Annotated in this window: 50 protein-coding genes (1 of these 50 cut by a window edge); 23 read left to right on the forward strand and 27 right to left on the reverse strand. The window is 71.8% G+C overall.

Annotated elements, in window-relative coordinates:
• Positions 1-144: 144 nt before the first annotated feature.
• From ACH4DX_RS12380 to ACH4DX_RS12390, 3 genes are all read right to left on the reverse strand, one after another.
• Positions 145-3,465 (reverse strand): S8 family peptidase, encoded by a 3,321-nt coding sequence (locus tag ACH4DX_RS12380; protein WP_398155263.1) that lies wholly within the window; start codon positions 3,463-3,465, stop codon positions 145-147.
• Between the two features lie 332 nt (positions 3,466-3,797).
• Complete coding sequence (locus ACH4DX_RS12385) at positions 3,798-5,045, reverse strand: Ig-like domain-containing protein (protein WP_398124111.1); 1,248 nt, start codon at positions 5,043-5,045, stop codon at positions 3,798-3,800.
• Positions 5,046-5,281: 236 nt separating this feature from the next.
• On the reverse strand, positions 5,282-5,620 hold the full coding sequence (locus tag ACH4DX_RS12390; protein ID WP_398155017.1) for a hypothetical protein: 339 nt from the start codon (positions 5,618-5,620) through the stop codon (positions 5,282-5,284).
• Positions 5,621-5,731: 111 nt separating this feature from the next.
• Here ACH4DX_RS12390 and ACH4DX_RS12395 point away from each other — a divergent pair, with 111 nt between their 5' ends.
• Positions 5,732-6,097 carry an LPXTG cell wall anchor domain-containing protein gene (locus ACH4DX_RS12395; protein ID WP_398155018.1) on the forward strand — a complete coding sequence of 122 codons (366 nt, stop codon included), beginning with the start codon at positions 5,732-5,734 and terminating at the stop codon, positions 6,095-6,097.
• A gap of 76 nt (positions 6,098-6,173) precedes the next feature.
• Here the strand turns inward: ACH4DX_RS12395 and hutH are convergent, their stop codons facing one another.
• From hutH to ACH4DX_RS12420, 5 genes are all read right to left on the reverse strand, one after another.
• Entirely contained in the window at positions 6,174-7,715 is a 1,542-nt protein-coding gene (hutH, locus tag ACH4DX_RS12400) for a histidine ammonia-lyase (protein ID WP_398155264.1), read from the reverse strand.
• Positions 7,716-7,932: 217 nt separating this feature from the next.
• Positions 7,933-9,114 carry a diguanylate cyclase domain-containing protein gene (locus tag ACH4DX_RS12405; RefSeq protein ID WP_398155019.1) on the reverse strand — a complete coding sequence of 394 codons (1,182 nt, stop codon included), beginning with the start codon at positions 9,112-9,114 and terminating at the stop codon, positions 7,933-7,935.
• Between the two features lie 132 nt (positions 9,115-9,246).
• Positions 9,247-10,041, reverse strand: coding sequence for an enoyl-CoA hydratase/isomerase family protein (locus ACH4DX_RS12410; protein ID WP_398155020.1), 795 nt, complete (start codon positions 10,039-10,041; stop codon positions 9,247-9,249).
• A 75-nt stretch (positions 10,042-10,116) separates the two neighbouring features.
• Complete coding sequence (locus ACH4DX_RS12415; protein WP_398124106.1) at positions 10,117-11,340, reverse strand: adenylate/guanylate cyclase domain-containing protein; 1,224 nt, start codon at positions 11,338-11,340, stop codon at positions 10,117-10,119.
• A gap of 565 nt (positions 11,341-11,905) precedes the next feature.
• Complete coding sequence (locus ACH4DX_RS12420; RefSeq protein WP_398122083.1) at positions 11,906-12,835, reverse strand: biotin--[acetyl-CoA-carboxylase] ligase; 930 nt, start codon at positions 12,833-12,835, stop codon at positions 11,906-11,908.
• Between the two features lie 127 nt (positions 12,836-12,962).
• On the opposite strand from ACH4DX_RS12420, the gene ACH4DX_RS12425 reads away from it, so the two are divergent.
• Together ACH4DX_RS12425 and ACH4DX_RS12430 are read left to right on the forward strand one after the other, a co-directional pair.
• Positions 12,963-14,618, forward strand: a complete 1,656-nt coding sequence (locus tag ACH4DX_RS12425) for an acyl-CoA carboxylase subunit beta (protein WP_398155021.1) — start codon at positions 12,963-12,965, stop codon at positions 14,616-14,618.
• Positions 14,619-14,678: 60 nt separating this feature from the next.
• Entirely contained in the window at positions 14,679-14,885 is a 207-nt protein-coding gene (locus ACH4DX_RS12430) for an acyl-CoA carboxylase epsilon subunit (protein WP_398122082.1), read from the forward strand.
• A gap of 137 nt (positions 14,886-15,022) precedes the next feature.
• Here ACH4DX_RS12430 and mmpB read toward each other — a convergent pair whose 3' ends face one another.
• Positions 15,023-15,151: a morphogenic membrane protein MmpB gene (mmpB, locus tag ACH4DX_RS12435; protein WP_398122081.1), complete on the reverse strand. Its 129-nt coding sequence runs from the start codon at positions 15,149-15,151 to the stop codon at positions 15,023-15,025.
• A gap of 83 nt (positions 15,152-15,234) precedes the next feature.
• Between mmpB and ACH4DX_RS12440 the strand changes: the two genes are divergently transcribed.
• On the forward strand, positions 15,235-15,855 hold the full coding sequence (locus tag ACH4DX_RS12440; RefSeq protein WP_398155022.1) for a nucleoside triphosphate pyrophosphatase: 621 nt from the start codon (positions 15,235-15,237) through the stop codon (positions 15,853-15,855).
• On the opposite strand, the gene ACH4DX_RS12445 is transcribed toward ACH4DX_RS12440, so the two are convergent.
• Complete coding sequence (locus ACH4DX_RS12445; RefSeq protein ID WP_398155023.1) at positions 15,821-16,246, reverse strand: hypothetical protein; 426 nt, start codon at positions 16,244-16,246, stop codon at positions 15,821-15,823. The genes ACH4DX_RS12440 and ACH4DX_RS12445 overlap by 35 nt on opposite strands.
• Before the next feature lie 356 nt (positions 16,247-16,602).
• On the opposite strand from ACH4DX_RS12445, the gene ACH4DX_RS12450 reads away from it, so the two are divergent.
• Together ACH4DX_RS12450 and ACH4DX_RS12455 are read left to right on the forward strand one after the other, a co-directional pair.
• Complete coding sequence (locus ACH4DX_RS12450; protein ID WP_398122078.1) at positions 16,603-18,375, forward strand: acetyl/propionyl/methylcrotonyl-CoA carboxylase subunit alpha; 1,773 nt, start codon at positions 16,603-16,605, stop codon at positions 18,373-18,375.
• A 120-nt stretch (positions 18,376-18,495) separates the two neighbouring features.
• Positions 18,496-19,053 carry a TetR/AcrR family transcriptional regulator gene (locus tag ACH4DX_RS12455; RefSeq protein ID WP_398155024.1) on the forward strand — a complete coding sequence of 186 codons (558 nt, stop codon included), beginning with the start codon at positions 18,496-18,498 and terminating at the stop codon, positions 19,051-19,053.
• A 374-nt stretch (positions 19,054-19,427) separates the two neighbouring features.
• On the opposite strand, the gene ACH4DX_RS12460 is transcribed toward ACH4DX_RS12455, so the two are convergent.
• Together ACH4DX_RS12460 and ACH4DX_RS12465 are read right to left on the reverse strand one after the other, a co-directional pair.
• The gene (locus ACH4DX_RS12460) at positions 19,428-20,417 is read right to left on the reverse strand and encodes a DeoR/GlpR family DNA-binding transcription regulator (RefSeq protein ID WP_398155025.1); all 990 of its coding nucleotides are present in this window, start codon (positions 20,415-20,417) and stop codon (positions 19,428-19,430) included.
• Positions 20,418-20,631: 214 nt separating this feature from the next.
• Positions 20,632-22,080: an NAD(P)H-quinone dehydrogenase gene (locus ACH4DX_RS12465; protein WP_398122075.1), complete on the reverse strand. Its 1,449-nt coding sequence runs from the start codon at positions 22,078-22,080 to the stop codon at positions 20,632-20,634.
• Positions 22,081-22,235: 155 nt separating this feature from the next.
• Between ACH4DX_RS12465 and ACH4DX_RS12470 the strand changes: the two genes are divergently transcribed.
• From ACH4DX_RS12470 to ACH4DX_RS12485, 4 genes are all read left to right on the forward strand, one after another.
• Positions 22,236-22,673 (forward strand): gamma-glutamylcyclotransferase, encoded by a 438-nt coding sequence (locus ACH4DX_RS12470; protein ID WP_398122074.1) that lies wholly within the window; start codon positions 22,236-22,238, stop codon positions 22,671-22,673.
• Between the two features lie 637 nt (positions 22,674-23,310).
• Positions 23,311-24,135, forward strand: coding sequence for a purine-nucleoside phosphorylase (locus ACH4DX_RS12475; RefSeq protein WP_398122073.1), 825 nt, complete (start codon positions 23,311-23,313; stop codon positions 24,133-24,135).
• 101 nt (positions 24,136-24,236) lie between these two features.
• On the forward strand, positions 24,237-25,904 hold the full coding sequence (locus ACH4DX_RS12480) for a phospho-sugar mutase (protein WP_398155026.1): 1,668 nt from the start codon (positions 24,237-24,239) through the stop codon (positions 25,902-25,904).
• 195 nt (positions 25,905-26,099) lie between these two features.
• Positions 26,100-27,329: a mannosyltransferase family protein gene (locus ACH4DX_RS12485; RefSeq protein WP_398155027.1), complete on the forward strand. Its 1,230-nt coding sequence runs from the start codon at positions 26,100-26,102 to the stop codon at positions 27,327-27,329.
• 52 nt (positions 27,330-27,381) lie between these two features.
• Here ACH4DX_RS12485 and ACH4DX_RS12490 read toward each other — a convergent pair whose 3' ends face one another.
• A complete protein-coding gene (locus ACH4DX_RS12490; RefSeq protein ID WP_398122070.1) occupies positions 27,382-28,035 on the reverse strand; it encodes a PH domain-containing protein in 654 nt (217 codons plus the stop codon).
• 120 nt (positions 28,036-28,155) lie between these two features.
• Between ACH4DX_RS12490 and ACH4DX_RS12495 the strand changes: the two genes are divergently transcribed.
• The 4 genes from ACH4DX_RS12495 (at position 28,156) to ACH4DX_RS12510 (ending at position 34,264) form a co-directional block, all read left to right on the forward strand.
• A complete protein-coding gene (locus ACH4DX_RS12495) occupies positions 28,156-30,489 on the forward strand; it encodes a glycosyl hydrolase family 18 protein (protein ID WP_398155028.1) in 2,334 nt (777 codons plus the stop codon).
• A gap of 460 nt (positions 30,490-30,949) precedes the next feature.
• A complete protein-coding gene (gene deoC / locus ACH4DX_RS12500) occupies positions 30,950-31,933 on the forward strand; it encodes a deoxyribose-phosphate aldolase (RefSeq protein ID WP_398122097.1) in 984 nt (327 codons plus the stop codon).
• Between the two features lie 2 nt (positions 31,934-31,935).
• Positions 31,936-33,372: an aldehyde dehydrogenase family protein gene (locus ACH4DX_RS12505; RefSeq protein WP_398155029.1), complete on the forward strand. Its 1,437-nt coding sequence runs from the start codon at positions 31,936-31,938 to the stop codon at positions 33,370-33,372.
• Positions 33,365-34,264 (forward strand): aldehyde dehydrogenase family protein, encoded by a 900-nt coding sequence (locus tag ACH4DX_RS12510; RefSeq protein ID WP_398155030.1) that lies wholly within the window; start codon positions 33,365-33,367, stop codon positions 34,262-34,264. The genes ACH4DX_RS12505 and ACH4DX_RS12510 overlap by 8 nt, the downstream gene beginning before the upstream one ends.
• Positions 34,265-34,313: 49 nt before the next feature.
• On the opposite strand, the gene ACH4DX_RS12515 is transcribed toward ACH4DX_RS12510, so the two are convergent.
• Positions 34,314-34,763 carry a hypothetical protein gene (locus ACH4DX_RS12515; RefSeq protein ID WP_398155031.1) on the reverse strand — a complete coding sequence of 150 codons (450 nt, stop codon included), beginning with the start codon at positions 34,761-34,763 and terminating at the stop codon, positions 34,314-34,316.
• A 266-nt stretch (positions 34,764-35,029) separates the two neighbouring features.
• On the opposite strand from ACH4DX_RS12515, the gene ACH4DX_RS12520 reads away from it, so the two are divergent.
• Positions 35,030-35,668 (forward strand): uridine kinase, encoded by a 639-nt coding sequence (locus ACH4DX_RS12520; protein WP_398122065.1) that lies wholly within the window; start codon positions 35,030-35,032, stop codon positions 35,666-35,668.
• 237 nt (positions 35,669-35,905) lie between these two features.
• Here ACH4DX_RS12520 and ACH4DX_RS12525 read toward each other — a convergent pair whose 3' ends face one another.
• Positions 35,906-36,670: a SigE family RNA polymerase sigma factor gene (locus ACH4DX_RS12525; RefSeq protein WP_398155032.1), complete on the reverse strand. Its 765-nt coding sequence runs from the start codon at positions 36,668-36,670 to the stop codon at positions 35,906-35,908.
• Positions 36,671-36,882: 212 nt separating this feature from the next.
• Here ACH4DX_RS12525 and afsQ1 point away from each other — a divergent pair, with 212 nt between their 5' ends.
• From afsQ1 to ACH4DX_RS12550, 5 genes are all read left to right on the forward strand, one after another.
• Positions 36,883-37,560 (forward strand): two-component system response regulator AfsQ1, encoded by a 678-nt coding sequence (gene afsQ1 / locus ACH4DX_RS12530; RefSeq protein WP_030779097.1) that lies wholly within the window; start codon positions 36,883-36,885, stop codon positions 37,558-37,560.
• Positions 37,557-39,164: an ATP-binding protein gene (locus ACH4DX_RS12535; protein ID WP_398122063.1), complete on the forward strand. Its 1,608-nt coding sequence runs from the start codon at positions 37,557-37,559 to the stop codon at positions 39,162-39,164. Before afsQ1 ends, ACH4DX_RS12535 begins: the two co-directional genes overlap by 4 nt.
• The gene (locus ACH4DX_RS12540; RefSeq protein WP_398155033.1) at positions 39,161-39,769 is read left to right on the forward strand and encodes a hypothetical protein; all 609 of its coding nucleotides are present in this window, start codon (positions 39,161-39,163) and stop codon (positions 39,767-39,769) included. The genes ACH4DX_RS12535 and ACH4DX_RS12540 overlap by 4 nt, the downstream gene beginning before the upstream one ends.
• A 139-nt stretch (positions 39,770-39,908) precedes the next feature.
• Positions 39,909-40,418 (forward strand): VanZ family protein, encoded by a 510-nt coding sequence (locus tag ACH4DX_RS12545; RefSeq protein ID WP_398155034.1) that lies wholly within the window; start codon positions 39,909-39,911, stop codon positions 40,416-40,418.
• Positions 40,419-40,524: 106 nt separating this feature from the next.
• Positions 40,525-40,725, forward strand: coding sequence for a PspC domain-containing protein (locus ACH4DX_RS12550; protein ID WP_398122060.1), 201 nt, complete (start codon positions 40,525-40,527; stop codon positions 40,723-40,725).
• A 109-nt stretch (positions 40,726-40,834) separates the two neighbouring features.
• On the opposite strand, the gene ACH4DX_RS12555 is transcribed toward ACH4DX_RS12550, so the two are convergent.
• Entirely contained in the window at positions 40,835-41,332 is a 498-nt protein-coding gene (locus ACH4DX_RS12555) for an ATP-binding protein (protein WP_398155035.1), read from the reverse strand.
• Between the two features lie 132 nt (positions 41,333-41,464).
• The gene (locus tag ACH4DX_RS12560; RefSeq protein ID WP_398155036.1) at positions 41,465-42,658 is read right to left on the reverse strand and encodes an adenosine deaminase; all 1,194 of its coding nucleotides are present in this window, start codon (positions 42,656-42,658) and stop codon (positions 41,465-41,467) included.
• Between the two features lie 102 nt (positions 42,659-42,760).
• On the opposite strand from ACH4DX_RS12560, the gene ACH4DX_RS12565 reads away from it, so the two are divergent.
• Together ACH4DX_RS12565 and ACH4DX_RS12570 are read left to right on the forward strand one after the other, a co-directional pair.
• Complete coding sequence (locus tag ACH4DX_RS12565) at positions 42,761-43,522, forward strand: alpha/beta hydrolase (RefSeq protein ID WP_398122057.1); 762 nt, start codon at positions 42,761-42,763, stop codon at positions 43,520-43,522.
• A 399-nt stretch (positions 43,523-43,921) separates the two neighbouring features.
• Positions 43,922-44,254: an STAS domain-containing protein gene (locus ACH4DX_RS12570; RefSeq protein ID WP_398155037.1), complete on the forward strand. Its 333-nt coding sequence runs from the start codon at positions 43,922-43,924 to the stop codon at positions 44,252-44,254.
• Here ACH4DX_RS12570 and ACH4DX_RS12575 read toward each other — a convergent pair.
• Positions 44,165-45,142, reverse strand: coding sequence for a sigma-70 family RNA polymerase sigma factor (locus tag ACH4DX_RS12575; RefSeq protein WP_398122055.1), 978 nt, complete (start codon positions 45,140-45,142; stop codon positions 44,165-44,167). The genes ACH4DX_RS12570 and ACH4DX_RS12575 overlap by 90 nt on opposite strands.
• Positions 45,143-45,286: 144 nt before the next feature.
• The gene (locus ACH4DX_RS12580) at positions 45,287-46,627 is read right to left on the reverse strand and encodes an MFS transporter (RefSeq protein WP_398122054.1); all 1,341 of its coding nucleotides are present in this window, start codon (positions 46,625-46,627) and stop codon (positions 45,287-45,289) included.
• Between the two features lie 62 nt (positions 46,628-46,689).
• Between ACH4DX_RS12580 and ACH4DX_RS12585 the strand changes: the two genes are divergently transcribed.
• Positions 46,690-47,652 carry a LysR family transcriptional regulator gene (locus tag ACH4DX_RS12585; RefSeq protein WP_398122053.1) on the forward strand — a complete coding sequence of 321 codons (963 nt, stop codon included), beginning with the start codon at positions 46,690-46,692 and terminating at the stop codon, positions 47,650-47,652.
• A gap of 196 nt (positions 47,653-47,848) precedes the next feature.
• Here the strand turns inward: ACH4DX_RS12585 and ACH4DX_RS12590 are convergent, their stop codons facing one another.
• The 8 genes from ACH4DX_RS12590 to ACH4DX_RS12625 form a co-directional block, all read right to left on the reverse strand.
• Positions 47,849-49,129 (reverse strand): thymidine phosphorylase, encoded by a 1,281-nt coding sequence (locus ACH4DX_RS12590; protein WP_398155038.1) that lies wholly within the window; start codon positions 49,127-49,129, stop codon positions 47,849-47,851.
• A 127-nt stretch (positions 49,130-49,256) separates the two neighbouring features.
• Complete coding sequence (locus ACH4DX_RS12595; protein WP_398122051.1) at positions 49,257-49,655, reverse strand: cytidine deaminase; 399 nt, start codon at positions 49,653-49,655, stop codon at positions 49,257-49,259.
• The gene (locus ACH4DX_RS12600; protein ID WP_398155039.1) at positions 49,652-50,914 is read right to left on the reverse strand and encodes an ABC transporter permease; all 1,263 of its coding nucleotides are present in this window, start codon (positions 50,912-50,914) and stop codon (positions 49,652-49,654) included. Before ACH4DX_RS12600 ends, ACH4DX_RS12595 begins: the two co-directional genes overlap by 4 nt.
• Complete coding sequence (locus ACH4DX_RS12605; protein ID WP_398155040.1) at positions 50,911-52,044, reverse strand: ABC transporter permease; 1,134 nt, start codon at positions 52,042-52,044, stop codon at positions 50,911-50,913. The genes ACH4DX_RS12600 and ACH4DX_RS12605 overlap by 4 nt, the downstream gene beginning before the upstream one ends.
• Positions 52,041-53,816, reverse strand: coding sequence for an ABC transporter ATP-binding protein (locus tag ACH4DX_RS12610; RefSeq protein ID WP_398155265.1), 1,776 nt, complete (start codon positions 53,814-53,816; stop codon positions 52,041-52,043). Before ACH4DX_RS12610 ends, ACH4DX_RS12605 begins: the two co-directional genes overlap by 4 nt.
• A 219-nt stretch (positions 53,817-54,035) precedes the next feature.
• Complete coding sequence (locus tag ACH4DX_RS12615; protein ID WP_398122048.1) at positions 54,036-55,088, reverse strand: BMP family protein; 1,053 nt, start codon at positions 55,086-55,088, stop codon at positions 54,036-54,038.
• 361 nt (positions 55,089-55,449) lie between these two features.
• Complete coding sequence (locus ACH4DX_RS12620) at positions 55,450-56,517, reverse strand: BMP family protein (protein ID WP_398155041.1); 1,068 nt, start codon at positions 56,515-56,517, stop codon at positions 55,450-55,452.
• A 262-nt stretch (positions 56,518-56,779) separates the two neighbouring features.
• Positions 56,780-56,924, reverse strand: partial view of an amidohydrolase gene (locus tag ACH4DX_RS12625; protein WP_398122095.1) — the final stretch only. Its footprint extends 1,112 nt past the window's final position; 145 of the gene's 1,257 nt are visible here — the last part of the coding sequence; its start codon lies beyond the right edge, outside the window; the stop codon is at positions 56,780-56,782.

Here is a 56,924-nt window from a genome sequence, read left to right on the forward strand (position 1 = left end):
CCCGCCGCCCCGGGCGCCGGCGCCCCCCGCCCGCGGGGCGGGGGGGGGCGCCGCCCCCCGCCCCCCCCCCCGCCCCCCGCCCCCGCCCCCCCCCCCCCCCCCCCCCCGCGACCCTGCCGGCTCAATGCCGTGGGAGCCGCTAGCTCACTTCCCGTAGTACGCGTTGTAGATCGAGACCGTGGACTTGTTGCCCTTCTTGTCCGTGATCTTGGCGTGGAACGAGATCCCCTTGCCCTGCGCCGGGTTCTTGACCTCGATCTTGCCGTTCCTGACCTTCACCAGCTCCCACTTCTGTCCGTAGTCGTAGCTGACGTAGACGTACAGCGACTTGAGCCGGTCACCGGCCGCGGCGCCCTGCACCGTCACCGGCACCGACTGCTTGACGCCCGCGGGGGCACGGCTGTCGAGGCCCACGGCCGCGTTGAAGCGCACGGTGGAGACCGGAAGGCCGGTGACGGCGGACGTCCGCTTCGAGCGGAAGGTCCAGCTCGCGTCCACGCGGGTGGAGGCGGCGGACACCGCGACCCCGCGCCGCACCGACGTCGACAGCTTGTACTCGGCGTCGCCCGCGGGGACCTTGAAGCCCTTCTCGCCGCTCAGCGGGTCGTCGTTCTCGCCGACCTGGGTCCCGTCGCGCGTCAGGGTCGTCTTGACCGAGCTGTACGTGGAGCCGCCCGCGTGGGTCTTGCCGTCGGCGAACAGCGGCAGGTAGCCGGTGAGGGTGTCGCCCTCGCGCGAGACGCCGTAGCTGCCGCCGACGCGCGGCCCGAAGACGGCGGTGTTGAACGTCTTCGTGTACGTCTTGCCGCCGGTGAACGCCTGCGGCTTGCCCAGCGTGTACGAGGCGTCGACGATCGGCCAGCCTTCCGGGTCCGTCCCGCCCCGCTGCTCGAACTCCATGCCCCAGGTGGCCTTGTCGACCGTGGACAGGTAGAGGGTGCGGGTGCTCGGTGCCTTCTGCGGGATGGTGATCGCGGTGCCGCTGAAGGAGCCGGGCAGCCCGCCGAACGCGGCGATCGCGGCCGTCTTGCCGCTGGAGGACGCCCCGAGCCCGACCTTCACCGTGGCGAAGTCGGCTTCCCTGTAGTCCTTGGTGTAGCCGGTCGCGAGCCGCTTGACGACACCGCCGGACACGGCGCTGTACTGCGCCTTCTCGCCCCTGGACCAGTGGCCGTCCCACCGCTGGAGCAGCGAGCCGTCGGTGACCTGCGGGCCGAGGTGGGCGCTGCGGAACCCGGTGTAGGAGTCCAGCCACCAGCCGAAGCTGAAGTCGTCCCCGCCGGCGGTGATCTCGTACGAGGGGGCGGCGAACTCGGACTTGACGGCCGACGACGGCACGCTGATGTCGACGGGCTTCGCGGTCCGCGCGTCCACCGTCAGCGTCGCGTCCTTGGTGACGTCCAGCTTGGGCTGCGCGATCCAGTCGGAGCCCTTGGTGCCGTCCTGCGGGTCGACGAAGACACCGGCGTCCAGGACGTAACTGCCCTTGGGCACCCGCACCTCGGCGGTCCCCGAGGGGTCGTTCACCGGCAGCCAGAGGTCCTTGCCGAGTCCGGTCAGGCCACTGAGGGTGGTGTTGTGGAACTTCGAGGGCTGTCCGTCACGGCCGATGTGCTTGACCGTCACGTCGTAGGACTCCACCTCGCGGTCGACAGCGGCTGCCGTGCGGACGCTCTGGCCGCCGCCGTTCGCCACGATGTACGCGGAGTAGGCGCCGTCGACCGTGCCGCCGAGCCGGGTGTCGGCCGTCAGGTCGACGGAGGCCGTGCCGCCCGCGGGGACGGTCACCTTCTTGTCGGCCAGGGTGAAGAAGCCGTCGGGGGCGGGCTTGCCCTTGGGGTCGGTGGCCTCGGCGGTGAGGTCGAGGGTGACCTCCTCCTTGCCGAGGTTGCGGTAGGTGACCTTCTTGGTGACCGGCTTGTCGTCGGTGTGCGGCCACAGCTGGGTGCCGAAGCTGACGGAGGCCGGCTCGGCGACGACCGACTGCTTGATGGCCCGGTCCACGGCGATGCGGCCGGAGCCCTGCTGGAAGGCGGAGTACTTGCCGGGCTTCGTGGAGGCGGTGAGCGCGCCCTTCAGCTCGGGCTGCTTCCAGTCCGGGTGCTGCTGCTTGAGCAGGGCGGCGGCGCCCGCGACGTGGGGGGCCGCCATCGACGTACCGGAGATCGTCAGATAGCCCTCGGGGCTCTGGCCGACCTCCCTCTCTATCTCGCTGCCGGGCGCGGCGGCCGCGGTGATGTCGACGCCGGGCGCGGTCACGTCGGGCTTGATCGCGCCGTCGCCGACGCGCGGGCCCCGGCTGGAGAACGGTGCCAGCTTGTCGGCGTCGTCCACGGCGCCGACGGTCAGGGCGGCGTCCGCGCTGCCGGGCGAGCCGACGGAGCCCGGCGAGCCGGAGTTGCCCGCGGAGACGGCGAAGAGGATGCCCTTGTCGGCGGAGACCTTGTCGATCTGGGCCTCCAGCGGGTCGACGCCGGGGGTGTCTAGGCCGCCGAGGCTCAGGTTGACCACGTCGGCGCCCTGGGCGGCGGCCCAGTCGATGCCCGCGATGATGCCGGAGTCGTCACCGGAACCGGTGTCGTCGAGCACCTTGCCGTTGAGGATCTTGGCGCCGGGGGCGACACCCTTGTACGCGCCGTTCTTGGCGCCCGTGCCCGCCGCGGTGGAGGCGACGTGGGTGCCGTGGCCGACGCGGTCCTTGGTGTCGGGCGAGGGGGTGAAGTCCTCGGCGCCGACGACCTGGTCCTTGAGGTCGGGGTGGGTGGCGTCGACGCCGGTGTCCAGGACGGCGATCTTGACGCCCTTGCCGTCGTACCCGGCCTCCCATGCCTTGGGGGCGCCGATCTGCTTGACGCTCTTGTCGAGGCTGGCGCGGCGCACCCCGTCGAGCCAGACGCGGCTGATGCCGGCCGCGGTGGTGCGTGCCCCGTCCCGCTCGGCCGTCAGGGCCTGCCACAGCTTGCCCGCGTCCTGCTTGGGCGTGCGCACCGCGTCGGCGTTGAGGGTCTTCAGGGAGCGGCGGAGTTCGGTGCCGCCCGCCCCGCGCACGTCGGCCTTGGCGCCCGCGGCGGCGCCCCGGTAGCGGACGATGACCTTCAGGCCCTGCTTCTGGGCGGTGCGGTTGTGCTTCTTGCTCAGCTCGGTGACGTCGAAGAGGCGCTGGTCGAGCGTGCCGTCGGCGATCAGGCGCTGGGCGTCGGCGGGTATGACGAGCGTGTGCCCGTCGTGCCGTGAGGTGTGCACGGGTATGCGCTCACGGCCCTTGGCGGGGTCGAAGGCGGTGACGTGTCCCGTGGTGTCGACGGTGACGCGGTCCCCGGTGAGGAGCGTGATGTGGTGCCGTACCGGCACGCGGACGTCGTCCGCCACCGTGCCGGCCGCGCGGACGTCGTCCGGGACGGCCCCCGCCGGGCTGGTCATGCCCGCCGCGAGCGCCACGGCCGCGGCGGTGGCGACTCCGGCCACCGCCACACGTCGGGCGCCTGGCTGTCTTGTGGCTTTGCGTACTTGTCTGAGCAAGTTTCCCCCTCGGCTGAAAGCGCTGAGTCACGCAGTATGTCGAGGGGGACGATATCTGCTCAACTGTGGGACAGAAGTCGATAGTTGACGTTGTTGGCCCGTTCACCATGACGCCGCAACAAAGCAGGCCCGAGGGCACCGCGATCCGTGTGCGCCGCAGGCGGCCCGCGGGTGCGGGGACAGAGCGCGTACGCGAAGGCGGCCCGCACCCCCGGGAGGGTGCGGGCCGCCTTCGCGCGCCGTTGTCGCAGGCCGGGGCCCCGACCGGTCTCACCAGGTCAGACGGCGGAGCCCGCCGTCCACTGCGACCAGCTCATGTTCCAGCCGTTGAGGCCGTTGTCCGGGGCGACGACCTTGTCGCCGGTGTTGCGGACGTCCACGACGTCACCGGTGATCGAGTTCTCGAAGAACCAGGAGCCCGGTGTCGACTTGTCACCCGCGCCCTTGGCGTCCCGCAGACCGATGCAGCCGTGACTGGTGTTCGCACTGCCGAAGATCGACGAGGCGCCCCAGTAGTTGCCGTGGATGAAGGTGCCGGAGCTGGACAGGCGCATGGCGTGCGGCACGTCCTTGATGTCGTACTCACCCTTGCCGTCGCTGTCCGTGAAGCCGACGGTCGCGCCGTTCATGCGGGTCTCCTTGAACTTCTCGGAGATCACCATCTTGCCGTTGTACGTCTTGTTGTCCGGCGAGCCCGCGGAGATCGGGATGGTCTTGACGACCCTGCCGTCCCGCATGATCTTCATCTGCTTGGTCTTGGCGTCCACGACCGAGACCTGGTTGCGGCCGATCTTGAACTTGACGGTCTTCTGCTGCACGCCGTACACCCCGTCGGCGCCCTCGACGCCGTCCAGGGACAGCTTCAGGGTGACCGTGGAGTGTTCCTTCCAGTAGTCCTTGGGGCGGAAGTCCAGGCGCTGGTTGCCGAACCAGTGGCCCACGATCCGCTGGCCGCCCGTGGACGACACCTCGACGGCGGACTGCACGGCCTTCTTGTCGGTGATGGCCTTGTCGAAGTTGAGCGACACCGGCATGCCCACGCCGACCGTGGAGCCGTCCTCGGGCGTGAAGCTGCCGATGAAGCTGTTGGCCTTCGAGACGGTCGTGAAGGACGAGTTCTCGTGCGCCTTGAGGCCCTCGGAGTCCTTCGCCGTCACGGAGATCCTGTAGGTGGTGGCGCGCTCCAGCTGCGTGCTGGGCTTCCAGGTCTTGCGGTCCGCCGATATCCGGCCCTCGACCGGGGTGCCGCCCTCGCCCTTCATGGTCACGTCCGTGAGCGTGCCCTCGCTCACCGTGACCTTGGCGTCACTGTTGATGCTCGCGTTGCCGGAGCCGTTCTTCGGCGCAATATCGATCTTGGCTGCGGATGTCTTCTTCGCCGCCGCCTCGTCGACCTGGCTCTGCGACTCCTTGCCGCTGCCGCCCTTGTCGCCGCCGCCGTCGTCGCTACAGGCAGAGAGCACCAGCACCCCGCCGACCAGGGCGGACACGGCCACCAGACCCCTGCGCCGCTTGCTGTCCGTCATTACTCGCTTCTCCATCGTCGCCGAATCCCAAGACCCCGCGGGTCCCCCCGCAACCCCGCCTAACGCCTTGCCCGGTGCATCCCGTTCCATTTCGGCCGAGGATGTGGGGAACAACACGTCGACCGCTGCGGCCGGGACGGCCGTGCCTCCGGGAGACGACGGAGCCCCGGGCGGCGGTTGCCGCCCGGGGCTCCTGGGATGGGGGAAGCTTCCCGGGACGCGGTGCGCCGCCGCTGCTACGGCTCTTCGTCGTCGTCCTCGGCGCCATCATGCTCGTCCGGATCCCAATCCGGCGAATCGGGGTCGTAGTCGATCACTTCGCTGCTCCAGGAGGCCTGGGTGAGCTCCACTCCTGGCACCTCGCCGATCAGGTCGACGGGGTCCACGAGGTACGCGAGCGCCTCGGCGTCGTCCTCCTTGACGGCCGCCTCGGCGTGCTCCCGCTCGGCGGCGGGCATGTGGGGGTCTTCCGCGATGCGCCCGAGCGCGGTCCCGCGCAGGTCCTCGGACCCGTCGACCTGGACCACCAATTCGACGCGCAGTCGCACAAAGCGTGATGTGTCGTCCGTACTCATAAGCGGGAGCGTAAGGCCCCGTACCGGCACGGCTTTCCCGCGACCCGCGCCTTTCACTAGCATCGCCCCAGACGGCCAATTCGCCAGCACCACAAGGGGGATCCTCTTCCCGTGATCGCACGTCGACCGCTGTTGACCGCAGGCCTGGCGGGAGCTCTGCTCATCGCCCTGTGGTTCGTCCCCTCCGCGAAAGCGACAGCGACGCCGGGCCCGCCCGGCAGCACCGCACGACACTCGGCCGGGCCCGCGGCCGAGATGCCCCACCGAACGCCGTACGAGAAGACTGACCAGTCGCCGTACGAGAAGACCCATGAGTCGCCGTACGAGAAGACCCATGAGACGGCCCACGAGGGCCACCTGGCCGACACCGGCAGCATCGACACGACGCCGTACGTCGCCGGGGGCACGGCGTTCCTCGGCCTCGGCGCGGGATTCGTGCTGTATTCGGTGCGGCGGGAGCGCGCGGAGGCGTGCTGACCGCCTGACCCAGAGAACCGTCGGCCCCGGCCCGGGAAGTCCCGGACCGGGGCCGCGGGCTGACAACCGCAGCGGATCAGGCCAGCGCCGCCCCGGTCGCCTCCTCCACGGCGGTGACGAGTAGCCCCTCGCCCACGAAGGCGTCGGCGGCCGCGAGGTCGGGGGCGAGATAGCGGTCGGGGCCCGGGCCCTCGACACCGGCCTTGCGGACGGCCTCGATGACGGCGCGGCTCGCGGGCGCCGGGGTCAGCCCCTCGCGCAGCTCGATCGCGCGGGTGGCGGCGTACAGCTCGACGGCGATGACGCGGCGGAGGTTCGCGACGGCCGTGCGCAGCTTGCGCGCGGCCGACCACCCCATGGAGACGTGGTCCTCCTGCATGGCGGAGGAGGGAATGGAGTCGGCGGACGCCGGCACGGCGAGCCGCTTCAGCTCGCTCACCAGGGCGGCCTGCGTGTACTGGGCGATCATCAGGCCCGAGTCGACGCCCGCGTCGTCGGCGAGGAACGGCGGCAGGCCGTGCGAGCGGTTCTTGTCCAGGAGCCGGTCGGTGCGGCGCTCGGCGATCGAGCCGAGGTCGGCGGCGGCGATGGCGAGGAAGTCGAGCACGTACGCCACCGGGGCGCCGTGGAAGTTGCCGTTGGACTCCACGCGCCCGTCCGGCAGGACGACGGGGTTGTCGACGGCGGCGGCCAGCTCGCGCTCGGCGACCGTACGGGCGTACGCGAGCGTGTCCCGGCCCGCGCCCGCGACCTGCGGGGCGCAGCGCACCGAGTAGGCGTCCTGCACGCGGGGCGCGTCGTCCTGGTGGTGTCCGGTCAGACCGGAACCGGCGAGGACGGCGGCCATGTTGGCGGCGGAGGCGGCCTGGCCCGGGTGCGGGCGGATGGCGTGCAGCTCCGGGGCGAGGACCTTGGCGGTGCCGAGCAGCGCCTCCAGGCTCAGGGCGGCGGTGACGTCGGCGGACTTGTACAGGACGTCCAGGTCGGCGAGGGCCATGACCAGCATGCCGAGCATGCCGTCGGTCCCGTTGAGCAGGGCGAGGCCCTCCTTCTCGCGGAGCTCGACGGGCGTGATGCCGTGCTCGGCGAGCAGCTCGCCCGCGGGCCTGACGGTGCCGTCCGCGTCCTCGGCGTCGCCCTCGCCCATCAGCGTCAGGGCGCAGTGGCTGAGCGGGGCGAGGTCGCCGGAGCAGCCGAGGGAGCCGTACTCGTGGACGACGGGGGTGATGCCGGCGTTCAGGACGTCGGCCATGGTCCGCGCGACCTCGGGCCGCACCCCGGTGTGCCCGGAGCAGACGGTCTTCAGGCGCAGGAACATCAGCGCGCGCACGACTTCCCGCTCGACGCGCGGTCCCATGCCCGCCGCGTGCGAGCGGACGATGTTGCGCTGGAGCCGGCCGCGGAGCTCCGGGCCGATGTGCCGGGTGGCGAGCGCGCCGAAGCCGGTGCTGACGCCGTACACGGGCTCCGGCTTGGCCGCGAGCGCGTCCACGATCTCGCGGGCCGCGGCGAGGGCGGCGACGGCGTCCTCGCCGATCTCGACGCGCGCGTTGCGGCGGGCGACGGCGATGACGTCCTCTGCGGTTGTGCCGGTGGTTCCGAGCACCACGGTCTGCATATCCATATTCAGGAGCCTACGCACTGAATCCCACCCTGTCACGAGTCCCTTCGTCACGGTCCCGCTCCCGCCCCGCCCCTTACCCCCACCCTGCCGAGGCATGGCCGACCGCTCCACCGAGGAGTGACCGACCACCGCTTCGAGGCGTGGCCGACGACCGCTCCGACGCGCGGCAGACCACCCACCGAGACGCGGCCGACCACCCCACCAAAAGGGCCTACCGCCCCCGGAAGCGCCGCCGCTCCCCCTCCCCCGGGGGCTGGACGGAGTCGGCGAGCCGGACGACGGGATCGTTACCCGCCTCGCCCCCCTCCCGCCCGGCGACCACGGGTTTCCCCGCACGCGCGGCCTTCGCCCGGTACTGGGCGGCATCGGCGAGCCGGAACAGCCGCCGGGCGCTGCGCACGGCCCCGATCGGGTCCCCGGTGGACGCGACACCGCAGGCGACCCCGTCCCCGAGCTCCAACTCGTCGGCGCGCACACACACTTCATCGGCGACCCGGACCACCTCGTCGGCGGTGGGCCCCACCGAGAGCAGACAGAACTCGTCCCCGCCGAGCCGCGCGGCGAGGGCCCCCGGCAGCATCGCGCCGCACAGCGAGAGCACCGACCCGAAGCGCTCAAGGAGGCGGTCGCCGACGGCGTGCCCGCGGGTGTCGTTGACGTGCTTGAGCCCGTTCAGGTCACACACGACGAGGCTCACGACGGCGCCATCGGCCCGGTGCCGCTCCACGGCCTCGTCGAGCCGCAGGTCCACCGCGCGACGGTTGGCGAGTCCGGTCAGGGAGTCGGTGAAGGCGAGGCGGCGGGCCTCCTCCAGACGCTCGGTCTGGGCGATCCCGGCGGCGACGACGGAGGCGAGCACGGAGGCGAAGTCGGCGTCGCCGCGCTCGAAGGCGGGCGCTCCCGCGGCCCGTGCGACATACAGCTCGCCCCACGCCCGCCCGTGCAGCACGATCGGCGCGACGACGCAGCTGCCGCGCCCGCGCCGCCGCAGGGCGGCGACGCGCTGATGACAGTACCCAGCCCCCCGCCCGTGCCCCTGCGCCCCACCGTCCCCACCGTCCCCTCCGGGCCCTTCGGCGGTCTCCACCCAGGCGTGCGGCTCCCCGCCACCGGCCCACCGCTCGTGCAGGAACTCGGTGATCTCGGGGAACTGGTGTACGGGGTAGGCCTCGCCGTCGGGGAACTCCTCCTCCCCCGGTGTGCGTTCACCGGCGTTCACGAGCACGCGGAGGCGCCCGCGCTCGCGCTCCCACACCGAGAGCGCGGCGAAGCTGCCGCCGAGGGCGATCATCGCGCCCTGGGCGGCGGCCCGCCAGGACTCACGCGGAGTGTGCGCGGCGGCCATGCCCTGCGCGAGGGCCACCACGGCACGCAACCGAACGTCCTCACCCATTGCTCCAGGTTACGGACATTTCCAGCAAGGGCTCCCCGGCACCACGTACGAGGCACACGAGGCACGCACCACACATGACGCACGCGAGGCACACTGACGCACACGACTCACGCAGCACACAAGCCTGAGGGGCTACTCCCCGGGCCACTCCGGCTTCCGCTTCTCGTTGAAGGCGGCGACGCCCTCGGCGCGGTCGCCCGAGAAGGCGACGGAGCGCCAGGCGGCGTCCTCGACCTCCAGGCCCGCGGCGAGATCGAGCCCGTGCCCGAGACGCAGGGCGCGCTTGGCGGCGCGGAGGCCGACCGGCGAGTTCGCGGCGATGCGGGCGGCGAGGGCGAGGGCTTCGTCGCGGTCCTCGCCGACCCCGGCGACGATGTCGACGAGCCCGAGCTCCTTGGCCTCGGCGGCTTCCACGCGCCGGGCGGAGAAGATGAGTTCGGCGGCGCGGGCGGCACCCACGCGCCGCGGGAGGAGCTGCGTACCGCCGCCGCCGGGAATGACGCCGACGGACACTTCGGGCAGCCCGACCACGGCGGTGGGATCGGCGACGATCACGTCGCACGCCAGAGCGAGCTCGAACCCGCCTCCCAGGGCGAACCCGTGCACGGCGGCGATGGTGGGCACGGGCAGGTCAAGGACTCCCGTGTAGGCACCACGGGCCACGGGCCGCTGCCGGACCAGCTCGGCGTCGCTGAGGGAATTGCGCTCCTTGAGGTCGGCGCCCACGCAGAAGGCGCGCTCGTGAGTGGAACTGACGACGACAACCCGTACGCCCTGGTCCGCGGACAGCGCGTGGCACGCTTCGCGGATGGCCAGGGCCATGTCGCTGGAGACGGCGTTCATGGCGCGCGGCCGGTCGAGCGCGAGCTCGGCCACGTGCCCGTGCCGCCGGACCTCCACGAACTCCCCGAACCGCTGCGCGCCCATGACCCCTCCACCTCAGGTTAACGACCGTTACCCGGGGATCATGTCAGCCGCCGTGCCCGTTGGGTACCCGGCGGCTCAGCCCCGGCGGGCGAGGAGCCAGGGCTCGACGATGCCGAGTCCGCGGACGGGCCGCTGCCACATGGGCTGGAGGGCGAAGCGGTACGAGGGGGGTTCCTCGCCCGCCTGCTCGGCCTTCTCGGCGAGGGCGGCGGCCTCGGTCTCGGACGCGGGGGCGTCCCCGGTGCGCACCAGCTCCTCGGCGAGGGCGCCGTCGACGAGGACGGCGTCGCGCGGAGCTATCGAGGTGAGCCGGGACGCGAGGTTCACGGTGGTGCCGAAGACGTCACCCATCCGGGTGGTGACGGTGCCGAAGGCGATGCCGACGCGCAGCTCGGGCATGGTCTCGTCGTTGGCCATGGTCTCGATGAGGCGCAGGGCGATCTCGGCGGCGGTGCCGGCGTCGTCGGCGGCGTAGAGGACTTCGTCACCGAGGGTCTTGATGAGACGTCCGCCCCGCGCGGCGACAAGATCGGCGGCGGTGGTCTCGAAGGCCTCGACGAGTTCGCCGAGCTCCTCCTCCTCCATCCGCCGGGTGAGCCGGGTGAACCCGACGAGGTCGGCGAAGCCGACGGCGAGGCGCCGGTCGACCATCTCCTCGTCGTCGGCGGCCTGCACGACGCGGCCGGTGGCGGCGGCGAGCTGACGCCGCCATACATAGACGAGGAACTCTTCGAGTTCGGGCAGCAGCAGCTCGATCAGGGGATACGTGACTTCGGTACGGGTCATGCCCGGTTCCGGGGGCTCGGTGAGGCCCTCCAGGAAGGAGTCGATCTGCCATTCCGCGAGGCGGGCGGTGGTCTGTCCCGTGGAGCGGGCCACCTGTACGGCCATGGCCTCGCTCAGGAGTCCCGCCTCGACGAGGCCGGCGAGGCGCCGCAGGGCCAGTACGTCGGCTTCGGTGAGGGCCTTGGCCTGGCCGATGTCGGGGAAGCCCATGGCTCGCCAGAAGCGGGAGGCGAGTTCCATGGAGACGCCGGCGCTTCGGGCTGCCTGGAAGGGGGTGTAGCGGCGGTCGGCGCCGAGGATGAGCTGTTCCAGGCGCAGGGCCAGGGGGTCCTTGCCGCCGCCGTCCTCGTCCTCGTCGCCGAGGTCGAAGCCGTCGCTCGTGCTTGCGGTCCCGGGTGCGCCGAGGTCGGGGTCCTCGGGCTTCTCGGATGCCGGGGGGGTGGATTCCGCCGGGCCGGGGGCACCGTCGGGGCCGGGGGTGCCCTGGCCGGAGCCGGTGTCGTCGACGGTCACGCCTGCTGCCCTTCCGATCTGCCGCGGTCAGATATCGACCGGCGCCAACTTTACGGCAGGTGTGCCGCACCTCACTCCCGACTCCACCGCACACCCCCACCCCGGGGGCCCGGACACCTGGACTACGCCCCTCACCCAGGTAGCGGGCACCCGGGGGTGGGGCGGTGCCCTTCCCCCTACGTTCCGGGTACCCGGCGGTGTGGGCTGTGCCCACCCGTTCCGCCCCTGGCGGACCAGATGCCCACAGCGGAGGGGGGCGGACCGGCTGTCTACAGCGGGGGGACCAGATACCCACAGCGAAGGCGTGGGCGGGCGGCGGTAGCCGCAAGGCGCATGCGCCACAAGCCTCACCGGACCGCAAGTGGCACGGAGCCGCAGACGCTGAACGCACAGGAGGGGTCGTGGCGGGATGACCGAGCGCAGCGTGCCAAGCAACACACTGACGGCGCGATACAACCAGGCAGTGTCCACTACGCGAGCACGGCCATCCCGCCACGACCCCGCCACCCCCACAAACGGAAAGGCGAAGACCCCGCCGGAGGCGGAGACGTCAGGGCCAGGAACGTCAGCCACCGGCCGGCCGTAGATGGACCACGTCGCCCGCGCCGACAGGCTCCCGCACCCCCTCCTCCGTAGCGAGAACCAGCCGCCCGTCCCCGTCCACGGCCACAGCCTCCCCCACCACATCCCGCCCCCCGGGCAACTCCGCCCGCACCACCCGCCCCAACGTCGCACACCCCGCCGCATACGCCTCCTGAAGCCGCCCGGCCCCCGGATCCCCCCCGGCCCCCCGCCACTCCCCGTACCACCGCTCCAGCTCCCGCAGCACCGCCCGCAACACCGGATCCCGATCCGCATGCACCGCCCCGGCCAGCGCCAGCGACCCCGCCCCGGGCACCGGCAGCTCATCGGCGCGCAGCGTGACGTTGACGCCGATGCCGACGACGACGCCCCCACCCCCCACGGACCCGGCCCGCTCGGCCAGGATGCCCCCGGCCTTGCGCTCCTCGCCGCCGACGGTGACCAGCAGGTCGTTGGGCCACTTCAGGGCGGTGTCGACCCCCGCGGTACGGGAGATCCCCGCAGCGACGGCGACCCCGGTGAGCAGCGGCAGCCACCCCCACCGCTCGACGGGCACGTCGTCCGGCTTCAGCAGGACGGAGAAGAAGAGACCCGAGCGCGCGGGCGCACTCCACCGCCGGTCGAGACGCCCCCGAGCGGCACTCTGCTCCTCGGCGACGAGGACCGCCCCTTCGGGGAGCTGATCCGCGCGGGCGGCGAGGTCACTGTTGGTGGAGCCGGTGGTGGGTACGACATCGAGGGACGTCCAGAGCCCGCCGTCGCGGACGAGGGCACGGCGCAGGGCGACGGCGTCGAGGGGCGGCCGATCGAGATCGGACCACCGACCGGGCGTAGGGGACCCGGCGGAGCCACGACGAGAACCGGGCCCCGTGCCGTACTCCGGGTCATTGCTTGAGTCATTGGGCGGCGTCATGCAAGCCAGCCTAGGTGTGGTAAACGCCGCACTGCACAGCCGTATCCGCGCCGATACCCTACGAGTCAGTAGCCAGCAGCCGAGAGCCATCACCGTCCCCTCTGAGCAGGCAGGGAGCCGCGCCCCGATGTCCGAGCCGCAAGTGCCCAACGAGCAGTCCGCGCCGCCGGAGCAGAGTTCCCCGGCGGAAGGCCAGAACGCGGACAAGCACGACATCCACACGACAGCGGGCAAATTGGCGGACCTCCGCCACCGTATGGAGGAGGCGAAGCACGCGGGCTCCGCGCGGGCGGTGGAGAAGCAGCACGCGAAGGGCAAGCTGACCGCGCGGGAGCGGGTGGAACTGCTGCTCGACGAGGGCTCCTTCGTGGAGCTGGACGAGTTCGCGAGGCACCGCTCCACGAGCTTCGGCCTGGAGGAGAACCGCCCGTACGGGGACGGCGTGGTGACGGGCTACGGCACGGTCGACGGCCGCCCGGTGGCGGTGTTCTCGCAGGATTTCACCGTGTTCGGCGGCGCCCTCGGCGAGGTCTTCGGCCAGAAGATCGTGAAGGTCATGGACTTCGCCCTGAAGACGGGCTGCCCGGTGATCGGCATCAACGACTCGGGCGGCGCACGCATCCAGGAGGGCGTGATGGCGCTCGGGATGTACGGCGAGATCTTCCGCCGCAACACCCACGCGTCCGGCGTGATCCCCCAGATCAGCCTGGTGGTGGGCCCGTGCGCGGGCGGCGCGGTCTACTCCCCGGCGATCACGGACTTCACGGTCATGGTGGACCAGACGTCGCACATGTTCATCACGGGCCCGGACGTCATCAAGACGGTCACGGGCGAGGACGTCGGCTTCGAGGAGCTGGGCGGCGCGCGCACGCACAACTCGACGTCGGGCGTGGCGCACCACATGGCGGGCGACGAGAAGGACGCTATCGAGTACGTCAAGTCGTTGCTGTCCTACCTCCCGTCGAACAACCTCACCGAGCCTTCGGCGTTCCCCGAGGAGGCGGACCTGGAGCCGACGCCGGAGGACCTGAGCCTCGACACGCTCGTGCCGGACAGCGCGAACCAGCCGTACGACATGCACACGGTCCTGGAACACGTCCTGGACGACGCGGAGTTCTTCGAGACGCAGCCGCTGTTCGCGCCGAACATCATCACGGGCTTCGGCCGGGTGGAGGGCCACCCGGTGGGCCTGGTGGCGAACCAGCCGATGCAGTTCGCGGGTTGCCTGGACATCGACGCGTCCGAGAAGGCGGCACGTTTCGTGCGTACGTGCGACGCGTTCAACGTACCGGTGATCACGTTCGTGGACGTGCCGGGCTTCCTGCCGGGCGTGGACCAGGAGCACACGGGCATCATCCGCCGCGGCGCGAAGCTGATCTACGCGTACGCGGAGGCGACCGTCCCGCTGATCACGGTGATCACGCGGAAGGCGTTCGGCGGGGCGTACGACGTGATGGGGTCCAAGCACCTGGGCGCGGACCTGAACCTGGCCTGGCCGACGGCGCAGATCGCGGTGATGGGGGCGCAGGGCGCGGTGAACATCCTGCACCGCCGCACGATCGCGGCGGCGGGGGACCCCGAGGAGCAGGAGAGCGCGAGGGCGCGCCTGATCCAGGAGTACGAGGACGCGCTCCTGAACCCGTACACGGCGGCGGAGCGGGGCTACGTGGACGCGGTGATCCTGCCGTCGGAGACACGGTCGCACCTGGTCAGGGGCCTGCGTCACCTGCGTACGAAGCGGGAGTCGCTGCCTCCGAAGAAGCACGGCAACATCCCGCTGTGACCGGCGCCCCATGACCGCCCCACGACCACTGACAGTCGACTCCCTGGGAGGAACGCACCCGTGATCAAGGTCGTACGAGGCAACCCGACCCCCGAGGAGCTGGCGGCCGCCCTGGCGGTGGTCCAGGCCCGCGCCGCGGCGGCGGCGAACACGCCGTCCGGCGCGGCCGCGGCACCGGCGGCGTGGTCGGACCCGGCACGCGTGGCACGGGAGCGCCTGCCCGCGCCGGGCCCGGCGGCGTGGGGGCGGACGTACTGGCCGGCGTAGCCCGTCTCGGCGCGGACCAGCTCGCGCACCCCAAACAAACCAGCTCAACCCAGAAACAAACCAACTCAACCCAAAAACAGACCAACTCAGCCTAAAAACAAACCAAACAAACCCAAACCAGACAATCTCACCTCACCTCAGATCAACCCCAGAACGAACATGGCCACCACCATCGCCAGGGCGAGCAGAACCCCCGCGCGGCGCAACTTCGCCTGCATGTCCCGCATGTCTTCGGGCGGGTCGTTCTCCGGGTCGGACCACAGCATGTCCTCGATGGTGCGGCGGTGCAGGGCCCGGCGCCTGAGTACGCGTACTCAGGTTCCGGCGCGCCGCTCGCTAGGCTGACCGCATGAGCGATCACCCCCGCCGCCTCGTCCTGGCGTCCCAGTCCCCCGCCCGCCTCGGCCTGCTGCGGCAGGCGGGCCTCGCGCCCGAGGTGATCGTGAGCGGCGTGGACGAGGACGCGGTGACGGCGCCGACCCCCGCGGAGCTGGCGAAGGCCCTCGCGGAGGCGAAGGCCTCGGTGGTGTCGGCGCGCGCGGACACGCAGGGCGCCCTGGTCGTCGGCTGCGACTCGGTGCTGGAGCTGGACGGCCGGGCGCTCGGCAAGCCCGCGGACGCCGAGGAGGCCACGGCGCGCTGGAAGGACATGCGCGGCCGGGCGGGCGTCCTACAGACCGGGCACTGCGTGTACGACACGGCTTCCGGCCGCCACGTGTCGGCGACCGCGTCGACCGTGGTGCGCTTCGGGGAGCCCTCCGACGAGGAGGTCGCGGCGTACGTGGCGAGCGGGGAGCCCCTGCACGTGGCGGGCGCGTTCACGCTGGACGGCCGCTCGGCGCCGTTCATCGACGGCATCGAGGGCGATCACGGCAACGTGATCGGCCTGTCGCTGCCGCTGCTGCGCCGCCTCCTGGCGGAACTGGACGTCCGGATCACGGACTTGTGGGAGAGGGAGCGCACGGACTGAACGGGCGGTCGTACGCGACGAGGGTCAGCACGATGAGCCCGAGCACGACCATCAGGGAGACGAAGGCGAGCCAGCCCACCAGACCGATGGCGAAGGCTCCGAGCAGCGCGTGCACGACGGCGGCACTGATCAGCAGGATCCTTCCGGAGCTGCCGGGCCCGCGGTCGCGGACGGCGACGCGGGCGAGCACGAGGCCGCACAGCGTGAGGTAGAGCCCGAAGACGGCGCCCGCGATCCACGTGGACACGGTCATCGTGTGCGGGTCGAGCCCGGCGAGCGACATGTCCTGCTCGTCGACGGCGAGGCCGAGGAACCAGTTGAGCAGCGCCGTACCGACCGCTTCCGCCCAGAGCGCGACCGCGCCCGCCCATGCCACTGGTCTGCGCGCCACGGCGTCCACCCACTCTCCACCGGCAGCTGTTACCCCTAGTACGTACAAGACATCCGGACACTACTAACGGGTAAACCGAGGGACAAGGCCCGAGCCCCGGGCAAAGAATCATTGGGCCATTCGTAGGGACTCCACAAAGAATGACCGTCCGCCGCAGCACGGCCTCACAGAGACCTTGGCCACACCTGAGGGCTAGGCTGCCGGGGAAGGGCCCTGCGTACCACGGTGCGACAAGGGATTTCGGGGATCGACCGACCTCGGATCACGCTCCGTGTGGGCAAGCTCACCATTGGGGACGGGTCGTGGGGTCGTGTCGGCAGTCCCTAAACTCGGCTTGTTTCAAGGAGGGAGCCATCGTGCGCAAGGTGCTCATCGCCAACCGTGGCGAAATCGCTGTCCGGGTCGCCCGGGCGTGCCGGGATGCCGGGATCGCGAGCGTTGCCGTCTACGCGGAACCCGACCGGGACGCACTGCATGTGCGGGCCGCGGACGAGGCGTTCGCCCTTGGTGGTGACACTCCGGCGACCAGTTATCTGGACATGGCGAAGGTGCTCACCGCCGCCGAGGACTCCGGGGCGGACGCGGTCCACCCCGGTTACGGCTTTCTCTCCGAGAACGCGGAGTTCGCCCAGGCGGTCCTGGACGCGGGCCTGATCTGGATCGGCCCGCCGCCGCAGGCGATCAGGGACCTCGGTGACAAGGTCGCGGCGCGGCACATCGCGCAGCGCGCGGGCGCCCCGCTGGTCGCGGGCACGCCGGATCCGGTCGCGGGCGCCGACGAGGTGGTGGCGTTCGCCGAGGAGAACGGCCTGCCGATCGCGATCAAGGCGGCGTTCGGCGGTGGCGGCCGCGGTCTGAAGGTGGCCCGCACCCTCGAAGAGGTGCCGGAGCTGTACGACTCCGCGGTGCGCGAGGCCGTCGCGGCGTTCGGCCGCGGCGAGTGCTTCGTGGAGCGCTACCTGGACAAGCCGCGGCACGTGGAGACCCAGTGCCTGGCCGACACGCACGGCAACGTGGTGGTCGTCTCCACCCGTGACTGCTCCCTCCAGCGCCGCCACCAGAAGCTCGTCGAGGAGGCCCCGGCGCCGTTCCTGTCCGAGGAGCAGAACGCCGAGCTGTACCGCGCGTCCAAGGCGATCCTGCGCGAGGCGGGCTACGTCGGCGCGGGCACCGTGGAGTTCCTGGTCGGCGTGGACGGCACGATCTCCTTCCTCGAGGTCAACACCCGTCTCCAGGTGGAGCACCCGGTCACCGAGGAGGTCTCCGGGATCGACCTGGTCAGGGAGATGTTCCGCATCGCCGACGGCGAGGAACTCGGCTACGACGACCCGAAGTTGCGCGGCCACTCCTTCGAGTTCCGCATCAACGGCGAGGACCCGGGCCGCAACTTCCTGCCCGCGCCCGGCACGGTGACGTCGTTCGCGCCGCCGTCGGGCCCCGGCGTGCGCCTGGACGCGGGCGTCGAGTCCGGCTCGGTCATCGGCCCCGCGTGGGACTCGCTGCTCGCGAAGCTCGTCATCACCGGCGCCACCCGGCAGCAGGCGCTCCAGCGTGCCGCGCGCGCCCTGGCCGAGTTCGAGGTCGAGGGCATGGCCACCGCCATCCCCTTCCACCGCAAGGTCGTCGCCGACCCGGCGTTCGCGCCCGAACTGTCCGGCTCCACGGACCCGTTCACGGTCCACACCCGCTGGATCGAGACCGAGTTCGTCAACGACATCCCCGCCTTCTCCGCGGCGACGGACACCGAGGCCGAGGACGAGACGGGCCGCGAGACCGTGGTCGTCGAGGTCGGCGGCAAGCGCCTCGAGGTGTCGCTGCCGTCGTCGCTCGGCATGTCCCTGGCCCGGACCGGCCTCGCGGCTGGCGCCAAGCCGAAGCGGCGGGCCGCGAAGAAGTCGGGACCCGCCGCGTCCGGTGACACGCTCGCCTCGCCGATGCAGGGCACGATCGTCAAGGTCGCGGTGGAGGAGGGGCAGGAGGTCCAGGAGGGTGACCTCATCGTGGTCCTTGAGGCCATGAAGATGGAGCAGCCCCTGAACGCGCACCGCTCCGGCACGGTCAAGGGGCTCCTCGCGGAGGTGGGTGCCTCCCTGACGTCGGGCGCTGTCATCTGCGAGATCAAGGACTGACCGGCGGCCGCGCCCCGGGCCCCCGCTGAGAGCGCCGCGGCGATCGAGGAGCGGGGGCCGGGGCTCGGCCCCGGTTTCGGGAAGGGGTGGGGCCGGGGCGCCCCTGCGAGGAGACGAGACATGCGTGCCGACGCCCGCCGCAACCATCAGCGGCTCCTGAGCGAGGCCCGTGCCGCGTTCGCCGAACACGGCACGGACACGTCCCTGGAGGACGTGGCCCGCCGCGCGGGCGTGGGCATCGGCACGCTGTACCGCCACTTCCCCACCCGCCACGCCCTGCTGAGCGCCGTCTTCGAGGACGCGGTGCACGACCTGCTCACCCGTTCCCACGCCCTGCTCGACGCCCCGAGGCCCTGCGCGGCCCTGGTGGAGTGGCTGCGCGCCATCATCACCCATGCGGGTGAGTACCGCGGTCTCGCGAGGGCCCTGATGTCGGCGTCCCGCGACAGCAGCTCGGCCCTGGCCAGGTGCAGCCGCCCGATGCACGAGGCGGGCACCGCACTCCTGACCCGCGCCCAGGAGGCGGGCGCGATCCGCGAGGGCGTCGCCATCGACGACCTGCTCCAACTGACGAACGCCATCGCCCTGGCCGCGGAGGAAACCCCCGACGACCCCCAACTGGCCGACCGCCTCCTCCTACTGACCCTCCGAGGCCTAAAACCAAACCCACCCACCTGACACCCAGAGCAGCCCCACCCCACCCACCGCTCAAGGCCAAGCCCGCAGCCGTCCCAGCCCGTCCGGCGCTTGAGGACGAGCGCGCCAGCGCGACAAACCCCCAGCCCACCCGCAGAGCGACAAACGACCGGCCATTCCAGCCCGTCCGGCGCTTGAGGACGAGCGCGCCAGCGCGACAACCGCCCAGCAACCCAGCCCGTCACCGCTCAAGGCCAAACCCGCAGCCGTCCCAGCCCGTCCGCCGCTCAAGGACGAGCCCGCAGCACAGTCCCAGCCCGTCCGGCGCTTGAGGACGAGCGCGCAGCGCGACAAACCCCAGGGGGGCCCAGGGGGACCACCAGCCCCCCACCCCGCCCAAGGCCCAGGGGCCAGACCTATCGGCGCCGCAAGTCCGCCACCCGAGCCGCCCGCTCCCCCGCCGTCTGCTCCCCGAGGACGGAAGCGCTCCGCAGCTGCGGCCCCGAGCCGGGCCCCCCGCCATGGCCCCCGTGCCCCCGGCGTTGACCGGGCAGCGGCACGTCCCTGCGGTGCTGTCGGCCCGCCGGGACGGAGTCAACTCCGGGGGCCTGGCCGGGGCCCGTCGACGCCCCGGTGACCGCGATCTGCACGCCCTGGTCCGCCAGGGCCTGCAACTCGGTCGCCGCGCGGTCGTCGTGCGGCGGCGGCTCGTCCGTGACGAGGCGGGTGATGACGTCCGTGGGCACCGTCTGGAACATCGTGTCGGTGCCCAGCTTGGTGTGGTCGGCGAGGACCACCACCTCCGCGGCGGCCTGCACCAGCGCGCGATCGACGCTGGCCGACAGCATGTTGGAGGTGGAGAGGCCGCGCTCGGCGGTCAGGCCGCTGCCCGACAGGAACGCCCGCGACACCCTGAGGCCTTGCAGGGACTGCTCGGCCCCGCTGCCCACCAGCGCGTAGTTGGACCCGCGCAGCGTGCCGCCGGTCATGACGACTTCGACGCGGTTGGCGTGGGCGAGTGCCTGGGCCACCAGGAGGGAGTTGGTGACCACGGTGAGGCCGGGCACCCGCGCGAGCCGGCGGGCCAGCTCCTGCGTGGTCGCCCCCGCCCCGACGACGATGGCTTCGCCCTCTTCGACGAGACCCGCCGCGAGATCGGCGATGGCCGTCTTCTCGGCGGACGCGAGATGCGATTTCTGCGGAAAGCCGGACTCCCGCGTGAATCCGCCCGGCAATACCGCACCGCCGTGCCGGCGGTCGAGGAGTCCTTCTGCCTCCAGCGCGCGCACGTCCCGCCGTACGGTCACTTCGGAGGTCTGGACGACGCGGGCGAGCTCACGGAGCGACACCGCTCCGTTGGCCCGCACCATTTCGAGGATCAATTGGCGACGTTCTGCAGCGAACACGAAACTGACAGTAACCCCAACGACCGTCTGCTTTCAGCAGTTTGCGCCGAATTACAGAAGATGTTCGCTCAGCAGGGGTAGAAGTGGTATAGGAGGTAGTCTCCCCGCCTATGCCAGGCGAAAGCGCGGCAACAGGCTGTGACCTGCGTGGAGTCGGACCCGGCCGCACGGGCGGCCGAGGCGCCGTCCGGCGGCCGTGCGGCGGGGCGGGAGATCAGGCCTCGCCCTCGGTCTTCCGGGTGTGCAGCTGGCGCGCGACTTCGGCGATCGAGCCCGAAAGCGACGGATACACGGTGAAGGCATTGGCGATCTGCTCGACCGTCAGATTGTTGTCGACCGCGATCGAGATCGGGTGGATCAGTTCCGAGGCGCGCGGCGCCACGATCACACCGCCGACCACGATGCCCGTACCCGGACGGCAGAAGATCTTGACGAAGCCGTCCCGGATGCCCTGCATCTTCGCGCGCGGGTTGCGCAGGAGGGGGAGCTTGACGACCCGGGCGTCGATCTTGCCGGCGTCGACGTCGGCCTGGCTGTAGCCGACGGTCGCGATCTCGGGGTCCGTGAAGACGTTCGAGGAGACGGTCTTCAGGTTCAGCGGCGTCACCGCGTCGCCCAGGAAGTGGTACATCGCGATGCGCCCCTGCATGGCGGCCACCGAGGCGAGCGCGAAGATGCCGGTGACGTCACCGGCGGCGTACACACCGGGGGCGGAGGTCCTCGACACCCGGTCGGTCCAGATGTGCCCGGACTCCTTGACCTTGACCCCGGCCTCCTCCAGGCCCATCCCCTCGCTGTTGGGGATGGCGCCGACGGCCATCAGGCAGTGCGATCCCGAGATGACCCGGCCGTCGGCCAGCGTGACCTCGACGCGGTCGCCCACGCGCTTGGCGGAGGCGGCACGGGTGCGCCCCATCACGTTCATGCCACGCCGCCGGAAGACGTCCTCTAGGACCGCGGCGGCGTCGGGGTCCTCCCCGGGGAGCACCCGGTCGCGCGACGACACGAGCGTGACCCGCGAGCCGAGCGCCTGGTAGGCACCGGCGAACTCGGCGCCCGTCACGCCCGAGCCGACCACGATGAGCTCCTCGGGCAGCTCGTCGAGGTCGTACACCTGCGTCCAGTTGAGGATGCGCTCGCCGTCGGGCTGGGCGTCGGGCAGCTCGCGCGGGTGCCCGCCGGTCGCGATCAGGACGGCGTCGGCGGTGAGCCGCTCCTCGGACCCGTCGGCGGCGCGCACGACGACGGTCCGCGACCCGTCCATGGCCTGCTGGCCCTCCAGGCGGCCGCGGCCGCGCAGGACCCGGGCGCCGGCGCGCGTGACGGAGGCCGTGATGTCGTGCGACTGGGCGAGCGCGAGCCGCTTGACGCGCCGGTTCACCTTGCCGAGATCGACGCCCACGACGCGGGCCGCCTGGTCGATGTGCGGGGTGTCGTCCTCGACGATGATGCCGAGTTCCTCGTACGAGGAGTCGAAGGTGGTCATCACCTCGGCCGTCGCAATCAGAGTCTTCGACGGTACGCAGTCGGTGAGCACCGACGCCCCGCCAAGACCGTCGCAGTCGACGACGGTCACCTCCGCGCCGAGCTGGGCGGCCACCAGGGCCGCCTCGTATCCGCCGGGTCCGCCACCAATGATCACGATCCGAGTCACGTACTCCATTGTCCCGCACGGCCGCGCGGCCCGTACCCCCGGGGCCCGTCCGGCGGCGGCCATTGCGGTGACCGCTCCCCCGCTCCGCCTCCCGACGTCGTCGCCGCCACCACTGTGACCGGTGCGGCGGGAGGGGGGCGCCGGGCTGCCGTACCCTCGGACCCATGTCGCTCTACGCCGCGTACGCCGGCAATCTCGACGCGCGGCTGATGACGCGCCGCGCCCCGCACTCGCCGCTGCGCGCGACCGGCTGGCTCAACGACTGGCGACTGACGTTCGGGGGCGAGCACATGGGCTGGGAAGGCGCGCTCGCGACCATCGTCGAGGCGCCGCGGTCGCAGGTGTTCGTCGCGCTGTACGACATCGCGCCGATGGACGAGGACTCCATGGACCGGTGGGAGGGGGTCGGGCTCGACATCTACCGGCGGATGCGGGTGCGGGTGCATACCCTTGAGGGTGAGGAGGCTGCCTGGGTGTATGTCCTCAACGGGTACGAGGGTGGGTTGCCGTCCGCCCGTTACCTCGGGGAGATCGCTGACGCGGCGGACTCCGCGGGTGCCCCCCACGACTACGTCATGAACCTCCGCAAGCGCCCCTGCTGACCACGCCTCTCCCCCACCCACCCGCCCTTCCCACGCCCTCCGCGCTCGTCCTCAATCGCCGGACGGGCTCTTCCCCACCCACCCGCCCATTCCCGCGCTGACGCGCTCGTCCTCAGACGCCGGACGGGCTCTTCCCCACCCACCCGCCCTTACCCGCGCTGACGCGCTTGTCCTCAAGCGCCGGACAGGCTCGATGCGTCGCCGGTGCGGGCCCTTCCAGCCCACCCCGGCACCCCCAAGCCCGACCGGCATCTGAGGACGGGCGCGCAACGCAACCAACCCCGCCCGACGGCAACCCCCCACCAGCCGCGCAGCACCCCCAGCCCCCTCCAGCCCGTCCGGCGATTGAGGACGAGCGCGTCAGCGCGACAAACCCCCACCGGGCGGTGACTCCCCACCCACCCCCGCGCGACACCCACCCCCCAGCCCGTCCGGCGCTTGAGGACAAGGCGCGCAGCGCCGAAAGAGGCGGGGTCCCAGGGGGCGCCAAGCCACCTGGTTCGGGAAGGGGCGGGTCTGGGGCGTCCCGCGAGGGAGCGGTGGGCGTGCCGCTCGTGGGAAACGACAAGACAACGATCGCCAACCCGTGGGCATCGTCATCTACGCGCGTAGGGCCGAACCGGCTACCCTCGTCGGCGTGAACGCTTCAGTTATTCCGGAAGACATCCAGGGCGACCCGTACGCCGCCGCCGACGCCGCCGCCGCACGCCTGCGCGAGCTGACCGGCGCAGAGACCCACGACGTCGCCCTCGTGATGGGCTCCGGCTGGGCCCCGGCCGTGGACGCCCTCGGCGCCCCGGAGGCCGAGTTCCTCGTCACCGAGCTGCCGGGCTTCCCGCCGCCCGCCGTCGAGGGCCACGGCGGCCGCATCCGCTCCTTCAAGGTCGGTGCGAAGCGCGCCCTGGTCTACCTGGGCCGTACGCACTACTACGAGGGCCGCGGCGTCGCCGCCGTCGCACACGGCGTGCGGACCGCGGTCGCCGCGGGCTGCAAGACGATCGTGCTGACCAACGGCTGCGGCGGCCTGCGCGAGGGCATGCGCCCCGGCCAGCCCGTCCTGATCAGCGACCACCTGAACCTGACGGCGACATCCCCGATCGTCGGCGCGAACTTCGTGGACCTCACCGACCTGTACTCGCCGCGCCTGCGCGCGCTGTGCAAGGAGATCGACCCGACCCTCGAAGAGGGCGTGTACGCCCAGTTCCCCGGCCCGCACTACGAGACCCCCGCGGAGATCCGCATGGCTCGTACCATCGGCGCGGACCTGGTCGGCATGTCGACGGTCCTGGAGGCCATCGCGGCCCGCGAGGCAGGCGCGGAGGTCCTCGGCATCTCCCTGGTGACCAACCTCGCCGCGGGCATGACGGGCGAGCCGCTGAACCACGAAGAGGTCCTCCAGGCCGGCCGCGACTCCGCCACCCGCATGGGTGAGCTGCTCGGACAGGTCCTGGGCCGCATCTGACCCGGCAGGCCCCCCGCGTGGCACCGAGCGCCGCGCGGGGTGCGCGCCCGGACGCGTACACGCCGTACGAGAACGACCCTTCACGGAGAGGCCGACCACACGTGCAGGACCACGCAGAACTCATCGCCCGGGCCAAGGCATGGCTCGCCGAGGACCCGGACCCCGAGACCCGCGAGGAACTGGCCGAACTGCTCGACGCGGCGCCGGGCACCCCGGCCGCCCTCGACGATCTCGCCGCCCGGTTCGCGGGCACCTTGCAGTTCGGCACCGCGGGGCTGCGCGGTGAGCTGGGCGCGGGCCCCATGCGGATGAACCGCTCCGTGGTCGTCCGCGCGGCCGCGGGCCTCGCGGCCTACCTGAAGGCCAAGGGCCGGGCGGGCGGCCTGGTGGTGGTCGGCTACGACGCGCGGTACAAGTCGGCCGACTTCGCCAGGGACACCGCCGCCGTGATGACCGGCGCGGGCCTGCGCGCCGCCGTCCTGCCCCGCCCGCTGCCGACCCCCGTCCTCGCCTTCGCCATACGGCACCTGGGCGCGGTCGCGGGCGTCGAGGTCACCGCGAGCCACAACCCGCCGCGCGACAACGGCTACAAGGTGTACCTGGGCGACGGCTCGCAGATCGTGCCCCCCGCCGACGCGGAGATCGCCGCCGAGATCGCGGCGGTGCGCGGCCTCGACGACGTACCGCGTCCCGAGAGCGGCTGGGAGACCCTCGGTGAGGACGTCCTGGAGGCCTATCTGGCCCGCACGGACGCCGTCCTGGCCCCCGGTTCCCCGCGCGCCGCCCGCACCGTCTACACGGCGATGCACGGCGTCGGCAAGGACACCCTGCTGGCGGCTTTCGCGCGGGCCGGTTTCCCCGCGCCGGTGCTCGTCGCCGAGCAGGCGGAGCCCGACCCGGACTTCCCGACGGTCGCCTTCCCCAACCCGGAGGAGCCGGGCGCGATGGACCTGGCGTTCGCCACGGCCCGCGAGGCGCTCCCCGACCTGGTGATCGCCAACGACCCGGACGCGGACCGCTGCGCGGCGGCCGTCCCGGTGGGCGACGGCGACTGGCGGATGCTGCGCGGCGACGAGGTCGGCGCGCTGCTCGCCGCCCACCTGGTCCGCAGGGGCGTCGCGCCGGACGGGCCGCGCACCTTCGCCGAGTCGATCGTGTCGTCGTCGCTGCTCGGCCGCATCGCCGAGAAGGCGGGCCTCGACCACGAGGAGACGCTGACGGGCTTCAAGTGGATCGCCCGCGTCGACGGCCTGCGGTACGGCTACGAGGAGGCGCTCGGCTACTGCGTCGACCCCGATGGCGTACGTGACAAGGACGGCATCACGGCGGCGCTGCTGATCACGGAGCTGGCCTCCGAGCTGAAGGAGGAAGGGCGCACCCTGCTCGACCTCCTCGACGACCTCGCCGTGGAACACGGCCTGCACGCCACCGACCAGCTCTCGGTCCGCGTGCAGGACCTGTCGCTGATCGCGGCCGCGATGCGCCGCCTGCGGGAGCGGCAGCCGGCGCGGCTCGCCGGTCTCGCCGTGACGGCCGCGGAGGATTTGACCGAGGGCACCGCGACGTTGCCGCCCACCGACGGGCTGCGGTACACGCTCGACGGCGCCCGCGTCATCGTGCGCCCCAGCGGCACCGAGCCGAAGCTCAAGTGCTATCTGGAGGTCGTGGTGCCGGTGGCCGGACACGCGGAGCTGCCGCGGGCCCGCGAGAAGGCGACGGAGCTGCTCGCCGCGCTGAAGCGGGACCTCGCGGAGGCCGCGGGCATCTGAGGTTCCCCGGGGCCCGCCCCGGGGCCCAGCCGCCCTCACGGGTGGGCGGGCGCCTGTACGCCCTGACGGGTGGGCGGCCGCACCGTCCGTCCGAACGGGTGGTTCCGCCGCGACAACCGACGCTGCTCCCCGGTGCGCTGCCGGTCCCTCAGGAAGGGTCGACCGGTAGCGCACCTTCTCGTACCGGGAGCCGCAGTGCCGTACGGACCCCGCACCAACGTCCCGCCCGCCTCCTCCCCGTCGGCCACCGCGCCGTCCCGCGTCCCCGCCTCCCGCCGCTCCCGCGGGACAGCGCCCCGCGCGGCCGCGCACCGGCGCCTGGCCGCCGCGCTGCGGCACGCGGCGCCCGCGCTCCTCGCGTACGGGGCCGTCCGCGCCCTCGGCCTGCTCGTCCTCGCCGTCTGGGCGCACCGCGAGCACCGCGAGCTGTGGCACCTGCTCGCCGAGTCCTGGGACTGCGACTGGTACCTGCGGATCGCCGCGCACGGCTACGCGGACACCCTCGGCCGCGCCTACGACCGGAACAACCTGGCGTTCTTCCCGCTGTTCCCGCTCCTGCTGCGGGCGGGCGACGCGCTGGTGCCGTGGGCGCCGCGCGGCGCGGTGGGCCTCACGGTCTCCCTCGTCTCCTCGTTCCTCGCCGCGTGGGGGATCTTCAAGGTCGGCGACCGGCTGCACGGGCGGCGCGTCGGCGTGCTCCTCGCCACGTCCTGGGCGTGTCTGCCGGTCGCCCTCGTGCAGTGGATGGGCTACACGGAGTCGCTGTTCACGGCGCTCGCCGCGTGGTCCCTGTACGCCGTCCTCACCGGCCGCTGGGTGTGGGCCGGAGCCCTCGCGGCGCTCGCGGGCCTCACCCGTCCGACGGGGGTGGCCATCGCCGCCGCCGTGTCGGTCACCGCGCTCCTCGCGCTGCGCCGCCGCTTCGACGCGCGCGCCCTGGCCGGAGCGGTCATCGCGCCGCTCGGCTGGCTCGCGTACGTGAGCTGGGTGGGGGCGCGCCTCGGCCGCTGGGACGGCTACTTCGCCGTACAGAAGCTGTGGCACAACGAGTGGGACGGCGGCGTCGGCACCCTGCGCTGGATGAAGAAGCTGTTCCTGGTGGAGCGCCCGCAACTGTTCCTCGTGCTGGTGACGATCGTTCTCATCGGCGCCCTCGTCCTGTACGTGCTCTCCCTCACCGGAGGCGGGCAGCCGCTGCCCCTCCTGGTGTTCGCGGGCCTGATGGTCGCCATCGTGCTCGGCTCCCGCGGCGTCTACTTCCCGCGCGCCCGCTTCCTGCTGCCCGCCTTCCCGCTGCTCCTGCCGGTGGCGCTCGCCCTCGCCCGGGCCCGGCTGCGCGCGGCCACCGCCGTGCTCACGGCGGCGGCGCTTGCGTCTGCCGCGTTCGGGGGGCACATGCTGCTTGTGTGGCTGGGGCCGCCTTGATCTGTGTCGTGGTTGCTGCCTCGATTTGTCTCGTGGTCGCGGTCGCCTTGCTTCAGCTCACCGCGAGCAGCACCGCGAGCAGCACCCCGCCCGCCGCGCACGGCCCCAGGATCTCGTACGCCCAGCGCACCACCGGCTCACCCTGCGCGGCCTCCGCGTTCTCGCGCCGCTCGGCGATCTCGCGCAGGTCGTCCATGGCCTGGTCCCCCGCGTCCCGAGTGTTCGGCGAGGTCGCGCCCGGGGCGCCGGGGCGGATGCGGCTGGCCATGGGGTCGTCCGACGCGACCTGCTGGGCGTGCCGCCGCGCGGCCTTCTTGCGGCCCCGCAGGGACACGGGCACGGCCCACAGCTGGTACTTGGTGCCGTCCTGCGTGAAGACCTCGTTCGAGTACCCGGAGCGCAGCCCGGAGATCGCGCCCCAGGGCAGCGTGATCGTGCGGAACGGGTTGCGGACGCGCAGCCGGTCCTCGTTGGCGAACACCGCGGGCCGCAGCGTGTAGGCGATGACGAGCGGCACCGCGAAGAGCAGTCCGGCGAGGGCGATCCACGGCGTGTTCCCCTCGCCCCGGACCAGCGCGTCGACACCGAGCCAGACGCCGATCGCGAGCAGCAGCACACCACCGGCGATGCCCGCGTGCGAACGGTGCACGCGGTCCTTGTACGTGGGGTCCTGCTCCGGCGGTGTGGGCTGCGGGTCGCTCGTCATGGGGCCGATTCTGCCTGACGCACCGGCCGGAGCCCCGCGCGGCAGGGGTATGGGGATTGGTCCAGACCTAGTACGGTCGAGAGTTGTCATGTACGCCTAATCCCGTATCCCTGGAGAGTCATGACCCCCACCGGAAGAGGAACCAAGAACACACCAGGACTCTTACGAAGAGTGACCACGGCCCTGCGCGGCAGGACCGCCGTGCTGTGCGCGGCCCTGCTGCTCCCCGCCTCCCTGCTCACCGCCCTGACCGCGAGCGCGGCCCCCTCGGCGGGCACCCTCACCGCCGCCTTCACCACGGAGGGCAGCGGTTCCTCCTGGCAGGGCAAGTACGTCGTCCGCAACAGCGGCTCCGCCGCGGCCTCCGGCTGGACCCTCGAGTTCGACCTGCCCGCGGGCGTCACCGTCAGCGGCCACACGCACGGCGAGGCCACCGTCTCCGGGCGCCACGTCACCGTGAAGAACGCGTACTACAACGGTCGGGTCCCCGCGGGCGGCACGACCGAGCCCTACAGCTACTTCTTCACCGGCAACGGACCCATCGGCACCCCCACGGGGTGCACGATCAACGGCGACAAGTGCGACGGCACCCCGGACAAGCCGCCGTCCGCGCCCGGCGCCCCCACCGTCACCACCGCCACCTCCCGCACCATCTCCCTGAGCTGGCCCCCGGCCGGCGCGGGCGACTACCCGGTGACGACGTACGAGGTCCTCAGCGGTGACAGCGTGGTCGCGACCTCGGCGACCAACGGTGCGACCGTCACCGACCTGACCCCCGCCACCCGCTACACCTTCACCGTCCGCGCCAAGGACCGGCGCGGCAACACCAGCCCCCTGAGCCCCGCGGTCACCGCCACCACCGTCGACCCCGCGACCGACCCGACCCCGCCGAGCGCGCCCGGCGCCCTGCGCGCCACCGGCAAGACGCAGGTCTCGGCGACGCTGGCCTGGGACAAGTCCACGGACAACGTGGCCGTCGCCGCCTACGACATCTACCGCGGCGGCACACTGGCCAAGACCGTGCCCGCCTCGGCCACCACCGCCACCGTCGAGGGGCTCACCCCCGCCACCGCCTACACCTTCACCGTGAAGGCGCGTGACACCGCCGACAACGAATCGCCCGCGTCGAACGCCGTGAAGGTCACCACGGAGGACTCCGCCGGGCCCGGCAACCACCTCGCCGTCGGCTACTTCGCGCAGTGGGGCATCTACGGCCGCCAGTACTTCGTGAAGAACCTGGACACCTCCGGCGCCGCCGCCAAACTCGACGTCATCAACTACGCCTTCGAGAACGTCGACCCCAAGAACTTCACCTGCCAGGCCGGGGTGACCAAGGGCGTCTCCGGCAACCCCCAGGACCCCGACGAGGGCACCGGCGCGGGGGACGCCGAGGCCGACTACGGCCGTGCCTTCTCCGCCGCCCAGTCTGTGGACGGCGTCGCGGACGACGGGTGGGGCAAGCTGCGCGGCAACTTCAACCAGCTGAAGAAGCTCAAGGCCAAGCACCCGCACCTGAAGGTCGTCGTCTCGCTCGGCGGCTGGACGTTCTCCAAGTTCTTCTCCGACGCGGCGGCGACGCCCGCGTCCCGGGCGAAGTTCGTCAAGTCCTGCGTCGACACCTGGATCAAGGGGGACCTTCCCCTCGCCGGTGGCGCGGGCGGGCCCGGCACCGGTGCGGGCGTCTTCGACGGCATCGACATCGACTGGGAGTGGCCCGGCTCCGAAGGCCATCCCGGCAACCACTACGGAGCCGCCGACAAGGACAATCTGACGGCTCTGCTCGCCGAGTTCCGCAAGCAGCTCGACGCGACCGGTGGTGCCCACAAGCTCCTGACCGCCTTCACCCCTGCCGACCCCGCGAAGATCGAGGCCGGGTGGGACATCAAGAAGATCTTCGACTATCTCGACTTCGCCAATGTCCAGGGGTACGACTTCCATGGCTCCGGCAGCGACAACTCCTGGGAGCCCAAGCGCACCGGGCACCAGGCGAATCTGCACCGGGACGCGCAGGACCCGTACGCCTTCGACTTCAGCGTCGAGCGGGCCGTCCAGACGTATCTGGACGCGGGGGTCAATCCGCGCAAGCTCACCATCGGGTTCCCGTTCTACGGGCGGGGCTGGAAGGAGGTCGCCGACGGGGGTGCCAAGGGTGAGTGGCAGGCTGCCAATGGGGCGGCTACCGGGCAGTTCCCGGAGGAGGCCGGGATCAGGGGCTACCACAACATGATGGTGAACGTTCCCAATCTCACCGTGCACCACGATGAGCAGTCCATCTCCACCTATGGCTACACCGGTAACGGCGGGCAGTGGTGGAGCTTCGACGACGTCTGGTCGATCGGCAAGAAGACCGCCTGGCTGAAGTCGAAGGGGTTGCTCGGGGGCATGGTCTGGGAGATGGCCGGCGACACCCCCTCGGGGACGTTGATGACGGCCCTGGACAACGGGCTGAAGTGACGTCTCCTCCCTCTCGCTAGCGCCCGCCGCCCCCTCCCTGTACTGGCGGTTCCTTCTTCGCCTTTCCGGTTGTGGGGGTGGCGGGGTCGTGGCGGGATGGCCGTGCTCGCGTAGTGGACACTGTCTGCTTCATCGCGCCGTCAGTGTGCTGCTTGGCACGCTGCGCTCGGTCATCCCGCCACGACCCCTCCGGTTCGATGGCGACTCCCGGTTCGTCTGTGGTTCCCGCCCCCGCCGTGGGCAGCTGCCTCCGCCCCCCTCGCTGTGGGCAACTGGGCCGCCAGGGGCGGAACGGGTGGGCACAGCCCCAACCGCCGGGTAACCGGAACCTAAGGGGAAGGGCACACCCCACCCCCCGGGTACCGGTCACGCAGAGAGAGAGGGGCACAGCCGACCGCCGAGTGCCAGGGGCAAGCTCTGTACAAGCCGCTACGCGCGTAGATATGCTCCCCTCGTGACCATGCGGACGACTCCATCCACAGAGACAGACGAGGCGGGCGGCCCCACCCCCCGCCCCCTCGCCGACGTAACGGCGTCGGCGAGCACCCTGCGCCGCTTCCTGCACGGCCTGCCGGGCGTCGACGCGGTGGGCCTGGAGGCCCGCGCCGCCTCGCTCGGGACGCGTTCGATCAAGACCACGGCGAAGGCGTACGCCATCGACCTGGCCATCTCCATGATCGACCTGACGACCCTGGAAGGCGCCGACACCGCGGGCAAGGTCCGCGCGCTCGGCGCCAAGGCCGTGCACCCGGACCCGACGGACCGCTCCACGCCGCGCACGGCGGCGGTCTGTGTGTACCCGGACATGGTGGCCACGGCCAAGGAAGCCGTCGCGGGCAGCGGCGTGAAGGTCGCCTCCGTCGCGACCGCCTTCCCGGCGGGCCGCGCCGCCCTCGGCGTGAAGCTCGCCGACGTGCGCGACGCCGTCGCCGCCGGCGCGGACGAGATCGACATGGTCATCGACCGGGGCGCCTTCCTCGCGGGCGACTACATGAAGGTGTACGAGGAGATCGTCGCCGTGAAGGAGGCCTCGGGGTCGGCGCGCCTGAAGGTCATCTTCGAGACCGGTGAGCTGTCCACGTACGACAACATCCGGCGCGCCAGTTGGATCGGCATGCTCGCCGGCGCGGACTTCATCAAGACCTCGACCGGCAAGGTCGGAGTGAACGCGACCCCCGCGAACACCCTGCTCATGCTGGAAGCCGTCCGCGACTTCCGCGCGCAGACCGGCGTCCAGGTGGGCGTGAAGCCCGCGGGCGGCATCCGTACCTCCAAGGACGCCCTCAAGTTCCTCGTCCTGGTCAACGAGACCGCGGGCGCGGACTGGCTGGACAACCACTGGTTCCGCTTCGGCGCCTCCAGCCTGCTCAACGACCTGCTGATGCAGCGCCAGAAGCTGGCCACCGGACGCTACTCCGGACCTGACTACGTGACGGTGGACTGATCATGGCATCGATTTTTGAGTACGCGCCCGCGCCCGAGTCCCGTTCGGTCGTCGACATCGCTCCGTCCTACGGCCTGTTCATCGACGGCGAGTTCGCCGACGCCGCCGACGGAAAGGTCTTCAAGACCGTCTCCCCGGCCACCGAGGAAGTCCTCTCCGAAGTCGCCCAGGCCGGTGAGGCCGACGTCGACCGCGCGGTGCGGGCCGCCCGCAAGGCCTTCGAGAAGTGGTCCGCCCTGCCGGGCGCCGAGCGCGGCAAGTACCTGTTCCGGATCGCCCGCATCATCCAGGAACGCAGCCGTGAGCTCGCGGTCCTGGAGACCCTCGACAACGGCAAGCCCATCAAGGAGACCCGCGACGCGGACCTCCCCCTGGTCGCCGCCCACTTCTTCTACTACGCGGGCTGGGCCGACAAGCTCGACCACGCGGGGTACGGGGCCGATCCGCGGGCGCTCGGCGTCGCCGGGCAGGTCATCCCGTGGAACTTCCCGCTCCTCATGCTGGCCTGGAAGATCGCCCCCGCGCTCGCCACCGGCAACACCGTGGTCCTCAAGCCCGCCGAGACCACTCCGCTGTCCGCCCTCTTCTTCGCCGACATCTGCCGTCAGGCGGGGCTGCCCAGGGGCGTCGTCAACATCCTGCCGGGGTACGGGGACGCGGGCGCCGCTCTCGTCGCCCACCCGGACGTGAACAAGGTCGCCTTCACCGGCTCCACCGCCGTCGGCAAGCAGATCGCCCGCACGGTCGCTGGCACCGACAAGAAGCTCACCCTGGAGCTCGGCGGCAAGGGCGCGAACATCGTCTTCGACGACGCCCCGATCGACCAGGCCGTCGAAGGCATCGTGACCGGCATCTTCTTCAACCAGGGGCAGGTCTGCTGCGCCGGTTCGCGCCTCCTCGTGCAGGAGTCCGTCCAGGACGAGGTGCTCGATGCCCTGAAGCGTCGCCTGTCGACGCTGCGGCTCGGTGACCCGCTGGACAAGAACACCGACATCGGCGCCATCAACTCCGCCGAGCAGCTCGCCCGCATCACCGCCCTCGCCGACACCGGCGAGGCCGAGGGCGCCGAGCGCTGGAGCGCCCCCTGCGAGCTGCCGAGCTCCGGCTACTGGTTCGCGCCCACCCTGTTCACCAACGTCACCCAGGCGCACACCGTCGCCCGGGACGAGATCTTCGGCCCCGTGCTCTCGGTCCTGACGTTCCGTACGCCCGACGAAGCCGTCGCCAAGGCCAACAACACGCAGTACGGGCTCTCGGCCGGCATCTGGACGGAGAAGGGCTCGCGCATCCTCGCCGTCGCCAATAAGCTCCGCGCCGGGGTCGTCTGGGCCAACACGTTCAACAAGTTCGACCCGACCTCGCCCTTCGGCGGCTACAAGGAGTCGGGCTTCGGCCGCGAGGGCGGTCGCCACGGCCTGGAGGCTTACCTCGATGTCTGACGCGCGTCTCAGTGTCCTGAAGACCTACAAGCTGTACGTGGGCGGCAAGTTCCCGCGGTCCGAGAGTGGGCGGGTGTACGAGGTGACCGACCTCAAGGGCAAGTGGCTCGCCAACGCTCCGCTGTCCTCCCGCAAGGACGCCCGTGACGCGGTCGTCGCCGCGCGCAAGGCGTTCGGCGGGTGGGCGGGGGCGACCGCGTACAACCGCGGTCAGGTGCTCTACCGCGTCGCGGAGATGCTGGAGGGCCGCCGCGAGCAGTTCGTCCGTGAGGTCGCGGACGCGGAGGGCCTCTCGAAGTCGAAGGCCGCCGCGGTCGTGGACGCGGCCGTGGACCGCTGGGTCTGGTACGCGGGCTGGACGGACAAGATCGCCCAGGTGGCGGGAGGGGCGAACCCGGTCGCGGGGCCGTTCCTCAACCTGTCCACGCCCGAGCCGACCGGTGTCGTCGCCGTCGTGGCGCCCCGCGAGTCGTCCTTCCTCGGCCTGGTGTCCGTCGTGGCCCCCGTGATCGCGGCGGGCAACACGGCCGTCGTCATCGCCTCCGAGGAGGCACCGCTGCCCGCTCTCAGCCTCGGGGAGGTCCTGGCCACCTCCGACCTGCCGGGCGGCGTCGTCAACGTACTCAGTGGCAGGGCCGCCGAGCTCGCGCCGCCGCTCGCCGCCCACCAGGACGTGAACGGCCTCGACCTGGCCGGCGCCGACGCCGGCCTGGCGAAGGAGCTGCACATCGCCGCGGCCGACAACCTGAAGCGCGTACTGCGTCCACAGGCTGTGGACGGCGACGCGGACTTCACCGCCGCGCCCGGCACCCGGCGGCTGACGTTCTTCCTGGAGACCAAGACGGTCTGGCACCCGACCGGCTCGCTCGGCGCCTCGGGCTCCGCGTACTGAGCACGCTGCCGCGGGGCCCCGTCCCCGCGGCAGCAGTCCTTCGCCCCCTCTATTCGGGCAGCGCCCCGATGACCCTGTCCACCACCGGCAGCTCCGCCGGCGAGCCGCCCTGCGTCAGCGGCTTCGTCACCGCGGCCGTGGACACCGGCTTGAAGTCGGCGATCTGGGTGCCCACGGAGTTGTCGAGCGGATCCGTGCCGGTCCCGGCCAGCGGGTTGAGCCGCAGGTCCTTGACGGGCCCGAGGCCGCCGACCGTGGCCCGCTGCAACCCGTTGAGCAGCGCGTTCCCGGCCGTGGCCACGCCCGCCGCACCCGCGTCACCGGCCATCGCCCCCAGGCCGGGGGCCGGTGGCGCCCCGGCGCTCGCCGGCGTCGCCCCGAGGCCGATGGCCGCCCCCGCCGCGGACAGCGTGAGCGTCGCGCCCAGCAGCGCCCGGGACGCGGAGAAACTCTTCGGCGCCGGGTGCCGCGCCGCTTGCCGTGCAGGGTTTCGAGCCATCAGACCGCCTCTGTGCACATACGTCAGTAATCGAGCGTGCACGAAGAGTAGTTGACGCGGGTGTCCGTATCAAAGACCCGCTTCGCTCCGTACCCCTTCTTCCTACGCGCCCGGTCCGGCCCGGCGGACATTCGCGCCGCCCCGGGTCTGGGCACCCCGGGAGCCCCGGTTGATAATGACCCGGACCACCGCCGGCGGCCGGCCTCGGGGAAGCGGCAGCGACCCCCGTCCCGTCGGCATTATCCCTGGTGAGAAGGTTCACAGAATTGGGTTCCCATCCCCCGATACCCACCCGCGTCGTGCTGCTCACCGGTCCCTCCGGCTCGGGCAAGTCGTCGTTCGCGGCCCGCTCGGGGCTGCCCGTGCTGTGCCTCGACGACTTCTACAAGGAGTGCACCGACTCCTCGCTCCCCCAGGTCCCCGGCACGTCGGACATCGACTGGGACTCGCCGCTGTCCTGGGACGCGGACGTCGCCCTCGCCGCGATCGACGAGCTGTGCCGCACGGGCCGCACCCGGGTCCCGGTGTACGACATCGCGACGAGCTCGCGGGTCGGTGAGGAGGCGCTCGACATCGAGCGCACGCCGCTGTTCATCGCGGAGGGCATCTTCGCCGCCGACATCGTGGAGCGCTGCCGTGCGATGGGTGTCCTCGCGGACGCGATCTGTCTGCGCGGGCGCCCCTCGACGACGTTCCGCCGCAGGCTCCTGCGCGATCTGCGTGAGGGCCGCAAGTCCGTGCCGTTCCTGCTGCGCCGCGGCTGGCGCCTGATGCGCGCGGAGCGCTCCATCGTGGCCCGCCAGACGGCGCTCGGCGCGCACGCCTGCGGCAAGGACGAGGCCCTCGGCCGCCTCACGGACGCCGCCGCGGGCCGCTGCGCCAAGGCCCGCGCGACGGCCGCCTGATCCGGACGCGGGGCCCGTACGCGGCACCCGTACGCGGCACCCGTACGCGGCACCCGTACGCGGCACCCGTACAAAAAACAGCGGGCCCGGAAAGACCCCCCGGCCCTCCGGTCCCGCTGCCCGTACCCCCGTGCTTCCCCCGTGTCCCCCCTGGCGTGAGGCCCCGAACCCCCCGGTTCCCCCGCGGGCCCCACTCCTGCTCCCGCCGCCTCCCCCGAAGCGACGGTCCCCCCGTCCTCAGGCGACCAGTTCGCCGAAGGACTCCTCCTGGTCACGGCCGAAGCTGAGGACCTCGTCCTCACGCAGCCGGCGGAGCGACCGCCAGATGCTGGACTTCACCGTGCCCACACTGATGTCGAGGATGTCCGCGATCTCCGGGTCCGTGCGGCCCTCGTAGTAGCGAAGGACCAGCATGGTGCGCTGGAGCTCGGGCAGCCGGGCCAGGGCCTGCCACAGGACCGCGCGCAGCTCGGTGCCGCGCATCGCGTCCGTGTCGCCCACCGTCTCCGGCAGTTCCTCGGTCGGGTACTCGTTGAGCTTGCGGCGCCGCCAGGCGCTGATGTGCAGGTTCGTCATCGTGCGCCGCAGATAGCCGCCGACGGCGGCCTTGTCGCTGATCCGGTCCCAGGCCCGGTAGGTCGAGAACAGCGCGCTCTGCAACAGGTCCTCGGCCTCGAAGCGGTCACCGGTCAGGTGGTAGGCGGTTGCGTACAGAGAGGCACGGCGCTCCTGGACGTAGGCGGTGAACGCCGCTTCGGCGTCCTCGCTGCCCGTCCGGGGCCGCGTCCGCTCCCCCGAGGCCTCCCTGTACGCGGCTCCCCCGTCATTGCCGCCCTTCAGTGCGTCAACCACCGTCATGTACGTGGTGTGCTGACGCCCGGTGCCGCGAGCGCACCCCCGCCCGCTCACGGCACCGGACTTCTCGTGCTTCTCCGAGCTCCTGCCGACGTCGTGCAGACGCGTGACAACTGCGCTTGAGCTGGTGCTGTGCAGCGTGTTCATCTCGCGCCCCCCGTCGTGGAGTCTGGGATTTCCGTGTGACCAGAACTCTGCCGGAGGCACTTCATGGCGTTGTCCGCCGTCTGTCACAGGCCTGCAACAGGGCTCGTGGCGCGCCCGTGGCCCGGTGGGAGCCCCACTGACTCGTGTGGGTGCGGTGTGAGACGCGGGCCAACAGTCGAACTGGGCCCGCGCCATGGGACAGAATGACGTTCGTGCCTTCCCTGTTGCTGATCGAGGACGACGACGCCATCCGGACGGCCCTGGAGCTTTCGCTGACGCGCCAGGGCCACCGGGTGGCCACCGCTGCCACCGGCGAGGACGGTCTGAAGCTGCTCGGTGAGCAGCGTCCCGACCTGATCGTGCTGGATGTGATGCTGCCCGGCATCGACGGTTTCGAGGTGTGCCGCCGCATCCGGCGCACCGACCAGCTGCCGATCATCCTGCTGACCGCGCGCAGCGACGACATCGACGTGGTGGTCGGCCTGGAGTCCGGCGCCGACGACTACGTGGTCAAGCCCGTGCAGGGGCGGGTGCTCGACGCTCGTATCCGCGCGGTCCTGCGCCGGGGCGAGCGGGAGGCCAACGACGCCGCGACGTTCGGTTCGCTGGTGATCGACCGGGCGGCGATGACGGTGACGAAGAACGGCGAGGACCTCCAGCTGACGCCCACCGAGCTGCGGCTGCTCCTGGAGCTGAGCCGCAGGCCCGGCCAGGCCCTGTCCCGCCAGCAGCTGCTCCGCCTGGTGTGGGAGCACGACTACCTCGGTGACTCGCGGCTCGTCGACGCCTGTGTGCAGCGGCTGCGCGCGAAGGTGGAGGACGTGCCGTCCTCGCCGACGCTGATCCGTACGGTGCGTGGTGTGGGATACCGGCTGGACACGCCTCAGTGACCAAAGCGCACGACACGCTCCACGGCCTGCCCGCGGCCCGCAGGGCGATCCAGTCGGGGCTGCGCCTCACCAGCCTGCGGCTGCGTCTGGTGGTGGTCTTCGCCCTGGTGGCGCTGACCGCGGCCGTGTCCGCGTCCGGCATCGCGTACTGGCTCAACCGCGAGGCCGTCCTCACGCGCGCCCAGGACGCGGCGCTCAAGGACTTCCGGCAGCAGCTCCAGGCCCGCGCGGGCGCCCTGCCGCCCCACGCCACCCAGGACGAACTCCAGGTCGCCGCCGGTCAGATGGCGACGAGCAGCCAGCGCTACAGCGTGCTCCTGATCGGTGAGGACGCCTCGGGCAAGCGGGTGTACGGGTACTCCGACCTGGACGGCTTCACCCTCGCCAAGGTGCCGGAGGCCCTGCGGGACGCGGTCAAGAAGCAGCAGGCGGTCTCCTCCGGCAACCGGAGCCCGTACCACCTGTACTGGCAGCGCAGCACCGACGGCGGCACGCCGTACCTGGTGGGCGGGGCGAAGGTGATCGGCGGCGGCCCCACGGGCTACATGCTCAAGTCGCTCGAACCGGAGGCCAAGGACCTCAGCTCGCTCGGCTGGTCCCTGGCCATCGCCACGGCCCTCGCCCTCGTCGGCGCCGCGCTGCTCGCCCAGGCGGCCGCCACGACCGTGCTGAAGCCCGTGCACCGCCTGGGGGTCGCCGCGCGCAGGCTCGGTGAGGGCAAGCTGGACACCCGCCTGCGCGTGTCGGGCACCGACGAACTCGCGGACCTGTCCCGGACGTTCAACCGTACGGCGGAGAACCTGGAGAAGAAGGTCGCGGACATGAGCGCCCGCGACGAGGCGAGCCGCCGCTTCGTGGCGGACATGTCGCACGAGCTGCGCACCCCGCTGACCGCGATCACCGCGGTGACGGAGGTCCTGGAGGAGGAGCTGGACGCGGAGACCGGCTCCGTGGACCCGATGATCGAGCCCGCGGTGCGCCTCGTGGTCAGCGAGACCCGGCGCCTGAACGACCTGGTCGAGAATCTGATGGAGGTCACCCGCTTCGACGCGGGCACCGCGCGGCTCGTCCTGGACGACGTCGACATCGCCGACCAGATCACCGCCTGCATCGACGCCCGCGCCTGGCTCGACGCCGTCGAGCTGGACGCCGAGCGCGGCATCACCGTCCGCCTCGACCCGCGCCGCCTCGACGTCATCCTCGCCAACCTCATCGGCAACGCCCTCAAGCACGGCGGTTCCCCGGTGAAGGTGTCGGTGCGCCTGGACGGCGAGAGCCTGCTCATCGCCGTACGGGACGGCGGCCCCGGCATTCCCGAGGACGTCCTGCCGCACGTCTTCGACCGCTTCTACAAGGCCAGCGCGTCCCGGCCGCGCTCGGAGGGCAGCGGGCTCGGACTCTCCATCGCCCTGGAGAACGCCCATATCCACGGGGGTGAGATCACCGCGGCGAACTCCCCGGGCGGGGGCGCGGTGTTCACGCTGTGCCTGCCCAGGGACCCCTCGCCGCTGACGGCCGGTCCCGGGCCGGACAGCGCGGGCGACCCGGAGGCCGACGGGGGCCCGGACGGGGACCGCCCCGAGGAAGGCAGGGAGACGTCATGACCGGGCGACGGCTGCGCGCCGCGCTCGCCACCACCGTGGCCGCGGCCGCGCTCGGCGGCTGCGGCATCCGCTCCACGGAGGTGCCCACGGACTTCGGCCCCGCGCCCTCACGGGTGCCGTGCGTGGCATCGGGCTCGGGCATCTCGGCGCAGGACGGGGCCACGGGCGTACCCGTACAGATCTTCCTGGTGTGCGCGTCCCAGCTGGTGACCGTCGACCGGACGGTGCGGATCCCCACCGAGAAGGTCTCGACGGACCGGGTCCGCATCGCGCAGACGCTCCTCGACGAGCTGTCCGCGCCGCCGTCCCAGGCCGCCAAGCAGGCCGGGTACGCCACCGACGTACGCCGCGGCCTCACCGTGTCCGGGCCCCAGCGCGGTGACCCGGACGTGGCGCTGCGGCTGAGCATCCGCCCCGAGGACCTGTCGTCCCTGGCGCTCGCGCAGATCGTGTGCACCTACGCGGACGGCGCGGTCGCGGACAGCGACGGCACGGTCGTCATCGGCGGCCCGGCCGGCACCCCGCTGCTGCGCTACGAGTGCACGCAGGCGGTGCGTTCCCGGCCCGGTACGGTGCCGCCGCCGTCGCAGACGGTGGAGCGGTAGCCCCGCCCGCGAGCACGCGGGGCAGCGCCCCTTCGAGAAGCGGAAGGGGCGTTACGGAACCGATCCCGCCGCGCCCGGCGTCTTGGGGTGCGTGCGTCAAGGCTCGGGCGGGCGCGGAGCCGCCATTCGCTTTCGCGCGGTGGGAGGGATACTCCTCGCCGCGCACTTCCTGGTCGTCGCGTGGATCACGCTGCGCCCGCTGGACGTGCCCTGGGTGAGCGCGGCGAACCTGGAACCCCTCGCCGGCATCAGGGCGGACCTGGAGCGCGGCCCGGAGCAGGCGGCCCGGCAGATCGGCGGGGCGCTGCTGCTCCTTGCGCCGCTCGGGGTGCTGCTGCCGCTGGCCGGGGGGCGGCTCACCGTCTCGCCGCTGGCTTCGCTCGCGCGCACGGTCGCCGTGGGCGCGCTGCTCTCGCTGGGCATCGAGCTGTTGCAGACCGGGGTGCCGGGGCAGGTGGTCGACGTCGACTCGCTGCTGTTGAACACCCTCGGCGTCGCACTGGCACATCTGGCCGTCGTGCCCGCCGTACGGGCCAGGCTGCGGCGCAGGCGGGGCGGGGGCGGGCGGCCACCGGTTGTGGCCCGCCGCAGCCAGGAGCCCTCTCAGGGGCCGACCCCGAAGATTCCCAGGGTCGGCGTCGCCCCCTAGCCCGACGCTTTGCCCGTTTCGTGGTCCTACCTTGGGGTCAGTGGAGTCATGGGGACGGCGGCCGGGCCGCCTCCCGCCCACCGATTCGACCCGCGAAGGAGCCTCCATGTCCGCCCTTGCCCGCCCCACCGAAGGCCGCATGATCGGCGGCGTGTGCGCCGCCCTCGCCCGCCGCGTCGGCTGGTCCGCCACGACCATGCGTGTCGTGTTCGTCGTGTCCTGTCTGCTGCCGGGACCCCAGTTCCTGCTCTACATCGCGCTGTGGATCCTGCTGCCCGTCGAGAACCGGACGAAGACGGCCTGGTGACGGCGGTCGCGGTCCGGCCTGCGCCGGGCCCGTCGCGGAACGCCGACGGGGCGCTCCCCGGTGCGGGGGCGCCCCGTCGTTGGCGCGGCTGCGCCGGGCCGCGTATGCCTCAGAGGAGCGGCGTGGCTCCGAGCGCGCCCGTCGGCAGGCCCTGCGCCAGGAGCGCCTGCGTCGGCAGCGCCTTGAGGGGCAGACCGCCCGTGGGCAGGGCGTTGTTGGCCAGGACCTGCTGGACCGGGAGGCCCCCGAGGAGGCCGGAGACCGGGTCCGCGGCCGGCTGCGGAGCGGGCTTGGTGCCCTTCACCGCCTTGCCGGCGGTGCCCCCGTGTCCGCCTTCGTCGTCGGGGAGCGGCACCATCTGGTCGATGGTGGGCTGCACGGCGGTCAGGCTGGTGCCGAGCGCGCTCCGGCCGGCGGCGATCGACTCGGGCGCGCCGTCGGGCAGGGTCTCGGCGAGCTCGCCGACCGGGGCCGCCGAGGTCACCGCGGCAACGGTCCCCGCGGCATCCGGCACGGCCGAGGCCGCTTGGGCCGCACCGGCGCCCGTGGCGGCGAAGGCGGCACCGAGAGCGGCGACACCGAGGGTCTTGGCAGCAGACTGCTTCATCTTCAATGCGTCCTTGATGACGAGGGCGTTGAGCGGTGCTCGACCGTAAACACCCTCAAGGTCACCCCGCAAACATCCGAAAACGGCCGGGGTTTCGTGTCCCCGGCCGTCCCTTCGGCGTAGTCCCGCCGGTCAGGAGACGAAGGATCCGCTGGTCGAAGCGGTCTGACGGAACAGCCACTCGGACTTCAGTTCGGCATAACCGGGCTTGATGACGTCATTGATCATGGCCAGCCTTTCATCGAAAGGGATGAACGCCGACTTCATCGCATTGACGGTGAACCACTGCATGTCGTCGAGCGTGTAGCCGAAGGTGTCGACCAGGTGCGCGAACTCGCGGCTCATGCTGGTGCCCGACATCAGCCGGTTGTCGGTGTTCACCGTCGCCCGGAAGTGCAGCTTGCGCAGCAGGCCGATGGGGTGGTCCTCGTACGAGGCCGCCGCGCCCGTCTGCAAATTGGAGCTGGGGCACAGTTCGAGCGGGATGCGCTTGTCGCGTACGTACGACGCGAGCCTGCCGAGCTGGACCGTGCCGTCGTCGCCGACCTCGATGTCGTCGATGATGCGCACGCCGTGGCCGAGCCGGTCGGCGCCGCACCACTGGAGCGCCTGCCAGATCGAGGGCAGGCCGAAGGCCTCACCGGCGTGGATGGTGAAGTGGTTGTTCTCCCGCTTCAGGTACTCGAAGGCGTCGAGGTGGCGGGTGGGAGGGAAGCCCGCCTCCGCGCCCGCGATGTCGAAGCCGACGACGCCCAGGTCTCGGTAGCGGTTGGCGAGTTCGGCGATCTCCAGGGCGCGGGCGGCGTGCCGCATGGCGGTGAGCAGCGCGCCCACGCGGATGCGGTGGCCGTTCTCCCTGGCCCGGCGCTCGCCCTCGCGGAAGCCGTCGTTCACGGCCTCGACGACCTCTTCGAGGGTGAGTCCCGCCTCCAGGTGCTGCTCGGGGGCGTAGCGGATCTCGGCGTAGACGACGCCGTCCTCGGCCAGGTCCTCGGCGCACTCGGCGGCGACGCGGAAGAGGGCGTCGCGGGTCTGCATGACGGCGCAGGTGTGGGCGAAGGTCTCCAGGTACCGCTCCAGGGAGCCCGAGTCGGCCGCCTCGCGGAACCAGACGCCGAGCTTGTCGGGGTCGGTCTCGGGCAGGCCCGCATAGCCGTTCTCCCGGGCCAGGTCGACGATGGTGCCGGGGCGCAGGCCGCCGTCGAGGTGGTCGTGGAGGAGGACCTTCGGGGCGCGCCGGATCTGCTCCGGTCCGGGGGTGCCGGGGTGACTCGCGCGGCTCGTGGGGCCGCCCGCTGCGCTGATCTTGCTGGTCTGGCTCGTCATCTCGGCACTGTAGCGCCTACGCGCGTAGATCTCACTGGTCGATACGTAACAGTGACCCTGCGGACAGGTGGCACTCACCCTGACTTCTGACACTGTTCTGCCATGGCACAGCAAGCGACGTCCCGTCCCGTGCGTACGGCCAGGCTCGGGCGTGTGGTGGGCACGCGCCCCTCGACGGTGAGCGCGGTGGCGCTCCTGTTGCCCGGCGGCCACGAGACCTCCGCCCGCAAGCCCTCCCTGCTCGCCACCGCGGCGGTGCGTTCGCTCGGGCGCGGGCTCGCCCGGGCGGGCCGGGACGACGGGCTCGCGGTGCACACCGTGCACTACCGCGTGGGCGGCTGGAACGGCGCGGAGGCGCAGCTCGCGCGGGACGCCCAGTGGGCGGCCGACGAGGTCGTGCGCCGCTACGGGGACGTGCCGGTGTGCTTGGCCGGGGTCGACATGGGCGGGCGTGCCGCGTTGCGGGCCGCCGGTCACACCGCGGTCGAGTCCGTGGTGGCCCTTGCCCCTTGGCTGCCCGAGGAGGACGTGGCCGCGCCGCCCGAGCCCGTCAAGCAGCTCGTGGGGCGGCGGGTGCTTGTGGTGCACGGCACCAATGACGAGCGGACCGATCCCGAGTTGTCCTTCCGGCTCGCCGCGCGGGCGAAGAAGGTGAACCGGGACGTGTGCCGGTTCGAGGTGCACTCCGATGGGCACCGGCTCAGTCAGCACCATGCGGAGGTGCTGGCCCTCGCGGCGAACTTCGTCCAGGGGTCGTTGTTCGGGCATCCGCTGGCGCGGCCGGTGGAGGACGCGTTGGCTGCGCCGCCTCCGCTGGGGTTGCGCATGCCGCTGGCCGCGGGGTTCGGTAAGTCTCTGCGCTGAGGCCGCGGTCCCCTGCCGGGGTTGTGTTTCCGTGTGGGGCGGGGCTGCGTCCCTGCGGGGGCGGGTGACTTGCCGTCGATCGGCCTGCGGCCTCGTCCTCAAACGCCGGACGGGCTGGATGTGGACCGGCACCATCAGGACCGTCGGCCTGCGGCCTCGTCCTCAAACGCCGGACGGGCTGGATGTGGACCGGCACCGTCGGGACGGTCGGCCTGCGGCCTCGTCCCCCGGGCGGTGTGTCGCCCTCGGGGGTCGGCAGGGCGTGGCGGCTGCGGTGTGGCGCGGGGGCGCGGGTGAGGGGGCGGGGGGAAAGGGTGGGGGGCACCGATGAGTTCCGGGTGTGGGCGGGGTCCCCCTGGTGTGGCTGTCTCCGAAGTGCATGCGCCGAATGTCCTGGTCGTGACGGGGCCCGTCCGCAAGGACGACATTCCCCGGCTCGTCGCCGACCTGTGCGCCGCCGCGCGCGCACCCGGCACCGGCGAGGTGATCTGCGACGTCGGCGGGATCACCACCGCCGACCTCGGCACCGTGGAGGCCGTGGCGCGGCTGCGGCTGGCCGCCCGCGGGGCGGGGGTGGGGCTGCGGTTGCGGGACCCCACCCCGGCCCTGTGGGCACTGCTCGGACTCGTCGGCCTCGCGGAGCTATGCGTCGAGGTGGAGCGGCACCCCGAAGAGCGGGAACCACCGCTGGGTGTCGAGGAAGCAGTGGAATCCGGCGACCCGGCCCGCTGAGATCTCGATGACCTGGATCGCCCAGGGCGCGTAGCCACCCTTGTCCGGGTCGGGCTTGTACTGCGCGAAGCCCGGGGTGCCGTTGACCGCGACCGGAAGGAGGCGGGAGCCCTCGCAGGCCGCGCCGATGGTCGACATGAAGCCCGTGATGTCCTGCGGGCCGCGCAGCCACAGGTCGAAGGGGGGCATCGTCATCACGGCGTCCTCGTGAAGGAGGGCCGTGAGGGCCGCCATGTCATAGCCCTCGAAGGCCTTGACGTAGCGGTCGAGGAGCTTCTGCTGCTCGTCGTCGAGCGGGTCGGAGGTCGCCGTGTCGTCGGCGGGGCGCTCGGCGAGGGTGGCGCGGGCGCGCTGGAGGGCGCTGTTGACCGAGGCGACCGTCGTACCGAGCAGGTCGGCGACCTCGCTCGCCCTCCACGCGAGGACCTCGCGCAGGATGAGCACCGCACGCTGCTTGGCGGGCAATTGCTGGAGGGCGGCGACGAAGGCGAGGCGCACGGACTCCTTGGCGACGGCGGCCTCGGCGGGGTCGGCGACCGTGGGCAGGACCCGGCCGTCCGGTATCGGCTCGAGCCAGACGTTGTCCGCTCGGGGGGTGAGGGCCGCCTGCGCCAGGGGGGTCGAGGCGGTGAGGTCCATGGGGCGGGCGCGGCGGTTGCCCGCGTTCAGCATGTCCAGGCAGACGTTCGTCGCGATGCGGTACAGCCAGGAGCGGAGGCTGGAGCGGCCCTCGAACTTGTCGAAGCTGCGCCAGGCGCGGACCATCGTGTCCTGCACGGCGTCCTCCGCCTCGAAGGCGGAGCCCAGCATCCGATAGCAGTAACCCGTCAGCTCGGTGCGGTGCTTCTCCAGGCTCGCGTCCAGTTCCACCGTCGCGCTGTCACTCATCCCAACCCACCCCTGTGCCTCTGCGTGCCCATGTGCGCCCGTGTCGTAGCGGCTGCGGAAGTTCCCAGCACCTCGGAAGCTACCGCAGCCCACTGACAATGGCCTGCGGAGCGGTGAAAAGGGCAGTTCAGCGGGTCAGTTGTGTTAAGCGGTGCGCGCCGGGAGCCGTTCCGCGCGCGCCGCGCGGCTCCCGTACAGCGTGATCGACACGACGCCGACGACGGCGAGGACGCCGAGGCCGACCGTGCCGCCCCAGCCGCCCGCGTGGAAGGCCATGGCGCCGAGCGTGCCGCCCGCGCTGGAACCCACGTAGTAGGCGGACTGGTAGAGCGCGGAGGCCTGGGCGCGACCGGTGGTGGCCGTGCGGCTCACCGACGAGGACGCGACCGCGTGGCCCGCGAAGAAGCCCGCCGTGATCAGGACCAGGCCGAGCAGGACCGTCGCCAGGGAGTCGGACAGGGACAGGAGCAGGCCGCCCGCAGTGGTGCTCACGGCCAGATAGAGGGCGCCGCGCCTGCCGAGCCGGTGCACGAGCCTGCCGGCGGCGGCCGAGGACGCCGTACCGACGAGGTAGACCAGGAAGATCGAGCCGATGACGCCCTGCGGGAGGGAGAAGGGCGCCTCGGTGAGGCGGTAGCCGATCACCGTGTAGACCGCGCCGAAGACGGTCATGAACAGCGCGCCGATGGCGTAGAGACGGCACAGGAGCGGGTTCGACAGGTGGGAACGGACGGTGCGGCCGAGGGACTTGGGGCTGAGGGTGCCCGGTGTGAAGTGGCGCGGGGCGGGCAGCAGCGCGCGGAAGGCGAGTGCGCAGACGAGCGCGAGCAGGCCGACCACGCCGACGGCCCAGCGCCAGCCCCAGGCCTGCGCGGCCCAGCCGGTGACGATGCGGCCGCTCATGCCGCCGATGGAGTTGCCCGCGACGAACATGCCGATCGCGGCCACCAGCGCCTTGGGGCGCACCTCCTCCGCGAGGTAGGCCATCGCGGACGCCGGGAGGCCCGCGAGTGCGGCGCCCTGCACGGCGCGCAGCACGATGAGCGCCCCCACCGACGGCGCGAACGGTACGAGCAGGCCCACCGCGACGGCGACGCCCAGCGAGGCCGTCATCAGCGTCCGGCGCCCGTACCGCTCCGACAGGGCGCTCAGCGGGAGCACGAACAGGGCGAGCGCGCCGGTCGCGGCGGACACCGTCCAGCTGGCCGTGGACGCGCTCGCGCCGAGGTCGGCGGAGAGCAGCGGGAGCAGGGCCTGGGTGGAGTACAGGAGCGCGAAGGCGGCCATGCCCGCGAGGAACAGGGCGAAGCTCATCCGGCGGAAGCCTGGGCCTCCCGGTGCCGTGCGCGTGTCGTGAAGCGTGTCGTGACGCGTGTCGTGGGCGGCAGCGGATGCGGTGGACGTGGCGGTGGGACGGGGATCGGGGGACGACGGAGTGAGGGCGACCGCGTGGCTCGCGGTCGCCCCGCTACTGGCAGGAGGCATGCCACGAACGTACGGCCATGATTCTCATGCGTCCAATGCATGGAATCGCCATAATCGTTCCCATGCAGCATCAGCAGAGGCCAGAAGCTCGCCTGTCGCGGAACAGTGACACGCAGGACACAGATCACATCGTGCGGCTGCTCGCGCCGCGGCTCGCGTACTTCGCCGGGGTGGCCCGTACCGAGCACGTCACGCGGGCCGCGCGGGAGTTGGGGGTGCCGCAGTCGACGCTCTCGCGCGCCCTCGTCAGGCTCGAAGGGGACCTGGGCGTCGACCTGTTCGCCCGGCACGGCCGCACGGTGTCGCTGACGCCCGCGGGCCGCACCTTCCTCGCGTCGGCCGAGCGGGCGCTCGCGGAGGTGGGGCGGGCCGCGGAGTCCGTCCGGGCCGACGCGGACCCGGCCACGGGGAAGGTGGCGTTCGGCTTTCTGCACACCATGGGGTCCGAGACCGTCCCCGGTCTCATCCGCGCCTTCCGCGTGGATCACCCCCGGGTCCGGTTCAGCCTCGTGCAGAACTACGGCGAGGCCATGCTCGAACGGCTGCGGGCCGGGGACCTCGACCTGTGTCTGACGTCCCCGGTCCCGGACGCGCCCGGCCTCGTCGCCCGGCGCCTCGACGAGCAGCGGCTGCGCCTCGTCGTCCCCGACGACCACCGCCTCGCCACCCGCAAGCGCGTGCGGCTCGCCGAGGCCGCCGAGGAGGCGTTCGTGACGCTGGAGCCCGGGTACGGGCTGCGGCGCATCACCGACGACCTGTGCGCCGAGGCGGGGTTCAGGCCGCGCGTCGCCTTCGAGGGCGAGGAGGCGGAGACGCTGCGCGGGCTCGTGGCGGCGGGGCTCGGGGTGGCGCTGCTGCCGCCGCCCGCCGTCGCCCGGCCCGGCGTCGTCGAACTCACCGTCACCGGGCAGCGGGCCGTACGGGAGATCGGCGTCGCCTGGCTGGAGGGGCACCCGGACACGGCCCCGGTGGCGGCGTTCAAGAAGTTCCTGCTGGGGCGGCGGGGGCGGTTGCTGCCGGAGTGAACTTCGCCCCCCAACCGCCCCTTCAGAAAAACCGTGGGGCCGTGCCCCCTGGACCCCCGAGGACCTGGACCCCTACGGTCCGGACCCCGCCCCGGACCCGGACCGCCGCCGATCGCGCTCCGCGCTCGTCCTCAAACGCCGGACGGGCTGGAATCTCCCGGGCTGGGCCGAGCCTCTGCCGGGAGGGGGCGTGCGGTCACGGGGAGACGCGCTCCAGGACGATCGGACGGGGCGTGAACTCCGTGCCGGCCGGGGAGACGTCGTACGCGGACTCAAGGGACTTCAGGGCGTACGCGAACCGCTCGGGGGTGTCCGTGTGCAGGGTGAGCAGCGGCGCCCCCGCCTCGACGGAGTCGCCCGGCTTGGCGTGGAGTTCGACGCCGGCGCCCGCCTGCACGGGGTCCTCCTTGCGGGCCCGCCCCGCGCCGAGGCGCCACGCGGCGACGCCGACGTCGTACGCGTCCAGGCGGGTCAGGACCCCGGACGAGGGGGCCGTGACGACATGGGTCTCGCGGGCCACGGGCAGCGCCGCGTCCGGGTCGCCGCCCTGGGCGGTGATCATCCGGCGCCAGACGTCCATCGCGGAGCCGTCCGCGAGGGCCTTCGCGGGGTCGGCGTCCGGCAGGCCCGCGGCGGCGAGCATCTCGCGGGCGAGGGCCAGGGTCAGGTCGACGACGTCGGCGGGGCCGCCGCCCGCCAGGACCTCGACGGACTCGCGGACCTCAAGGGCGTTGCCCGCGGTCAGGCCGAGCGGCGTCGACATGTCCGTGAGCAGGGCGACCGTGCGGACGCCGTGGTCGGTGCCGAGGCCCACCATGGTGGCGGCCAGCTCACGCGCGTCGTCGAGGGTCTTCATGAACGCGCCGGTGCCGACCTTCACGTCCAGGACCAGGGAACCCGTACCCTCGGCGATCTTCTTGGACATGATGGAGGACGCGATGAGGGGGATCGCCTCGACCGTTCCCGTCACGTCGCGCAGGGCGTAGAGCTTCTTGTCGGCGGGGGCGAGGCCGTCGCCCGCCGCGCAGATGACGGAGCCCGCGCCGTTCAGGACGGCCAGCATCTCCTCGTTGGACAGCAGGGCGCGCCAGCCGGGGATCGACTCCAGCTTGTCCAGGGTGCCGCCGGTGTGGCCGAGGCCGCGCCCGGAGAGCTGCGGGACGGCCGCGCCGCAGGCCGCCACCAGGGGCGCGAGCGGAAGCGTGATCTTGTCACCGACGCCGCCCGTGGAGTGCTTGTCGGCGGTGGGGCGGGCGAGGGACGAGAAGTCCATGCGCTCGCCGGAAGCGATCATCGCCGCCGTCCAGGTGGCGATCTCGCGGCGGTCCATGCCGTTGAGGAGGATCGCCATCGCCAGGGCCGACATCTGCTCGTCGGCCACGGCTCCGCGGGTGTAGGCGTCGATGACCCAGTCGATCTGCTCGTCGCTCAGCTCGCCCCGGTCCCGCTTCGTACGGATGACGGAGATGACGTCCATGGCAGAGATCCCTTCATGCGGTGGCGGTCGTCAGTGACCGGCCTGCGTCGCTCGCGACTCTACGCGCATAGAGCGAGGGGACGGGCAAGGCCCCCGCCAACACGGCGGGGGCCTTGGCCGGTTGGGGTCAGTTCAGGTGCTCGGGCCCGAACGCGTCCGGCAGCATGTCGCCGAGTGACCGCACCCCCGACGACGTCTCCAGGAGGAGGGCCGCACCCCCGAACTCGTACAGGAGCTGACGGCAGCGACCGCACGGCATCAGGATGTCGCCCTTGCCGTCGACGCAGGTGAAGTGCGTCAGACGGCCGCCGCCGGTGAGCCGGAGCTGGGAGACGAGGCCGCACTCGGCGCACAGGCCGAGGCCGTAGGAGGCGTTCTCGACGTTGCAGCCGGTGACGGTGCGGCCGTCGTCGACGCGGGCCGCGGCGCCGACCGGGAAGTTCGAGTAGGGCGCGTACGCACGGGACATGGCCTCGCGCGCGGCATCCCGCAGCTCGTCCCAGTCGACCTCCGCGGCTGTGCTCATTTCCCTTGTCCCTTCCGGTACGGCATCCCGTCCGCCTTCGGCATCCGCAGCCGCTGGGCGGAGAGCGAGAGCACGAGGAGCGTGACGACGTACGGCGTCGCCGTCACGACCTGGTTCGGCACCTCGTCGGTGAGGGCGTACCAGAGGAACGTCAGCGCCGAGACCGCCGCGGTGATCACCGCGGGGACATAGCGCTTGCGCCAGATCAGGTAGACCGCACCGATGACGAGAAGGATGGCGATGAGAAGCAGCAGGGCGTGGACATTGGTGCCGCCGCCCCGCAGTTTCAGGCTGTCGGTGTAACCGAACAGACCGGCACCGAGCGCGAGGCCGCCGGGCATCCAGTTGCCGAAGATCATGGCGGCGAGGCCGATGTAGCCGCGGTTGCCGGTCTGGCCCTCCAGATAGATGTTGGAGGCCACCAGGGACAGGAACGCGCCGCCGAGGCCCGCGAGGCCGCCGGAGATCATGACCGCCAGGTACTTGTACTTGTAGACGTTGACGCCGAGCGACTCCGCCGCGATCGGGTTCTCGCCGCAGGAGCGCAGCCGCAGGCCGAAGGCGGTGCGCCACAGGACGAACCAGCTCAGCGGCACCATCGCGACGGCGATGAGGGTGAGCGGGGAGACGTCGGTGAGCAGCCCGCCGAGCAGGCCAGCGAGGTCGGAGACCAGGAACCAGTGCTTGTCGTTGAGGTCCTGGAGCCAGTCGGAGAAGCCGGGGACCGAGAACTTGCCGAGCGATTCGACGCCCGGCGACTGCTTCGACGTGCCGCCCTCCTCGCCCTCGAAGGCGAAGGTGGACAGGTAGCGCGTGGTGCCGAGGGCCAGGATGTTCAGGGCCACACCGGAGACGATGTGGTTGACGTTGAAGGTGACTGTGACGATCGCGTGCAGCAGACCGCCGAGCGCGCCGCCGAGGACACCGAAGACGATGCCCACCCACGGCCCCCACTGGAAGCCCGCCCAGGCGCCGAACCAGGTGCCGAGGATCATCATGCCCTCGAGGCCGATGTTGACCACGCCCGCGCGCTCGGCCCACAGTCCGCCGAGACCGGCGAGGCCGATCGGCACGGCAAGGCGCAGGGCGCCGGACACCTGGCCGGTGGAGGTGATGCCGTGGGCGTCGGTGATCAGGCGGACCACGGAGGTCAGTACGAGGACGCCCGCGATGATCAGGAGCAGGACGGGCAGCGAGACGCGGCGGCGGCCCGGGGCGGGCTCGGCCTGCGCGGCCTTGGTGACGGTTGCCGTACTCATCGGGCAGCCACCTCCTTCACGGAGTCGTTGTTGCCGTTGCTCTTGCCGGCGCGCGCCGCGGCGGCGAGTTCCTCACCGACCCGCTGCTGCTGGCGGCTCAGGCCCCAGCGGCGTACGGCCTCGTAGGAGACGACGACCGCGATCACGATCAGGCCCTGCATGATGACCGCGATCTCCTTGTCGTACCCCTTGTAGTCGAGCGCCTGGGACGCCTTGACGAGGAAGGCCCACAGCAGCGAGGCGAGGGCGATGCCGACCGGGTTGTTGCGGCCGAGCAGGGCGATGCCGATACCGGTGAAGCCGAGTCCGGTCGGGAAGCTCAGGCTGTACGTGTGGACGTCGCCGAGCAGGATCGGCATGCCCGCGAGGCCCGCGACCGCGCCGGAGACGAGCATGGCGGTGAACATCATGCGCTTGGCGTCGACACCGGAGGCCGCGGCGGCGGACGGTGACGCGCCGGTGGCGCGCAGGTCGAAGCCGAAGCGGGTGCGGTTGAGGACCAGCCAGTACAGGACGCCCGCGAGCGCGGCGACGATGACGAAGCCGTAGATCTCGCCGGACTCCCCCATGTCGATGCCGGGGAACCAGCCGGACTCGTGCATGACACCGGTGGTGTTGTTGTTGCCGACGGGGACGCCGAAGTTCTCGTCGAGCGTGAGGTAGGCGATGACGCTCGTCGCGATGGCGTTCAGCATGATCGTCGAGACGACCTCGCTGACACCCCGGGTGGTCTTCAGGATGCCCGCGATGCCCGCCCAGAAGGCGCCGGTGAGCATGGCGACCACGATGAGGAGCGGGATCTGGAGCCCGGCGGGCAGCGAGACGTGGGCGCCGACGACGGCGGTGACCATCGCGGCGAGCCGGTACTGGCCGTCCACCCCGATGTTGAACAGGTTCATCCGGAACCCGACGGCGACGGCGAGCGCCGCCAGGTAGTACATCCCGGCCTCGTTGATGATGAGCACCTGGACGTCGGAGAACGTCGCCTGCTCGAACATCAGGCTGTACGGCTCGACCGGGCTCTTGCCGGAGGCGACCAGGACGACCGAGGTCAGCACCATGGCCGCGACGAGCGCGATGACCGGTCCCGCCACCGCGAGGAGCAGGCGCTCCTTGTCGAACTTCTTCATCGGGCCTCGTCCTCCGGGGCGGCTTCTTCTCGTACGTCGACGGCGTTCCCGGCGGCCTCGCCGGAATCCTCGACGGCGTTCCCTGCGGCCTCGCCGGTGTCCTCGACGGCGTTCCCTGCGGCCTCGCCGGTGTCCTCGTCGACGTGTTCCAGGTGGCCGGACGCCGCGCCCGTCATCGCCGAGCCGAGCTCCTCCGGTGTGACCGAGGCGGGGTCGGCGTCCGCGACCAGACGGCCCCGGTAGATCACCCGCAGGGTGTCGGAGAGGCCGATCAGCTCGTCCAGGTCGGCGGAGATCAGGAGCACCGCGAGGCCTTCGCGGCGCGCCGCGCGGATCTGGTCCCAGATCTGCGCCTGCGCGCCGACGTCCACGCCGCGCGTGGGGTGGGCGGCGATGAGGAAGCGCGGCTTGTGGCTCATCTCGCGGCCGACGATCAGCTTCTGCTGGTTGCCGCCGGACAGCGAGGCCGCGGTGACGTCGATGCCGGGGGTGCGGACGTCGTACTCCTCGACGATGCGCCGGGTGTCGGCCTGCGCGCCCTTGATGTCGAGGAGGAAGCCGCCCTTGCCGCGCGAGTTGGGCCGCTCGGTGACATGGCCGAGGATGCGGTTCTCCCAGAGGGGGGACTCCAGGAGCAGGCCGTGGCGGTGCCTGTCCTCGGGGATGTAGCCGATGCCGTCCTCGCGGCGGCTGCGGGTCGACCGGTCGGTGATGTCCTCGCCCGCCATCCGGATGGCGCCGGAGTCGGCGTGCTTGAGGCCGATGAGGGCGTCGATGAGTTCGGTCTGGCCGTTGCCCTCCACGCCCGCGAGGCCGAGGACCTCGCCCTCGTGGATGGTGAAGGAGATGTCGTCGAGCACAGCCCGGCCCGAGCCGCCATCGGCGAGCAGCTTGAGGCCGTCGACCTCGATCATCGGCCGGTCGGTGACCGTCGACTCGGCGGTCTCCGGCGTCGGCAGCTCGCTGCCCACCATCAGCTCGGCGAGCTGGCGCGGGGTGGTCTCGGAGGGGATCGCGGTGCCCACCGTCGTACCGCGCCGGATGACGGTGATGTCGTCGGCCACGGAGAGGACCTCGCCCAGCTTGTGCGAGATGAAGATGACGGACAGGCCCTCGGACTTGAGCTCGCGCAGGTTGTCGAAGAGCGCGTCGACCTCCTGCGGCACCAGGACGGCGGTCGGCTCGTCGAGGATGAGGGTGGTGGCGCCGCGGTAGAGGACCTTGAGGATCTCCACGCGCTGGCGGTCGGCGACGCCGAGGTCCTCGACGTAGGCGTCGGGCCGCACGCCGAGGCCGTAGCGGTCGGAGATCTCGGTGATCCGGCGGCGGGCCCTGGCACCGATGCCGTGCGGCTTCTCGCTGCCGAGCACGATGTTCTCCAGGACCGTCAGCTGGTCGGCCAGCATGAAGTGCTGGTGGACCATGCCGATGCCGAGCGCGATGGCGTCGGCGGGGCTGGTGAAGGACACCTGGGTCCCGTCGACGGCGATGGTGCCCTCGTCCGGCTTCTGCATGCCGTAGAGGATCTTCATCAGGGTCGACTTGCCGGCGCCGTTCTCGCCGACGAGGGCGTGCACGGTGCCCTTGCGGACGCTCAGATGGATGTCGTGGTTGGCCACGACACCGGGGAACCGCTTGGTGATGCCGCTGAGTTCGACGGCGCAGGCCGTCGTGCGGTCGGTGGGCGGAGGGCTGGTGGACGCGTCGATGGCGCACTCTCCTCGGACACTGAAGGAAAGGGGCCCGCGCCGCACCCGCGGTGTGGCCCTGATCTTTTCGGCTGGGGGGTGGGGAGTCGGTCCCCGGGGTCTTTCGGCTGCGGGCCCGGGAGTCGCTCTCCGGGAGGGGTGAATCGTTCCCCGGGAGGGGTGGCTCGTTCCCCGGGGAGGTGCTCGCGGGGTCGGCCGCGGGAGCGGGGCGCCTCGGCCGCGCGAACGGGGCGCGAGGAAGCTTCCCTCCTCACACCCCGTTCCGCGGCCGTGGAGCCGCCGTCACAGCGTCGTCTTGACCTTGATCTTTCCGCTGGTGATGCCCTGCTCGGCCTTCTTCAGGTCGGCCTGCAAGTCCTTCATCTTCAGGAACTCGGGGTTGGAGTCGGCGAGGCCGACACCGCCGGACTTGAGGTCCGCGCGCACGATGCCGCCCTTGGCCTTGTCATCCTGGACCGCCTTCACCAGGTTGTACACCGCTCCGGCGACGTCCTTGGTGGCCGAAGTGAGGATGTGCTTCTTGTACTTGGCGAGGGCCGCCTGCTTGTACTGGTCGGAGTCGACACCGATCGCCCACACCTTCTTGGCGGCGGCGGCCTCGATGACGCCCTGACCGGAGAGGCCCGCCGCGTGGTAGACCACGTCGGCGCCGCCCTCGATCTGGCCGCTGGCCGCCTCCTTGCCCTTGTCCGGGCTGGAGAAGCCGCCGTCCTCGGGCTTGTCGGCGAGGTACTGGCGCTTGATCTTGACCGACTTGTCGGTGGCCTGCACGCCCTGGACGAAGCCCGCCTCGAACTTGCGGATCAGCGTGTTGTCGACACCGCCGACGAAGCCGACGGTCTTGGACTTGGTGGCCCTGGCGGCGGCGACACCGGCCAGGTACGAGGACTGCTCCTCGTTGAAGACCAGGTCGGAGACGTTCTTGGCGTCGATGGTGGCGTCGTCGACGATGCCGAAGGTGGTGTCGGGGTTCTTGGCCGCGACCTCCTTGACGGCGGGCGCGTAGGCGAAGCCGACGCCGATCACCGGGTTGTAGCCCTGCTTGGCCAGCTCGGTGAGGCGCTGGATCTTGTCGGCGTCGGACTCGCCGTCGGTCGGCTCGACGGCCTTCTTGCCGACCTTCAGCTCCTTGGCGGCCTTGTTCATGCCGGCGGTCGCGGCGTCGTTGAAGGACTGGTCGCCCTCGCCGCCGATGTCGTACGCGAGGGCGACGCCCTTGCTCTTTCCGTCGTCGCTCTTGGCGGCGTCGCTTGAGGTACCGCCACAGGCGGACACGGACACGGCGAGGGCGGCGGTCGCGACAGACGCGAACGCGATTCGGGACACCCGGCGCATAGAGACGAACTCCTTATGTACAAGGACGTGAGTACGTACGCGACTCGTCGACCTGGGGACACGTGCTGTGCCGCATACGTGCAGTGCGCCTCACCCGGCGCTGATTTCGCCGCAGCGTAACGCGCGTAGACCTGACATAAGAACCCTTCTGTCCGCTCCGTTATCGACCTGTGGCCACCAGGCGTCGCCCGGGGGACACCCGGGCGACGCGGCCCTCGCGCGGGCCCGGGCGAGCCGGCTCAACGGGTTATACGTACGACTCCCGAGAGGCCACTCGCAGCGTTATACGTACGACTTCGCCGACCGCCCCTCGGCCCTCGACCCTCCGCCCCGTCCTCGATCGCCGGTCGGGCTTGTGGGCTCACGGACGCGCGGAGACCTTCACCTTTCCGCTCACGACGTCCCGCTTGGCCTGCTCGACGGCGGCGACGACATCCTTCATCTCGCGGTACGCGGGGTTGGAGTCCGAGAACCCCACCCGCCCCGACCGGAGGTCGTACCGCTGGGTGCCGGTCATCGGCTTGCCCTTGACAACGGACTCGGTGAGGTCGTGGACGGCGCCGCCGACGTCCTTCAGGGCCGAGCCGAGGATGTACTCGCGGTATTTGGCGAGGGCCTTCTGCTTGTACTGGTCGGAGTCGACGCCGATCGCCCACTTCCGCTGCGAGCCCGCTTCCTGGATCACGCCCTGCCCGGAGAGCCCGGCCGCGTGGTAGAGCACGTCGGCGCCCGCTTCGAGCTGTCCGCTCGCGGCGTCCTGGCCCTTGTCGGGGCTGGCGAACCCGCCCTCCTCCGGTTTCTCCGTCAGATAGCGCTTCTCGATCTTGATCTTCGGGTCGACGGACTTCACGCCCTGGACGAACCCGGCCTCGAATTTATGGATGATCGGAATGTCCACGCCGCCGATGAAGCCGACGTGACGGGCCTTGGTGGCCTTCGCAGCGGCGACTCCGGCGAGATAGGAACCCTGTTCCTCGTGGAATACGAGATCGGCGACGTTGCCGGCCTTGACGGTGTTGTCGTCGACGATGCCGAAGGTGGTGTCCGGGTACTTCTTCGCCACTTCCTGGATGGCGGGCGCGTAGATGAACCCGACACCGATCACGGGGTCGTAGCCCTGCCGGGCGAGCTGTTCGATGCGCTGCACCTTGTCGGCGTTCGACTCGCCGTCGCCCGGCTCCATGTCGACGCCGCCGATCTTGAAGTCCTTGCGGGCCCGCTCGTAGCCGGTGTACGCGGCGTCGTTGAACGACTGGTCGCCCTGCCCGCCGATGTCGTACGCGAGCCCGATGCCCTTGCCGTCGTAGCTGCCGGAACTGCCGCTGCCCTTGCCGCCGTTGTCGTCGTCCTTGGCGGCGTCGCTGCTGGTCTCGCCGCACGCGGTGGCCAGGAGAGCGAGGGCGGCCACCGCCACGAACAGGCGGGCCACTGGTTTCTCTGGACGTACTGGAAGCACTTGACGCACCCCTTACGTTCCCCAACGCGCCGTCGTGGGCGCTGATTTCGGCGCACATTAACGCGCGTAGAAAGGGAGGGGAACGGGTCCGGCGGCGGCCGTTATCGATTCGTGGCGGATCACGGAGGGCGGTATCGCGCCCGCCCGAGCGGGGTCACGCGCGGCGCAATGAACGGGGTCTCTCATTCCGCCCCCGAACGGGCCGGGCCCGTCGGACCCGGCGCCGTACACGGCGTCAGACGGAACGTTCTGTCCCGTCGATGAGGGCGGCGGCGGTGAAGAGTTCGACACCCACGGTGATCGCGTGCTCGTCGGCGTCGAAATCGCCCTGGTGCAGGTCGCGTACGCCGCGCTCGCCCGGGGTGCGCACACCGAGCCGG

It is taken from the genome of Streptomyces sp. NPDC017940 (assembly GCF_044328435.1).
Lineage (GTDB): Bacteria > Actinomycetota > Actinomycetes > Streptomycetales > Streptomycetaceae > Streptomyces.

Bases quoted from the DNA above. Each gene is read 5' to 3' on its own strand.
- ACH4DX_RS12385 (WP_398124111.1), bottom strand. From the start codon at position 5,045: ATGACGGACAGCAAGCGGCGCAGGGGTCTGGTGGCCGTGTCCGCCCTG.
- ACH4DX_RS12390 (WP_398155017.1), bottom strand. From the start codon at position 5,620: ATGAGTACGGACGACACATCACGCTTTGTGCGACTGCGCGTCGAATTG.
- hutH (WP_398155264.1), bottom strand. From the start codon at position 7,715: ATGCAGACCGTGGTGCTCGGAACCACCGGCACAACCGCAGAGGACGTC.
- ACH4DX_RS12405 (WP_398155019.1), bottom strand. From the start codon at position 9,114: ATGGGTGAGGACGTTCGGTTGCGTGCCGTGGTGGCCCTCGCGCAGGGC.
- ACH4DX_RS12410 (WP_398155020.1), bottom strand. From the start codon at position 10,041: ATGGGCGCGCAGCGGTTCGGGGAGTTCGTGGAGGTCCGGCGGCACGGG.
- ACH4DX_RS12420 (WP_398122083.1), bottom strand. From the start codon at position 12,835: ATGACGCCGCCCAATGACTCAAGCAATGACCCGGAGTACGGCACGGGG.
- ACH4DX_RS12425 (WP_398155021.1), top strand. From the start codon at position 12,963: ATGTCCGAGCCGCAAGTGCCCAACGAGCAGTCCGCGCCGCCGGAGCAG.
- mmpB (WP_398122081.1), bottom strand. From the start codon at position 15,151: ATGCTGTGGTCCGACCCGGAGAACGACCCGCCCGAAGACATGCGGGAC.
- ACH4DX_RS12440 (WP_398155022.1), top strand. From the start codon at position 15,235: ATGAGCGATCACCCCCGCCGCCTCGTCCTGGCGTCCCAGTCCCCCGCC.
- ACH4DX_RS12455 (WP_398155024.1), top strand. From the start codon at position 18,496: ATGCGTGCCGACGCCCGCCGCAACCATCAGCGGCTCCTGAGCGAGGCC.
- ACH4DX_RS12465 (WP_398122075.1), bottom strand. From the start codon at position 22,080: ATGGAGTACGTGACTCGGATCGTGATCATTGGTGGCGGACCCGGCGGA.
- ACH4DX_RS12470 (WP_398122074.1), top strand. From the start codon at position 22,236: ATGTCGCTCTACGCCGCGTACGCCGGCAATCTCGACGCGCGGCTGATG.
- ACH4DX_RS12490 (WP_398122070.1), bottom strand. From the start codon at position 28,035: ATGACGAGCGACCCGCAGCCCACACCGCCGGAGCAGGACCCCACGTAC.
- ACH4DX_RS12495 (WP_398155028.1), top strand. From the start codon at position 28,156: ATGACCCCCACCGGAAGAGGAACCAAGAACACACCAGGACTCTTACGA.
- deoC (WP_398122097.1), top strand. From the start codon at position 30,950: ATGCGGACGACTCCATCCACAGAGACAGACGAGGCGGGCGGCCCCACC.
- ACH4DX_RS12505 (WP_398155029.1), top strand. From the start codon at position 31,936: ATGGCATCGATTTTTGAGTACGCGCCCGCGCCCGAGTCCCGTTCGGTC.
- ACH4DX_RS12510 (WP_398155030.1), top strand. From the start codon at position 33,365: ATGTCTGACGCGCGTCTCAGTGTCCTGAAGACCTACAAGCTGTACGTG.
- ACH4DX_RS12515 (WP_398155031.1), bottom strand. From the start codon at position 34,763: ATGGCTCGAAACCCTGCACGGCAAGCGGCGCGGCACCCGGCGCCGAAG.
- ACH4DX_RS12525 (WP_398155032.1), bottom strand. From the start codon at position 36,670: ATGAACACGCTGCACAGCACCAGCTCAAGCGCAGTTGTCACGCGTCTG.
- ACH4DX_RS12540 (WP_398155033.1), top strand. From the start codon at position 39,161: ATGACCGGGCGACGGCTGCGCGCCGCGCTCGCCACCACCGTGGCCGCG.
- ACH4DX_RS12550 (WP_398122060.1), top strand. From the start codon at position 40,525: ATGTCCGCCCTTGCCCGCCCCACCGAAGGCCGCATGATCGGCGGCGTG.
- ACH4DX_RS12555 (WP_398155035.1), bottom strand. From the start codon at position 41,332: ATGAAGCAGTCTGCTGCCAAGACCCTCGGTGTCGCCGCTCTCGGTGCC.
- ACH4DX_RS12560 (WP_398155036.1), bottom strand. From the start codon at position 42,658: ATGACGAGCCAGACCAGCAAGATCAGCGCAGCGGGCGGCCCCACGAGC.
- ACH4DX_RS12565 (WP_398122057.1), top strand. From the start codon at position 42,761: ATGGCACAGCAAGCGACGTCCCGTCCCGTGCGTACGGCCAGGCTCGGG.
- ACH4DX_RS12575 (WP_398122055.1), bottom strand. From the start codon at position 45,142: ATGAGTGACAGCGCGACGGTGGAACTGGACGCGAGCCTGGAGAAGCAC.
- ACH4DX_RS12580 (WP_398122054.1), bottom strand. From the start codon at position 46,627: ATGCCTCCTGCCAGTAGCGGGGCGACCGCGAGCCACGCGGTCGCCCTC.
- ACH4DX_RS12585 (WP_398122053.1), top strand. From the start codon at position 46,690: ATGCAGCATCAGCAGAGGCCAGAAGCTCGCCTGTCGCGGAACAGTGAC.
- ACH4DX_RS12590 (WP_398155038.1), bottom strand. From the start codon at position 49,129: ATGGACGTCATCTCCGTCATCCGTACGAAGCGGGACCGGGGCGAGCTG.
- ACH4DX_RS12595 (WP_398122051.1), bottom strand. From the start codon at position 49,655: ATGAGCACAGCCGCGGAGGTCGACTGGGACGAGCTGCGGGATGCCGCG.
- ACH4DX_RS12600 (WP_398155039.1), bottom strand. From the start codon at position 50,914: ATGAGTACGGCAACCGTCACCAAGGCCGCGCAGGCCGAGCCCGCCCCG.
- ACH4DX_RS12605 (WP_398155040.1), bottom strand. From the start codon at position 52,044: ATGAAGAAGTTCGACAAGGAGCGCCTGCTCCTCGCGGTGGCGGGACCG.
- ACH4DX_RS12615 (WP_398122048.1), bottom strand. From the start codon at position 55,088: ATGCGCCGGGTGTCCCGAATCGCGTTCGCGTCTGTCGCGACCGCCGCC.